This window comes from Phyllobacterium sp. K27 (assembly GCF_054796155.1).
The window spans coordinates 2961745-3019415 of record NZ_CM139240.1 but is presented as its reverse complement, the minus strand read 5'-3'; the positions used below and the strand labels follow the sequence as shown (position 1 = coordinate 3019415).

The 57671-nt window shown below is 53.9% G+C and carries 49 protein-coding genes, 1 tRNA gene, 3 pseudogenes and 1 riboswitch (2 of these 54 only partly in view); of the genes and pseudogenes, 38 read left to right on the top strand and 15 right to left on the bottom strand.

What is annotated here, in order from left to right; genetic code table 11:
• Positions 1-658 carry the 3' portion of a polysaccharide deacetylase family protein gene (locus ACYJL1_RS14975; protein ID WP_460898056.1) on the top strand. The gene continues 92 nt to the left of window position 1, outside the view, so 658 of the gene's 750 nt are visible here — the last part of the coding sequence; the start codon falls outside the window, past its left edge; it ends in the stop codon at positions 656-658.
• A 267-nt stretch (positions 659-925) separates the two neighbouring features.
• The gene (locus tag ACYJL1_RS14970; RefSeq protein ID WP_460898055.1) at positions 926-2245 is read left to right on the top strand and encodes an esterase-like activity of phytase family protein; all 1320 of its coding nucleotides are present in this window, start codon (positions 926-928) and stop codon (positions 2243-2245) included.
• A gap of 118 nt (positions 2246-2363) precedes the next feature.
• On the opposite strand, the gene ACYJL1_RS14965 is transcribed toward ACYJL1_RS14970, so the two are convergent.
• A complete protein-coding gene (locus ACYJL1_RS14965; protein ID WP_460896124.1) occupies positions 2364-2852 on the bottom strand; it encodes a RidA family protein in 489 nt (162 codons plus the stop codon).
• A gap of 193 nt (positions 2853-3045) precedes the next feature.
• Here ACYJL1_RS14965 and ACYJL1_RS14960 point away from each other — a divergent pair, with 193 nt between their 5' ends.
• Positions 3046-3741: a TetR/AcrR family transcriptional regulator gene (locus tag ACYJL1_RS14960; protein WP_460896123.1), complete on the top strand. Its 696-nt coding sequence runs from the start codon at positions 3046-3048 to the stop codon at positions 3739-3741.
• Between the two features lie 240 nt (positions 3742-3981).
• Here the strand turns inward: ACYJL1_RS14960 and ACYJL1_RS14955 are convergent, their stop codons facing one another.
• Together ACYJL1_RS14955 and ACYJL1_RS14950 are read right to left on the bottom strand one after the other, a co-directional pair.
• Entirely contained in the window at positions 3982-4332 is a 351-nt protein-coding gene (locus ACYJL1_RS14955; protein ID WP_460896122.1) for a cupin domain-containing protein, read from the bottom strand.
• A gap of 148 nt (positions 4333-4480) precedes the next feature.
• On the bottom strand, positions 4481-5875 hold the full coding sequence (locus ACYJL1_RS14950; RefSeq protein WP_460896121.1) for an aminotransferase: 1395 nt from the start codon (positions 5873-5875) through the stop codon (positions 4481-4483).
• Between the two features lie 213 nt (positions 5876-6088).
• On the opposite strand from ACYJL1_RS14950, the gene ACYJL1_RS14945 reads away from it, so the two are divergent.
• Complete coding sequence (locus ACYJL1_RS14945) at positions 6089-6310, top strand: hypothetical protein (protein WP_460896120.1); 222 nt, start codon at positions 6089-6091, stop codon at positions 6308-6310.
• Between the two features lie 15 nt (positions 6311-6325).
• On the opposite strand, the gene ACYJL1_RS14940 is transcribed toward ACYJL1_RS14945, so the two are convergent.
• Positions 6326-6652 (bottom strand): hypothetical protein, encoded by a 327-nt coding sequence (locus tag ACYJL1_RS14940; RefSeq protein ID WP_460896119.1) that lies wholly within the window; start codon positions 6650-6652, stop codon positions 6326-6328.
• A 264-nt stretch (positions 6653-6916) separates the two neighbouring features.
• Between ACYJL1_RS14940 and ACYJL1_RS14935 the strand changes: the two genes are divergently transcribed.
• The 3 genes from ACYJL1_RS14935 to ACYJL1_RS14925 all read left to right on the top strand — a co-directional run bounded on the left by ACYJL1_RS14935 (position 6917) and on the right by ACYJL1_RS14925 (position 10527).
• On the top strand, positions 6917-7207 hold the full coding sequence (locus ACYJL1_RS14935; RefSeq protein ID WP_460896118.1) for a hypothetical protein: 291 nt from the start codon (positions 6917-6919) through the stop codon (positions 7205-7207).
• 77 nt (positions 7208-7284) lie between these two features.
• Positions 7285-9579 (top strand): phosphocholine-specific phospholipase C, encoded by a 2295-nt coding sequence (locus ACYJL1_RS14930; protein WP_460896117.1) that lies wholly within the window; start codon positions 7285-7287, stop codon positions 9577-9579.
• A gap of 126 nt (positions 9580-9705) precedes the next feature.
• The gene (locus ACYJL1_RS14925) at positions 9706-10527 is read left to right on the top strand and encodes a DUF1499 domain-containing protein (RefSeq protein ID WP_460896116.1); all 822 of its coding nucleotides are present in this window, start codon (positions 9706-9708) and stop codon (positions 10525-10527) included.
• Positions 10528-10546: 19 nt separating this feature from the next.
• Here the strand turns inward: ACYJL1_RS14925 and ACYJL1_RS14920 are convergent, their stop codons facing one another.
• Positions 10547-11449 (bottom strand): MBL fold metallo-hydrolase, encoded by a 903-nt coding sequence (locus tag ACYJL1_RS14920; protein WP_460896115.1) that lies wholly within the window; start codon positions 11447-11449, stop codon positions 10547-10549.
• Between the two features lie 96 nt (positions 11450-11545).
• On the opposite strand from ACYJL1_RS14920, the gene ACYJL1_RS14915 reads away from it, so the two are divergent.
• The 9 genes and pseudogenes from ACYJL1_RS14915 (at position 11546) to uraH (ending at position 20034) form a co-directional block, all read left to right on the top strand.
• Entirely contained in the window at positions 11546-12133 is a 588-nt protein-coding gene (locus ACYJL1_RS14915; RefSeq protein ID WP_460896114.1) for a biotin transporter BioY, read from the top strand.
• 6 nt (positions 12134-12139) lie between these two features.
• Positions 12140-13042: pseudogene (gene puuE, locus ACYJL1_RS14910) on the top strand (allantoinase PuuE); the annotation flags it as partial.
• On the top strand, positions 13026-13529 hold the full coding sequence (locus tag ACYJL1_RS14905; RefSeq protein WP_460896113.1) for an ureidoglycolate lyase: 504 nt from the start codon (positions 13026-13028) through the stop codon (positions 13527-13529). The pseudogene puuE and the gene ACYJL1_RS14905, both read left to right, overlap by 17 nt.
• A gap of 219 nt (positions 13530-13748) precedes the next feature.
• Positions 13749-14046: pseudogene (locus tag ACYJL1_RS14900) on the top strand (GIY-YIG nuclease family protein).
• 208 nt (positions 14047-14254) lie between these two features.
• A complete protein-coding gene (locus ACYJL1_RS14895) occupies positions 14255-15208 on the top strand; it encodes an IS110 family RNA-guided transposase (RefSeq protein WP_460896112.1) in 954 nt (317 codons plus the stop codon).
• 258 nt (positions 15209-15466) lie between these two features.
• Positions 15467-16831: a xanthine dehydrogenase small subunit gene (gene xdhA / locus ACYJL1_RS14890; RefSeq protein WP_460896111.1), complete on the top strand. Its 1365-nt coding sequence runs from the start codon at positions 15467-15469 to the stop codon at positions 16829-16831.
• Positions 16828-19152, top strand: coding sequence for a xanthine dehydrogenase molybdopterin binding subunit (gene xdhB, locus ACYJL1_RS14885; protein WP_460896110.1), 2325 nt, complete (start codon positions 16828-16830; stop codon positions 19150-19152). Before xdhA ends, xdhB begins: the two co-directional genes overlap by 4 nt.
• Positions 19153-19163: 11 nt before the next feature.
• Positions 19164-19667 carry a 2-oxo-4-hydroxy-4-carboxy-5-ureidoimidazoline decarboxylase gene (gene uraD, locus ACYJL1_RS14880; protein ID WP_460896109.1) on the top strand — a complete coding sequence of 168 codons (504 nt, stop codon included), beginning with the start codon at positions 19164-19166 and terminating at the stop codon, positions 19665-19667.
• A gap of 10 nt (positions 19668-19677) precedes the next feature.
• Positions 19678-20034: a hydroxyisourate hydrolase gene (gene uraH, locus ACYJL1_RS14875; protein ID WP_460896108.1), complete on the top strand. Its 357-nt coding sequence runs from the start codon at positions 19678-19680 to the stop codon at positions 20032-20034.
• 326 nt (positions 20035-20360) lie between these two features.
• On the opposite strand, the gene ACYJL1_RS14870 is transcribed toward uraH, so the two are convergent.
• Complete coding sequence (locus ACYJL1_RS14870; RefSeq protein WP_460896107.1) at positions 20361-21545, bottom strand: DUF2793 domain-containing protein; 1185 nt, start codon at positions 21543-21545, stop codon at positions 20361-20363.
• Between the two features lie 176 nt (positions 21546-21721).
• Here ACYJL1_RS14870 and ACYJL1_RS14865 point away from each other — a divergent pair, with 176 nt between their 5' ends.
• Complete coding sequence (locus ACYJL1_RS14865; RefSeq protein ID WP_460896106.1) at positions 21722-23557, top strand: polysaccharide biosynthesis protein; 1836 nt, start codon at positions 21722-21724, stop codon at positions 23555-23557.
• A gap of 3 nt (positions 23558-23560) precedes the next feature.
• Here ACYJL1_RS14865 and ACYJL1_RS14860 read toward each other — a convergent pair whose 3' ends face one another.
• A complete protein-coding gene (locus ACYJL1_RS14860) occupies positions 23561-24565 on the bottom strand; it encodes an MraY family glycosyltransferase (RefSeq protein WP_460896105.1) in 1005 nt (334 codons plus the stop codon).
• Positions 24566-24731: 166 nt separating this feature from the next.
• On the opposite strand from ACYJL1_RS14860, the gene ACYJL1_RS14855 reads away from it, so the two are divergent.
• A tRNA-Gln gene (locus tag ACYJL1_RS14855) sits at positions 24732-24806 on the top strand.
• Between the two features lie 32 nt (positions 24807-24838).
• Positions 24839-25074, top strand: a pseudogene (locus ACYJL1_RS14850) (helix-turn-helix domain-containing protein); the annotation flags it as partial.
• Between the two features lie 50 nt (positions 25075-25124).
• Here the strand turns inward: ACYJL1_RS14850 and ACYJL1_RS14845 are convergent.
• Positions 25125-25922 carry a glycosyltransferase family 32 protein gene (locus ACYJL1_RS14845; RefSeq protein ID WP_460898054.1) on the bottom strand — a complete coding sequence of 266 codons (798 nt, stop codon included), beginning with the start codon at positions 25920-25922 and terminating at the stop codon, positions 25125-25127.
• Between the two features lie 356 nt (positions 25923-26278).
• Between ACYJL1_RS14845 and cysD the strand changes: the two genes are divergently transcribed.
• Genes cysD through cysQ form a run of 3 tightly spaced genes read left to right on the top strand, consistent with a single transcriptional unit; the run spans position 26279 to position 29964 of the window.
• Positions 26279-27184, top strand: a complete 906-nt coding sequence (gene cysD, locus ACYJL1_RS14840; protein ID WP_460896104.1) for a sulfate adenylyltransferase subunit CysD — start codon at positions 26279-26281, stop codon at positions 27182-27184.
• Positions 27184-29133, top strand: coding sequence for a sulfate adenylyltransferase subunit CysN (gene cysN / locus ACYJL1_RS14835; RefSeq protein WP_460896103.1), 1950 nt, complete (start codon positions 27184-27186; stop codon positions 29131-29133). Before cysD ends, cysN begins: the two co-directional genes overlap by 1 nt.
• 12 nt (positions 29134-29145) lie before the next feature.
• A complete protein-coding gene (gene cysQ / locus ACYJL1_RS14830; RefSeq protein ID WP_460896102.1) occupies positions 29146-29964 on the top strand; it encodes a 3'(2'),5'-bisphosphate nucleotidase CysQ in 819 nt (272 codons plus the stop codon).
• Here the strand turns inward: cysQ and ACYJL1_RS14825 are convergent, their stop codons facing one another.
• The 5 genes from ACYJL1_RS14825 to ACYJL1_RS14805 all read right to left on the bottom strand — a co-directional run bounded on the left by ACYJL1_RS14825 (position 29965) and on the right by ACYJL1_RS14805 (position 33365).
• A complete protein-coding gene (locus ACYJL1_RS14825) occupies positions 29965-30255 on the bottom strand; it encodes a type II toxin-antitoxin system RelE/ParE family toxin (RefSeq protein ID WP_460896101.1) in 291 nt (96 codons plus the stop codon).
• The gene (locus ACYJL1_RS14820) at positions 30243-30527 is read right to left on the bottom strand and encodes a CopG family ribbon-helix-helix protein (RefSeq protein ID WP_460896100.1); all 285 of its coding nucleotides are present in this window, start codon (positions 30525-30527) and stop codon (positions 30243-30245) included. Before ACYJL1_RS14820 ends, ACYJL1_RS14825 begins: the two co-directional genes overlap by 13 nt.
• 70 nt (positions 30528-30597) lie before the next feature.
• Positions 30598-31611 carry a FecCD family ABC transporter permease gene (locus tag ACYJL1_RS14815; protein WP_460896099.1) on the bottom strand — a complete coding sequence of 338 codons (1014 nt, stop codon included), beginning with the start codon at positions 31609-31611 and terminating at the stop codon, positions 30598-30600.
• Positions 31612-32559, bottom strand: coding sequence for an ABC transporter substrate-binding protein (locus ACYJL1_RS14810; protein WP_460896098.1), 948 nt, complete (start codon positions 32557-32559; stop codon positions 31612-31614).
• Positions 32559-33365 carry an ABC transporter ATP-binding protein gene (locus ACYJL1_RS14805; RefSeq protein ID WP_460896097.1) on the bottom strand — a complete coding sequence of 269 codons (807 nt, stop codon included), beginning with the start codon at positions 33363-33365 and terminating at the stop codon, positions 32559-32561. Before ACYJL1_RS14805 ends, ACYJL1_RS14810 begins: the two co-directional genes overlap by 1 nt.
• Before the next feature lie 267 nt (positions 33366-33632).
• Positions 33633-33845, bottom strand: a riboswitch (cobalamin riboswitch).
• Positions 33846-34530: 685 nt separating this feature from the next.
• On the opposite strand from ACYJL1_RS14805, the gene ACYJL1_RS14800 reads away from it, so the two are divergent.
• The 10 genes from ACYJL1_RS14800 (at position 34531) to ACYJL1_RS14755 (ending at position 48911) form a co-directional block, all read left to right on the top strand.
• A complete protein-coding gene (locus ACYJL1_RS14800) occupies positions 34531-37860 on the top strand; it encodes a transglutaminase family protein (RefSeq protein WP_460896096.1) in 3330 nt (1109 codons plus the stop codon).
• Positions 37861-37924: 64 nt separating this feature from the next.
• Positions 37925-40339, top strand: coding sequence for a circularly permuted type 2 ATP-grasp protein (locus ACYJL1_RS14795; RefSeq protein ID WP_460896095.1), 2415 nt, complete (start codon positions 37925-37927; stop codon positions 40337-40339).
• Positions 40340-40354: 15 nt separating this feature from the next.
• The gene (locus ACYJL1_RS14790; protein WP_460896094.1) at positions 40355-41233 is read left to right on the top strand and encodes a transglutaminase family protein; all 879 of its coding nucleotides are present in this window, start codon (positions 40355-40357) and stop codon (positions 41231-41233) included.
• A 118-nt stretch (positions 41234-41351) separates the two neighbouring features.
• Positions 41352-42440 (top strand): nucleotidyltransferase family protein, encoded by a 1089-nt coding sequence (locus ACYJL1_RS14785; protein WP_460896093.1) that lies wholly within the window; start codon positions 41352-41354, stop codon positions 42438-42440.
• Between the two features lie 143 nt (positions 42441-42583).
• Positions 42584-43702, top strand: a complete 1119-nt coding sequence (gene ppaT / locus ACYJL1_RS14780; RefSeq protein ID WP_460896092.1) for a pyridoxamine--pyruvate transaminase — start codon at positions 42584-42586, stop codon at positions 43700-43702.
• 12 nt (positions 43703-43714) lie between these two features.
• On the top strand, positions 43715-45328 hold the full coding sequence (locus tag ACYJL1_RS14775) for an ABC transporter substrate-binding protein (RefSeq protein WP_460896091.1): 1614 nt from the start codon (positions 43715-43717) through the stop codon (positions 45326-45328).
• Positions 45329-45560: 232 nt separating this feature from the next.
• A complete protein-coding gene (locus tag ACYJL1_RS14770) occupies positions 45561-46541 on the top strand; it encodes an ABC transporter permease (RefSeq protein WP_460896090.1) in 981 nt (326 codons plus the stop codon).
• The gene (locus ACYJL1_RS14765) at positions 46538-47344 is read left to right on the top strand and encodes an ABC transporter permease (protein ID WP_460896089.1); all 807 of its coding nucleotides are present in this window, start codon (positions 46538-46540) and stop codon (positions 47342-47344) included. Before ACYJL1_RS14770 ends, ACYJL1_RS14765 begins: the two co-directional genes overlap by 4 nt.
• Entirely contained in the window at positions 47341-48135 is a 795-nt protein-coding gene (locus ACYJL1_RS14760) for an ABC transporter ATP-binding protein (RefSeq protein WP_460896088.1), read from the top strand. Before ACYJL1_RS14765 ends, ACYJL1_RS14760 begins: the two co-directional genes overlap by 4 nt.
• A complete protein-coding gene (locus ACYJL1_RS14755) occupies positions 48135-48911 on the top strand; it encodes an ABC transporter ATP-binding protein (protein ID WP_460896087.1) in 777 nt (258 codons plus the stop codon). The genes ACYJL1_RS14760 and ACYJL1_RS14755 overlap by 1 nt, the downstream gene beginning before the upstream one ends.
• A 4-nt stretch (positions 48912-48915) precedes the next feature.
• Here the strand turns inward: ACYJL1_RS14755 and ACYJL1_RS14750 are convergent, their stop codons facing one another.
• A complete protein-coding gene (locus ACYJL1_RS14750) occupies positions 48916-49278 on the bottom strand; it encodes a DUF427 domain-containing protein (RefSeq protein WP_460896086.1) in 363 nt (120 codons plus the stop codon).
• A gap of 73 nt (positions 49279-49351) precedes the next feature.
• Complete coding sequence (locus tag ACYJL1_RS14745; RefSeq protein WP_460896085.1) at positions 49352-50545, bottom strand: ROK family protein; 1194 nt, start codon at positions 50543-50545, stop codon at positions 49352-49354.
• A 96-nt stretch (positions 50546-50641) separates the two neighbouring features.
• Here ACYJL1_RS14745 and ACYJL1_RS14740 point away from each other — a divergent pair, with 96 nt between their 5' ends.
• From ACYJL1_RS14740 to kdpB, 6 genes are all read left to right on the top strand, one after another.
• Positions 50642-51400 carry a glucosamine-6-phosphate deaminase gene (locus ACYJL1_RS14740; protein ID WP_460896084.1) on the top strand — a complete coding sequence of 253 codons (759 nt, stop codon included), beginning with the start codon at positions 50642-50644 and terminating at the stop codon, positions 51398-51400.
• Entirely contained in the window at positions 51397-52413 is a 1017-nt protein-coding gene (locus tag ACYJL1_RS14735) for an N-acetylglucosamine-6-phosphate deacetylase (RefSeq protein ID WP_460896083.1), read from the top strand. The genes ACYJL1_RS14740 and ACYJL1_RS14735 overlap by 4 nt, the downstream gene beginning before the upstream one ends.
• A gap of 31 nt (positions 52414-52444) precedes the next feature.
• Complete coding sequence (locus ACYJL1_RS14730) at positions 52445-53641, top strand: extracellular solute-binding protein (RefSeq protein WP_460896082.1); 1197 nt, start codon at positions 52445-52447, stop codon at positions 53639-53641.
• 257 nt (positions 53642-53898) lie between these two features.
• Complete coding sequence (locus ACYJL1_RS14725; protein WP_040856540.1) at positions 53899-53985, top strand: potassium-transporting ATPase subunit F; 87 nt, start codon at positions 53899-53901, stop codon at positions 53983-53985.
• A 170-nt stretch (positions 53986-54155) separates the two neighbouring features.
• Positions 54156-55865 carry a potassium-transporting ATPase subunit KdpA gene (gene kdpA / locus ACYJL1_RS14720; protein ID WP_460896081.1) on the top strand — a complete coding sequence of 570 codons (1710 nt, stop codon included), beginning with the start codon at positions 54156-54158 and terminating at the stop codon, positions 55863-55865.
• A 75-nt stretch (positions 55866-55940) separates the two neighbouring features.
• A protein-coding gene (kdpB, locus tag ACYJL1_RS14715; protein WP_460896080.1) for a potassium-transporting ATPase subunit KdpB crosses the window boundary here: on the top strand, positions 55941-57671 show its 5' portion. It continues 318 nt past the right edge of the window; 1731 of the gene's 2049 nt are visible here — the first part of the coding sequence; the start codon lies at positions 55941-55943; the stop codon falls past the right edge of the window.

Sequence of the window (57671 nt, the reverse complement as noted above, 5' to 3'; positions counted from 1 at the left end):
ACAACTTTTCATTGCAAGGGGTGGGGTCAACGCGCCACAGGTCGCACTGACACTTGATGCCTGTTCCGGTCAAACCGATCAGAGAATTTTGAACGCTCTGGTAGAAAACAAAATACCGGCCACGATCTTTGTAACGGGCAGATGGTTGAAGCGTAACGCTGCTTCCCTCGCCATCATGAGAGCGCATCCTGATCTTTTTGAGATTGAAAATCATGGGCTTAACCATGTTCCGGCCATCGATAACCAGCCCTTGATGTTTGGATTGAAGACGGCCGGATCACTGTCTGCAATACAGTCAGAAATTGAGGGCGGTGCAAAAGCAATGCAGTCCGCCACCGCTGGAAAGCCTGTCTGGTATCGCGATGCAACTGCCCGCTATAGTGACAATGCAATCAAACTCATTCACGAAATGGGGTATCGGGTTGCAGGATATTCGCTCAATGCCGACATGGGAGCATCGTTGCTTGCCGGCCAAGTGGAGAAACGGATTTCCGCTGCGAAAGACGGAGACGTGATCATTGCTCACATCAATCAGCCGACGCGAATGGCGGGGGCTGGGGTGGTAAAAGGCATACTGGCGCTGAAGAAAAAGGGGTTCCGTTTCGTTCGGCTTAACGATGTGATCAAAAGTGAGACACCAAGCAGTCCAAATACCTGATTCAACTGGGCACAATCAAATTGCAATCTGAGATGGAGATTTTAGCGGAAGAATCGACGATTTTTCGGTGACTTTGACACGATGTATCGCAATTTCGGAGCTGACCACCTGCAATTTTAAACGATGCGCTCGCTCATTCATCAGGATGTCACGAAACCATAAAATCGCGGACACAAAGACCACCTAAGCGTTGTTGACATTTTTACTTCAACTCAATGGTGATGCTTCATGCGTTCAATTTCCGCTGCTCTGTTTCTTACCACTGCTATGATGGCGTTACCGGTCCAGGCCGCCGAACAGGAGTTTCCTGCCAAACTGGTTTCCCATGCGATCCTGCCTGCCAACACAATGGTGCAGGCGCCGGAAAACGCCCCGGAGCATCTGAAGACTTCAGGCAAGTTTACAACCGCTGATCGCAAGCGGGCTGTAGAACTCGGAACAGTGCCGGGCAAGGACGGGGTAAGGCTGACCGGTTTGTCGTTGCCTTTTGACGGACAGCCGTTGCAGGGCTTCTCTGGCATCAAGGCGGTCGGCGACGGCTCATATTGGTCGTTGTCGGACAATGGATTTGGAACGAAGCTGAACTCCGTCGATGCAATGTTGATGCTGCATCATCTGGCCTTCGATTGGGATAAGGGAACGGTTGATCGCAAGCAGACGATCTTCTTGAGCGATCCGGACAAGAAGATGCCTTTTCCGATTGTCATGGAAGGCAGTGATACGCGCTATCTGACCGGCAGCGATCTTGATCTCGAATCAATCCAACCTGTGGCCGATGGTTTTTGGCTGGGTGAAGAGTTCGGCCCCTATCTGGTCAAGGTAACAATGGATGGCAAGGTGACCGATGTCATCCCTACCAAGGTTGGCGACAGGGATGTTCGCTCGCCCGACAATCCAGCGATCAGCCTGCCTGCCAATCCGACGCTCAAGAACCCGGCCTTCAATCTGAAACGCTCCGGCGGCTATGAAGGATTGGCGCAATCCAAAGATGGCAGCAAATTATACGCGCTGCTCGAGGGCCCGCTTTTCGGTGATGACGGCGTGGTCGAGAAGGTTGGCGATCAGCCCGCATTGCGGATTATCGAATTCGATGTCGCGTCCAAAAACTGGACTGGTCGCAGCTGGCTCTATCCGCTTTCCGCAGGCGGCGAAGCCATTGGTGATTTCAATATGATCGATGACACGACGGCGCTGGTGATTGAGCGTGACAACGGCGCTGGAACAGAGGCGAAAGCCTGCGCTGACCCCAAGGCACCGGCATCCGATTGCTTTGACAAACCGTCGAAGCACAAGCGCATCTACAAAATCGAAATGACTGACGCCAATGTGGACAAGGCAGTCCGAAAGATCGGTTATATTGATCTGCTCAAAATTGCCGATCCTGACAATAAAAAGCGTCAGGGCGGCGGGGAAGGCTTCTACGACATGCCTTTTGTCACCATCGAGAATGTCGATATCATAGACGATAGTCACATCATCGTTGGCAATGACAACAACCTGCCATTTTCAGCAGGCCGCGCGATCGATAAGGCCGACGACAATGAATTTGTCATTCTGGAAGTTGGTGAGCTGCTCAAGGCAAAATAACGGAACCTTCGCGGTCGTTAATAAGATTTGGCAATAGTGTGTGGTTCGCCCTCTTTAAGCCTGACGAAGGGCGAACCACGCGTAACATTAATGCAACTATACAATCTCGCTGTGGCTACTATTTAAGAATGACGATGGCTTCGACTTCGAAAAGCATGGGGTCAATTGCCAGCTTTGGTACTGGGACAAGAGTTTGCGCGGGTAGCGCTTCGCCGAACATTTCCTTGACGGTTTTGGTCAACACCTCAAGCTTCGACATATCGTGATCCACCACGAAGATGGTGAGCTTCGCGACCTGATTCGGCTTGGCACCGAGGCCATCAAGAGCAGCGCCCAGATTTGCATAGGCTTGTTTAACCTGGGCAGCAAAATCAGGGGACAATGCTCCTGTACTGTCCTGACCGCCCTGACCGGAAACATAGGCGACCCGGCTGCCGCTGGGAGCAATGACCGCCGTGCTGTAGCCATTGGGCGTCGGGTCGTAGAGATTTTTTGGGTTGACGATTGTCAGTTTGAGATCATTCTCGTTTGCTGTTGTCGCCGTGGGAACTGCTATGGTCATGATGATGAACCCTCCGATAAGCAGATGATTGATTGCGCGTAACATGATTTTCTCGGTGCATTGTTGGCCGCAAGCGACATGCCGCTCGCAGCGGTGAGGATTGAATTTTTACCCACCATATGATTGACTCGTACAGTGTACGACTAAATTGCATCGTACGCCGTACGAGTCAATCGGCAAGCATCGACATTTGTCATGTTGTTCGGTTAGATCAATCGCTGATCAGCAAGGAAGACGAATGGCAATCAAACGTACAGGCGAGGAAAACAGAAGGCGTGGAGGGCAGGAGAAGTCGCCCCAGACCGAGCCGGATGCACGCCGCGAAAAATCTCTCTCTCTGGAACGGATTGTAGCAAAAGCAGTGGAACTTCTGGATGCGCAAGGCGTCGAAGGATTGTCCATGCGCCGGCTGGCCAATCACCTCGGCTCGGGTGTGATGAGCCTGTATTGGCATGTCGAAAACAAGGAACTGGTCTTTGATCTGGCGCTTGATTTGGTACTCGCATATCGCGTGCCGCCGCAAACAGATGGGCCAAAGGACTGGCGCGGAGAAGTCTTCCATATGCTCGAAGACTGGCGTGCCAGCATGCTGCGGCATCCCTGGTCGGCATCGCTCCTGCCGCGCCGGGCGCTGGGCCCGAACATGCTGGCCCGTCTCGAACTGCTAAGCGCTACCTTGTCCAAAGCCGGAGTGGCAGACAAAGATTTGAACGTCGCAATATGGTCGCTCTGGAACTATGTGATGGGCGCAACCATTACCAGGGCAAGCTTCGACCTCTCGGATGATGAGCAGGCCGCAGCACAGCAGAAACTGACAGGTCTCAGCGAACGCTACCCGAAAATTGAACGCTCCCGCCTGCTATTGGATGATGATTGGGACGGCACCTTCCGCAAAGGCTTGGACTTCCTGCTTGATGGCCTGGTGACGAGATGAGGATGGAAGGAAAACGCTAAGTAATCTTGCATTCAAGTTGATGAACGCGCGGTCGTTTGGTTGTCGGCAAAACTATAGTGCGTGGTTCGACGGGGCTCACCATGAGGGGTGATGGGAGGCTGCACGATGGTTTGCCTTTGCAGATTTGGCGCCCCTTGCGATCAATTCCGTTCCTCATGGTGAGCTTGTCGAACCACGCATTAAAACCGGTGCAACCAAGTCTCCTTCAACTGGATCATCTTACTCCAAATTTTCTTGGATAAATGATTTTGAAACGTGAAGATCAGTCGTTTCCAACCGACCCGGTCCGAGGTTTGCAAACTTGTGGGCCACATTTGCCGGCCCAAATACGATCTGACCGACGGTAGCTTCTAATTGTTGATCGCCAATGAACAGTGCGCGACCTTGGCGAACAATGAAAATCTCGTCATAAGGATGCCGATGGAGCTTTGGCCCATGGCCTATTTTATCGGTTGTATAGAACATCACCGATACATCTGTGCCAAGAAGCGCTCCTTCGAACTCGCCCTGCCAAACATCTGATTCTTCTGCCCATTGGGCGCGATCCAGAAGCGCCGCTTTCTTCTGCATTTTCCATCTACCTTATGTTTTTTGCTTAAACAGTTAACGTTGCTTCAATAGTTGACATTGCTATTACTAATTAAAATAAGCGTTCTGCGACAGTTGCTTTCGCAGAACACTTCAGAGTCTGGAACAAGAGATTTTATCGTCTCTTCATTCAAGCCGCACGCAATCCCCCCGTTGAAACATAGGCTTCCGTATCGGCAAGAGCGAGTTCGAAGCGGTTGAACAATTCGTTCAATTCAGCTTCCGTGATGATCATTGGCGGGCAGAATGCAATACTGTCCCCAACAGCGCGAAGCACGGCACCGTGGCCCTCCAGAAAGCGTGCTAGCGCCGGGCCAACCGCATGGGCGGGATCGAATGAGCGTTTGGTGGCCTTGTCGGCGACAAGCTCGACAGCGCCCATCAAACCGCTATTGCGCACTTCGCCAACAAGAGGATGATCCTTGACCTTGGCAAGCCGCGCTTCAAAAAGCGGGGTGAGGCCGCGCACATAGTCGACAATATTGCGACGCTGATAAATCTCGATTGCCTTGACACCAAGCGCACAGCCGACCGGGTGGCCGCCATAGGTGAAGCCATGGCCAAATGTGCCGATCTGGGCACTATGATCCACATAGGCCTGATAAATGTCTTCCGGCACAAGCACGGCACCAAGCGGTGAATAGGCGGCGGTCAGCTGCTTGGCAGCGGAAATCGTGGTTGGCGTCATCCCGACGCTCTGGCTGCCCCACCAGTTTCCGGTACGACCGAAGCCGTTAATGACCTCATCGGCAATGATCATGATATCGTGCTCGCGCAGGATCGGCTCAATGGCGGCGAAGTAATTGGCAGGCGGCACAAGCACACCGCCAGCGCCCATGACAGGCTCGGCGATGAAGGCTGCGATGGTTTCCGGCCCCTCACGCTCAATCATATCACGCAGCGATGTGGCCAGACGCGCTACGAACTCCGCCTCGCTTTCGCCCTCCTGACCAAAGCGGTAATAATGTGGGCAATCCGTATGAAGAATGCCTTCGACCGGCAAATCCCAGCCCTTGTGGTTGTAGGGCAGGCCAGTCAGTGATGCGGCCATGATGGTCACGCCATGATAGGCTTTGACGCGGGAAATGATCTTCTTCTTTTTCGGACGGCCAAGCGCATTGTTATAATACCATGCAAGCTTGACCTGCGTGTCATTCGCTTCGGAACCGGAAGAGGTGTAGAAAACCTTGGAGATCGGCACTGGCGCTATTTCCTTGAGCTTTTCAGCAAGCTCAATCGCGGGTTCCATGCCCTTGCCGCCAAAAAGATGGTAATAGGGCAGGGTACGCATCTGTTCGTTGGCAGCCTCGATCATCTCCTCGTCGCCAAAACCAAGTCCCGCACACCACAGGCCGGACATGCCCTCAATATATTCCTTGCCCTGCGTGTCGTAGAGATAGACGCCCTTGCCATGCCCCATGACCAAAGGGCCGTTTTCCTGCAACTTATGCAAGGGGGTGTAGGGGTGAAGGATCGCATTGACATCGCGCTGCTGGACATTGGTAAGGGGGCGGCTGTTCGCCATTTTGTGACTCCGGTTATTGGATACAGAAGCTTAGCTTGACTTGAATGAAGAGCAAGGCCCGTAGTGAAGATTACAGCTTGAAACTTGGATCTGAACGAGTCCCCACCCTAGACTAAAGCTCAATTGCCAGAACGGGAAAAGCAACTACTTTAGCCAAGCCTGCTTGCCGCAGTGTCTGGCTTGGAGATTGACTATAGATGAGTGAATATTAAAATGGCGAGTATGAACGCAGCAGAAGCAACCCAGATTAGCCAAGCGGTCGACAAACTCGCATCGCGGATTGATTTAATGGACGAGCGAATAAAAGCTTTGCCTGATAAGGGTGGCGTATATTCTGCCGCGTTTGCTGTTCATGCGCTGGTATGGGCCGCGATATTCAGCACACTTACCGTAACAATCAATCTTCTCAACGTTTTCGGTGCCTTCAAGTTCTAAGTTCAACTGCGCGCTCTAGAGCAGCGGCAGATCGCCACCGACATTGATGTCGGATTTGTCCGCAGTCACGGCAAAGGTAGTGCCATCATTGCCAAGAGTAACGAAAACCGTCTGATCGGCTGAGCCATCGGAAACGGCGATCGCTGCGACCCGCTGATAGTCGCTGTTTTCAGGTGCTCTGATATTGAAGATCAGCTTGCCATCGACAAGCTCTACGGCCTTTTGCAAGGCTCCTTCGAAGCCATCAGCAACGATATCCTGCGCGCCAAGCGCCAATTCAACTTCTACAACTTCAAGCGAAACCGCTTTGCCAGCTTCAGGCATCATATCCGGCCTCGTCATGTTATCTTCTGTCAGGGTTAAGTCTCCGCGCTTTGTTTGCGCCAAATCACTTGATTCGATGATGGCAGGAGTGTGCCATCGGATACACTCATAAAATGTAAACGGCTTAAATCTGATGAAAGTGGCGGCTTACCAACTGAAGCGGGAAACCGCAGTATCGTTTGCCTGTAATTGTTCTAATCTGTCATCACGCCTTTACATAACATCGCTACCTGACACGCATTATCGGCCCTTTTTATGCTTATTTGTTTCGGGAGCGAGATTTTGAAATATCGTTTTTACGCCCTACTACCATTTATTGCGATTGCAGGTTGCAATGACAGTTCGAACCCGCAACCCGATAGCGTTGCGTCGACCTTTGAAAGTCAGATCAATGAATTGAAGGCCGAAAATGCCGGTCTTGTCGCTGAAAATACCGACCTTGTTAAGAAGAATGAGGGGCTGAACCTCGCCCTAAAGGACGCACGGAAAGAACTTCCCAACACGCCGGAAGCGCCAGACAAGCAGACCGCCGATATCAGCTCGGCTGCACCATCAGACGAGCTTTGCAAATAGCCAAAAAACTGTCGGCATACCTACCAGCTGTGTGACTTAACACAGCTTTCAATTATTTTTTAGTTTTGAGGATCATTATGGATAGACGCGATTTCATCAGGATGTTGGGCCTGGCAGGGACGAGCACGGCAGCTTATTCGGCTTGCTCCGCCTATATGAGCGAGGCCTTGGCCGGTTCCAATCTGGTTGCAGAGTTGTTGACCGCTGACACCCACTGCAAGGGTTCGCTGAAAGATATTGAACATGTGGTGATCCTGATGCAGGAAAACCGTTCCTTTGATCATTATTTTGGCACGCTGCGCGGTGTGCGCGGGTTTGGCGATCCGCGTCCGCACAAGCTCAAGAGCGGTGAGCCGGTCTGGTATCAGTCGCAACAGGACAAGTCCTTGCCCAAGGTGCCACCCTATCGCCTGCCAAAGGGAGCCAGTGCCGATACGGATGCGGGCGATGTTTACCTGCAAGACCCGGACCATGGATATAGTGATGGTATTGCAGCGTGGAATAATGGCCTTAATGATAAGTGGATTCCACAAAAAGACTTTGTGGCAATGGCACATTATGTCGAATCCGACATTCCACTCTATTTTCAGCTCGCAAAGGCATTTACAGTCTGTGACGCCTATCATTGTTCCGTCAATGGCCCGACAGACCCAAATCGGTCCTATTACTTCACGGGCACATCGTTCAGTCGGGTGGAAAACGGAAATTTCAGCAGTCAGAATGATAGTGTTCCCGACGATTCGTCCAATCGGCCATACTGGAAATCCTATCCGGAAAAGCTTGAAGAACTGAAAGTTGACTGGAAATTCTATCAGGACGGACTGACCTGGACGCAGGACCCTTTCGCAGGCAATTACGGTGACAATACGCTTGAATATTTCAAACAGTATCGCGGTACAAACAAGCCTTTGGCGGAACGTTCATCGATCAATATCAAGAACCAGACGGTCAACTCGGTGCTTAGAACCGATGCCAACAAGCCATCGCAGTTTGAGCAGGATATCGTAGACGACAAATTGCCGGCAGTATCCTGGATTGTGCCACCGGAAGCCTTTACCGAACATCCAAAATATTCGCCACATTTTGGTGAGTTCTATTTGAGCGAAGTATTGCGTGCACTTCTGGCGAACAAAAAGGTTTGGCACAAGACCGCTTTGATTATCACCTATGATGAAAATGGCGGCTTTTTCGATCATGTTCTACCTCCAGTTCCGCCATTGAGTACAAATAATGGTCTGGTTTCGCCCGGCATAAATCTGAGCGCTTCGGGTAAGGATGGCGATGTGAATTCAGAAGCCTGTCTCAATTCGGCAGCCAGCGTTATCGGGCTTGGCATACGCGTTCCAGCACTTGTGATCTCGCCATGGAGTTCGGGCGGGCGCGTCTGCTCGGAAACATTTGATCACACATCGATCAACCGGTTTCTCGATGTCTGGCTGAAAGCCAAAGGAAAATTGGACGAGAATGATTCCCCGCTCAATGTTTCGTCATGGCGCCAATCAATTACCGGGGATTTGACCAGCGCATTTGATTTTGACCGCACGCACGTCCAGCCGATGGACGAGCTTGTGGATGCGTTGCAACCAACAAAAATCCATACCGCAGCTGAAAGGAAGATCACGAGTGGCGCCAACGCTTTCAGGCCGACAATGAAAGACGTCCAGGCTGATCCGGATGCAAATCGCCCCATTTCGATCAAGCAGGATCAGACACAGTGCGATCTCTTGCCAGTGGGTTATGACTTCCAGGTATTTGCCAGCTTTACCGCCGCAGCGCAGCCAAGATTGAAGTTCACCTTCAAAAACCGCGGTAGGCTGGGCGCAGCTTTCACGGTTCTCAGCTACGACCGCACCGATGGAGGTTGGTTCTATAGTGTCGAGGGCATCAAGCCCGGAGATAAACCAATGGAGGTTTCCGATAGCTGGAACCTGCTTTCCGATAAGGGGCCAAATTGGAAAGAAGGCGCGTATTCTTATGTAATCCACGGTCCTAATGGCTACCGCGCTGAATTTTGTGGCGACGTTAAAAGCCCGGCCGATGGACTATTGCCGGATCTGGTCGATGCCATACCTTCGGCTGACGGCAAGACGATTACATTCCAGTTCGATAAATGGCCGACCGCCAATGGCAAGTTGAAGGTGATCAATGCCTATACGGGCGAGGAAACCACGCTTGCTCCGGGTGCTGTATCAGCCACGCTTTCTACCAAGGATGGCTGGTACGACATATCGTTTGCCGATGCTGCAAGCGCCTCGACCTATCTGCGCCGCTACGCCGGGCATGTCGAAAATGGCAAGCTCAGCAAAACGGACCCCGCAACCGGAATGAAATATGATGAAGCAAAGCGGGTATATGTAGCGGTATCCGCTTAAGTCCGACCAACGGCCAAAAACGGGTTTCCCCTTCGCAAAGAAGGGGAAGCCGCTCCCCCGGTGCTTGTGTCCATGAACAAATGCGATTAGCTGTTTGGCCTGTTATTGACCGGATTTCAGGAAGCCATGCGCGCGCAACACTCTAGCCAATGGTATCGCCGCCATTCGATTTCAGCAAAATGGTCTGTTCGCTTTGCGTTTCTCAGCCTGATACTCTTTGTCGTCTCGGGACTGGGGCATCGCTTTGAGCAAATTGAGACGCCGGAATTTCTCTGGCTGCTTGCCATTGTTGCGGGTTTGGCATTGCTTGCATTGCTGCTGGCGCTCAAGGGTTTTACCAGCCTGTGGCGGCGTGGCGATATCGGCTTTACGCGGTCGTTCTGGGGGACTTTGATCGCCTTGCTGGTGCTGACACCCTTCGTAACGACGATTTATCAAGTCATGGTTTTGCCAGCAATTTACGATGTTTCGACTGATCTGACAGATCCACCCGCCCTGTTGGAAACGGACAGGCGTTCAATCCATATGAATCCGGTCATCAATGATCCCGATAGCCGCGGCCTGCAAGCCAAGGCCTATCGTGAGGTCACAGGTCGCCGTTATGAGGGATCACCTGACCGGATTCTCGCGGCAGTGAAAACGGTCATCGCCAATAATGGTTGGACGATTATTCATCAAAAAGGCGAGCCCGGTGAAACAGAGGAAATTCTGGTCGAAATCGTGGCGCGGACCTGGCTTTTGGGATTCACCAGCGATGTGGTGATCCGACTGAGCGATGAGAGCGAGACGACCTATGTCGATATGCGCTCCGTTTCGCGTTACGGAACCCATGATCTTGGGGAAAATGCCGACCGGATTACAGCCTTCATGGCGGCTCTCGATACGGAAGTCCAGGGCGTGCAGCCTGAGGAAGAAACGACGGAAATTCCACCTGCTGACGCTTTGTGATGTTCTATCAAAACGTGCTCTAAACCCAGTAAATTCCGTCGATAGCGGGATTGCCTTCGGTTTGCACAAGGTCGCGCGTTACCATGTCTTCGAGATGAGCCAGGACCGATAGAGCCGCAGCGCCGTGCAGACGCGGGTCCGTATCGCGGTAGATCGCCTTTACCATCGCGGCAATGGTACGGTCGCCAGCGCGAACCCTCTCCAGAATGGCGCGTTCGCGCATTTTGCGATGACCTCGCAGACCACGCACAAAGGCTTTGGGTTTTGTAACCGCACCGCCATGACCGGGCAGATAAACCCGCGAATCCAGTTCTAGCATCACGTCGAGCGAGGCCATATAGTCTGACATGGAACCGTCCGGCGGCGCGACAATTGAGGTGGACCACGCCATGATATGGTCGGCCGAAAACAATATTCCGGTACCCTCCAGCGCGAAAACCGCATGATTTGCCGTATGACCTGGTGTGTGGATGGCGCGCAAAGCCCAACCATCCCCAAGGGTGACCGCATTATTTTCCGCAATAATGTCGGGAATGAAATCCGTATCGGCGCTGGCATCAAGCAGATTGACTTCACCAATATGCAGCGGACGGGCTGCCCGATGCGGGCCTTGCGCCACCAGCAGCGCGCCAAGCTCATCTTTCAGAACTGTTGCTAGGGGGGAATGATCGCGGTGCGTATGACTTACAAAAATATGGCTGACCTGGCGTCCGGCAATGGCACGCAGCAAGGTTGCCTTGTGAGCATCATCGAGCGGGCCGGGATCAATCAGCGCCAGCGTATCCTTGCCGACCAGATAGGAATTGGTGCCGTGAAAGGTGAAGGGGCTCGGATTGTTGACCGTGATTCGCTGGACCTGCGGGGCAACATCCACGGCCTCGCCATAATGGGGCGCGAATTTACTATCGAAACTGAGGGACATTGATGTGGGCTAACCTTTATGCGCCTATTGCAGTGCGGGATGAAGCTTAATATACCTCTTCTCCAAGATGGCGAAAGCCAATACGGAGGATAGACCATGATCATTGCAAAAACCCGCTCCCTTGCCGAAACGTTCCAGCCGGAAGGCCAATTGGCCAAAGCCGTATGGTTTGTCACGCTCGCTCTCGTCGGCTCGGCCCTGATGGCGCTTTCGGCCAAGACGAAAGTGGACATGGTCTTCGTCAATGTGACGATGCAGACATTTGCTGTGTTTGCGATCTCTGCCGCCTATGGTTCGCGTCTGGCAGTCGCCACCATGGCGCTCTATCTGCTTGAAGGCGCTCTTGGGATGCCCGTATTCACCGGTACACCGGAAAAGGGCATTGGACTTGCCTATATGGTTGGACCGACAGGCGGTTATCTCCTGTCCTATCTGGTAGCCGCCTGGGTCGTCGGACGTGCAGCCGATCAAGGCTTTGCCCGCAATGCGATCTCCATCGGCCTGTCGATGCTCCTTGCCGAAGGAATTATTCTCGCCATGGGCTTCCTTTGGATGGCTTATCTGTTCGGCGTTGAAAAGGCTTTCGCTTATGGCGTTGGTGTCTTTATCATTGGCGATGTCCTGAAGCTGGCACTGGCCGCCGCCGCAGTTCCCGCTCTTGGATCGCTGCTCAAGCGTCGTTGATTTCACTTGGCTGATTATCCGCGCAATCTGACCGGCTATGGCCGTAACACGCCCGACCCGAAATGGCCGGGCGGGGCCAAGCTGGCCGTGCAATTCGTGGTCAATTATGAGGAAGGCGGCGAAAGCTGTATCCTCGATCAAGACCCCGCATCCGAAAATCTTCTGTCTGAGATCGTTGGCGCGCAATCATGGCCGGGCCAGCGCAATCTCAACATGGAATCCATCTACGAATATGGATCGCGCGCTGGTTTCTGGCGCCTCTGGCGGTTGTTCACGCGCCGCAATATGCCTGTCACGGTCTATGGTGTGACTCTTGCCATGGTGCGCAATCCAGATGCCGTTGCGGCAATGAAGGAAGCAGACTGGGAGATCGCCAGCCATGGCCTACGCTGGCTGGAATATAAGGATTTTCCGGAAGAACGCGAGCGCGAGCACATTCTTGAAGCCGTGCGTCTACATACGGAAATTACCGGGTCGCGGCCGCTGGGCATTTATCAGGGCAAGCCATCGGACAATACGCTGAAAATCGTCATGGAAGAGGGCGGTTTTGTCTATTCCGCCGATAGCTATGCGGACGAGCTGCCCTATTGGGTTGAGGGTCCGAAAGGTCCCCATCTCATCGTGCCCTATACGCTTGATGCCAATGATATGCGTTTTGCCACGCCGCAAGGTTTCAATTCCGGCGACCAGTTCTATTCCTATCTCAAGGACACATTCGATGTTCTTTACAAGGAAGGGCAGGAAGGCGCAGCCAAGATGATGTCTGTGGGCTTGCATTGCCGTTTGGTCGGACGCCCCGGAAGGGCTGCGGCGCTGGAGCGTTTCCTCGACTATGTGCAGCAGCATAGCGATGTCTGGGTGGCGCGCCGCATTGATATTGCGAGGCACTGGCATGAACATCATCACCCTTGAGGTGCTGCCACTAACCAAGGCGGCATTTGCACCATTTGGCGATGTGATTGAAACGGCGGAAGCTGAACTGCGCCTGATCAATGGCGGCACGACAGAACGCTATCACGACCTTGCAAAGGTTGATGTGACCGGCGAACAGGCCCGCGTGCTGATCAATATTTTTCGCGGACAGGCTTTCGCGCCCCCAATCGATATTCTTATGCTGGAGCGGCACCCACTAGGCAGTCAGGCCTTTTATCCATTGCAGAACCTGCCGTTTCTTGTGGTGGTTGCCGAAGATGAGGCTGGATGCCCGGGAAAGCCGGTCGCTTTTTTGGCACAAGGCAGCCAGGGCGTGAACTACCACCGTAATGTCTGGCATCATCCGCTCATATCGCTGCAGCAGACTTCGGATTTCATGGTGGTGGACCGGGGCGGCGAGGGAAATAATCTCGAAGAGTATTTTTGGCGAGATAGTGTTTTCAGGATTGAAAAGGTTTCGTAGCTGCCCATCGTGTGGTTCGTGGTTCGACAAGCTCACCATGAGGAAGGTGATTGGATTGCAAATCATATCTGCGGCGTCTCAAAACTAGGCTCCCTGCCCAATTTCAACCTTCCTCATGGTGAGCTTGTCGAACCACGCAAAGCGCAGGTGCAACTTTGGTATAATTGCTCGACCAGTGATCATCTGTCTAAACTTCCAGTCGCAACCATGGGAGTTTGGATGGAGGCAACAGTTTATATTCTACGGTGTTCTGACGGTTCATATTATACCGGACTAACGAAGCAGGAAGTTGAAGCCCGGGTTTGGGAACATAATGCCGGAATTTGCGATGGATATACCAAGCACCGGCGACCAGTAGAACTTGTTTTCACTGAAACCTATGATCGCATTCTTGATGCAATAGCACGTGAACGGCAAATCAAAGGCTGGTCACGGGTGAAGAAACAGGCTCTTATTGCACTGAATTAAAGGTTTGCCTGAGTTGTCCAAAAACCGCCAGAAAACTCATAGCGCCTGAGTTGTGCGTGGTTCGACAAGCTTGTCTGTTGTGATGGTGTTATAGTGAAGCGGTCCACGTGTCTTACATACCACGTGGACCGCTGGACAGGATGCCGTTTCGACGGGAGGACTGTGAAGTCCGATGGTGAGCAAGGCCCTGTCCTTCGATGACACCCGAACAGTTGCAAGGGGCATCGACCCCGTATGACAAGCCAGGGAATTTCATCATGACACATTTTGATCGTTTTGTCGGCATCGATGTGAGCAAGGATCACCTCGACATTCATTGTTTGCCCGATGGGTTGGAGCTGCGGGTGGTCAATAGCCCTGAAGGGATTGACCAATTGCTGCACCGGATCGGTTCGGCTGAGGGCATTGCCTTTGGCTGCGAAGCGACGGGCGGTTATGAGGACTGTCTTCTGATCTGTTTGAGTGAGGCAGGCCTGCCTGTCTGGTGCCTGCATCCATCCGACATTCGCGCTTTTGCCCGCCTCAAAGGCAAGCGTGCCAAGACAGACCGGCTTGACGCCCGGGCCATTGGCGAGGCGCTGGCACTTGCCGTTGCCCACCGCATGCCGGTGGCACGCACCAGACAGCAAAGCACAATCAAGGAGTTAACTGCACTGCGCCGCCGGCTTATCGTCATGCAAAGTGAGTTGAAGAGCTTCATGAGCCGTATGGCCAGCCCGGACGCAAAGGCGGCCATTGCCATGCTTGTCGAAACACAGGCCAGGATCAAGAAACAGCTGGAGGCTTCCATTGCCAGCGCCATCAAGGCAGATGAACAGGTCGGGCACAAGGCCTGCCGCATCCGCTCCGTCCCCGGAGCAGGCCCGGTTCTTGCCGCCGAACTGATCGGCTCCATGCCTGAACTGGGAGCACTTTCCAGCCGGGAGGCGGCAAGTCTGGCAGGTGTAGCACCCCATCCGCGCCAATCCGGCCTCACGCGCAAAAGCGGCAGGTGTCAGGGCGGGCGTTCGCACATCAGGAAAACCCTCTACATGGCTTCGCTTTCCATCATCCGGGCCAAAAGCCAGCCGCTGGCATGCTTCTATCAAAAGCTCAGGGCCGCGGGAAAACCATTCAAGGTGGCAATGGTCGCCATCATGCGAAAGCTCATCGTCACCCTGAACGCAATCATCAAAACCGACACGCCATGGACCAACAAGGCCAAAACATGACAACGATAAACACAGTTGCTCACCATGAGGAAGGTTGAGATTGGCAGGAGCCTAGTATTGAGACGTTGCAGATGTGCTTTGCAAACTAATCCCCTCCCTCATGGTGAGCCCCGTCGAACCACGCACTCTGTTATTGCAGCTCAATCATCCAACCGGTTCTGCTTGATCCCTCTTGACGCGGCCACCTTGGCGGATGAAGTTGATATTATGTCAAATTGCGTTCGTTTTTTTCTAAATGGTCAAATTCATGAAGCCAATGTGCGGCCCGATACAACGGTGCTTGATTGGCTGCGCACTATACCGCGCTTGACTGGCACAAAGGAGGGCTGTGCCGAGGGCGATTGCGGAGCCTGTTCAGTGCTGATCGGTCACGTTGACGGCGATCAGGTAAAATATCACGCAGCCAATAGCTGCATCCTTGCCATGGGCCAGATTGATGGACGCGCATTGGTGACTGTCGAGGGACTCAAAGCCGGCGAATTGCACCCGATACAGGCGGCCATGGCGGAGAATGGTTCATCGCAATGCGGTTTTTGTACTCCGGGCATTGTTATGTCATTGGCGGGACTTGCGGCGGCCAATCCACAGGCGGACGATGAGGCTATTCACGATGCGCTGGCGGGCAATCTTTGCCGCTGTACCGGTTATCGACCAATTGTTGAGGCAGCGCGCAAGGTGGTTGCTGCCGGAGGAGCCACGATTGCCGGACCGCATGTCGCCACCTTTGCGGAGATCGAACCGCAATCAATACTGTCAGAAGGTGGGGCGATCTTTCATCAGCCAGCTTCCCTGAGTGAACTTTTGACGCTGCGCAGCGAGAAGCCAGAAGCAATTCTGCTTGGCGGTGGCACTGATCTCGGCGTCGCGCTTGCGGATTATCATACGGACTGGAACGAGGTCATATCCTTGGCCCGTGTACGCGAACTGCGGCAGATTCGGGAAACCGACGACCATTTGAGTTTTGGCGCGGCGGTGACCTGGGAAGAGGTGCTGGCGCGGATAAGCGATCATTATCCCTCTCTGGCCACACTTATTCGGCGGTTTGGTTCAACGCAGATACGCTCCCTGGGAACAATCGGCGGGAATATCGGCACGGCCAGCCCGATCGGCGATGGACCGCCTGCCTTGATCGCGCTTGGCGCGGAGATTGAACTTGCATCGCTGAGTGGACATCGATTCCTGTCGCTGGAGGACTTCTTCCTCGATTATCGCAAGACAGAGCTACGGCCTAATGAGGTAATTGCTTCGATCTCCATACCCAAGCCAAGAGAGGGCCAAGCATTTCGCGTTTATAAAATATCCAAGCGCTATGATCAGGATATTTCGACAGTCTGCGGTGCCTTTTCGATCATGCGCGAAGAGGGGCAGGTCCGCAGTGCCCGTATTGCCTATGGCGGCATGGCGGCAACGCCAATTCGGGCGATGGAGGCAGAGCAAGCGCTGGTTGGAACTGATTTCGGTAAGAAAGCGGCAGATGCCTGCGCTGCTGCAATTGCCGCTCGTTTCCAGCCATTGAGCGACTGGCGGGGCAGTGCGGAGTATCGATTGCAGGTCGCAGCAAATCTTGTGGAGCGCTTCCGGTGCGATGTGGCGGGTGAAACCGTGGAGGTCATGGCGCTATGAACATTGACCCCAAAATCGTCCAGCGCAGCATCGTCGGCAAGGGTATTGCCCATGACAGCGCGGCGCGCCACGTGGCAGGCGAGGCCAATTACATCGACGATATGCCTGAACTGCCGGGAATGCTGCATGCGGCCTTTGTGCTGTCACCGGTAGCGCATGGCAGGCTCAATGGCTTTGATGCGAGCGAGGCGCTGGCAATGCCCGGTGTTGCGGGTGTCTGGTCGGCGAAAGATGTGCCGGGACACAATGAGGTTGGGCCGATCCTCACCGGCGAAACCCTGTTTGCCGAAGAGATTGTCGATCACGAAGGCCGCGTGATTGCGGTCGTCGCGGCAAACGACTTTGAGACGGCCTATCGCGCCGCCAAAAAGGTCAAGCTGGATATTGAACCGTTGGAAGCGGTGCTTGACGTCGAGGAAGCGCATCGCCGCAAGAGCTATGTGGTGCCGGTGCAGGAGGTCGTGGACGGCGATGTCGATGCTGCGCTGGCAGGCGCGCCGCATGTCTTTTCCGGCAAGCTCAAAATGGGTGGTCAGGATCATTTCTATCTGGAAACCCATATTGCCTATGCCATTCCGGGCGAAAACGGCGAAATGCTGGTGCATTCCTCAACGCAACATCCGACGGAGGTGCAGCATCACGTGGCCGGTATCCTTGGCATTCACGCCAATGCGGTTGAATGCCAAGTGCGGCGCATGGGCGGCGGCTTTGGCGGCAAGGAAAGCCAACCGACAATCATTGCCGGTGCTGCGGCGCTGATCGCCGCCAAGACGGGCAAGCCATGCAAGATGCGACTGAAGCGCCGTGACGATATGGCCGGAACCGGCAAGCGCCATGATTTTGTTGTCAACTGGAAGGTTGGAGTGGACGGGCGCGGGCGTATTCTTGGGCTCGATGCGGAGTATCTGGCGAGGGCGGGAAATTTGCCGGATTTGACGGGGCCAGTGATTACGCGGGCGCTGACCCATACGGACAATTCCTATCACATTCCCAATGCGCGCTTTGTCGGGCATGCCTGCAAGACGAACACAGTGTCGAACACGGCGTTTCGTGGCTTTGGCGGGCCGCAGGGAATTATCACCATCGAAGCGGTAATCGATACGATTGCGCGCGAATTGAAGCTCGATCCCAATGCGGTGCGGGCGATCAATTATTACGGCGAGGAGACGGGCGATACGACACCTTACGGCCAGAAGGTGGAGGATAATCGTCTTGTCGAGGTGACGGAAGCAGTGCTTGCTTCTGCAGACTGGCAGCAACGCCGGGCTGAAATTGATACCCACAATGCCGCCAATCCAATTATTCGGCGCGGGCTTGCAATGATGCCGGTCAAGTTCGGGATTTCATTCAATCTGACATCGCTCAATCAGGCTGGTGCACTGGTGCATGTCTATCTGGACGGCTCTATTTTCCTCAACCATGGCGGGACGGAAATGGGGCAGGGCCTCTTCGTCAAAGTGGCGCAAGTCGTGGCGGAAGTGTTTCAGGTCGATCTCGACATGGTGCGCATTTCCTCCACCGCGACTGGCAAGGTGCCCAACACAAGCGCGACCGCGGCGTCTACCGGCTCTGATCTTAATGGCATGGCGGCGTTCAAGGCGGCGACCGCGATCAAGGCGCGTCTGACGACTGTTGCTGCCGAACATTTTGATGTTGAGGAAGAGGTGATCATCTACCGCGAAGGCCGGGTCCACGCGGATAACCGCTCTGTTTCCTTCGGTGAACTGGCAAAAATGGCCTGGGCAAAACGCGTGCAGCTATCGGAAGCAGGGCACTATGCGACACCGAAAATCCACTGGGACGGCAAGAGCATGAAGGGCAGGCCGTTCTTTTATTTCAGCTATGGCGCGGCGGTGGCAGAAGTAGCCATTGACACGCTGACCGGCGAAACGCGCTGTCTGCGCGCCGATATTTTGCAGGATGTCGGCTCGCCGCTCAACCCGGCAATTGATCTTGGGCAGATCGAAGGCGCCTTCGTGCAGGGTATGGGCTGGGTGACATGCGAGGAACTTTGGTGGGACAAGACGGGGCGCTTGAGAACTGTTGGGCCATCGACCTACAAAATACCCGGCTCGCGCGATGTGCCGCCGGTTTTCAATGTTCGGATTCTCGACAATATGCCCAACCGCGAGGAAACGGTGTTCCGCTCCAAAGCCATTGGCGAGCCGCCTTTGATGCTTGGCATTTCCATTTGGCTGGCCATCCGCGATGCGATTGCTTCCATAGCAGGATCAGTGCCGCAATTGGATAGTCCCGCAACACCCGAAGCTGTGTTGAGGGCGGTGAAGCATATGAGCAGCGGCGCTGCCAATAGGAAATGAATTGGATCATAATGACGCTTGATGAACTGAACAAAGCAAACACGGAAGAGTTTATCGCGGCGCTTGGCGGTATATTCGAACATTCGCCCTGGGTGCCGGAAGGGGTTGCCCATATGCGGCCTTTTGCGAGTGTAGAGCAATTGCATGGCGCCATGGTGACCGTTGTCGACAAGGCCGGGCAAATAGCGCAGCTCGGACTGATCCGCGCCCACCCGGACCTTGCCGGAAAAGCGGCACGCCAGGGCAAGCTGACGACAAGCTCGACATCCGAGCAAAAGGGCGCTGGCCTCGACAGGCTGACTGATGAAGAATTCGACGAATTTCACACCTTGAACAATGCCTATCAGAGCAGGTTCGGCTTTCCCTTTATTCTTGCGGTGCGTGATCATGACAAGCATTCCATCATGGTGGCGTTCCGCAAGCGGCTGGAAAACAATTCAGGCAAGGAAGTGCTGGAAGCGTTGCATCAGATCGGGCAGATTGCGCGCTTTCGGCTCGATGACCTGATTTCATGAGGAAAGCCTGATGGGGAAACTATCGACACATGTGCTCAATACAGCTGAGGGACGCCCCGCAGAGGGGGTGCGCCTGACATTGCATCGCATTGACGTTGCTGGCGGGCGACATCTGCTTGCCACGGCCATGACCAATGCTGATGGCAGGACAGACGCGCCTTTATTGTCTGCTTCGGACATGGTGGCCGGGCAGTATGAGCTGACATTTTATGTAGGGGAGTATTTCAAAGGAAAGGGTGTAGAATTGTCAGAGCCCGCTTTTCTTGATGATATTCCAATCCGCTTTGCAATTTCAGACGTGCAGGGCAATTATCATGTCCCGTTGCTGGTGACGCCGTGGTCGTACTCGACCTATCGGGGGAGTTGAGAGCGCCCCTTTCCCAATCCACCCTGATGGCTATCTGATGCAATTTTATCCGCTTCCGGTGCTCACGGACAATACCCGGCCTATCGGGGAAGTCGAGTCTTGCAAGCAGTAGTGCGTGGTTCGACGGGGCTCACCATGAGGAAGGAGGGCTGATTGCAGGGCGCCAACTCTTGCAATGCTAGCGAACTAAGCTGCAGCCCACCCACCATCCTCATGGTGAGCCCCGTCGAACCACGCACAGCGGTATTGCTGCCATGTAAGGCTCAACCACCTACAACAGGCGCCCTGCAATCGAAGGGCGAACCACGCACGAGAACTATGCCAGCCTATCCATAGACCCCCGTTACAGTGAAACGGCGTTTCTCATCACCATTAAAATAAACCAGATTGCTTGATGAAACCGGCGACAGTTCATTGCATAGGACAGTCATATCTCCCGTCGAGCCAGCACCCAGTAAAACGCCATCCTGCATGAACACTGTTCCGTTGACCTTCTGCATGAAGGGGGAAATGTCGATGGCAATGTTTTTCCGGACCGGATCAATGATCTGAATGACATCATTCTTAAGCCATTGTTTGATGTGTTGCGGGTTGGAAACCTGCAATTGATCGGCAGTTGTATCCCATTTGACCCAGGCCGATTGCGCGGGGGATCGGGTCACATTCCAGATGCGAATCATCGCAGCGTTTCGCATGCTGGCTGCAAAGATTGCCGCTGCAGCACCTTTGTTCAGATTCAAAAGATTGGCTGACACAGATATGATTTTTGCAGTGGATGGAATCTTTGGAGCTTCGAAGATGGTCGGTGTACCGGCCCATGCGGGTAGGAGGATCAGGCCCGATTGCTTCTTGCCGGTCACTGCGTGAGCGATCCCTGCAGGAAAGCGCGCAAGGCCGGTGAGGCTGTCAGCAACCATGACATCAAACCATTTGGAGCCGTCAGCGCTGGTCTTGATGCGAAAATCGCGACCCCACATCGTTCCCATCTCAGCGCGGCCCTGATAATTCGACTGGAACAGCAGGGACGCGGCCTGACTGTCATCAGCCTTGTTGATCTTCAGTTGATGGCCTGCACCCGCATGATTGAACAGCGACGCAGGGCTTTTGATGGAAAGCCGGTTTGTGTCATCTGCTGTCGTCTCAACCCCGAGGCGGGACACCGGATTGGTATTGGTTTCGTTTTTGGTCCATTTTTGCTGATGGAAAACGACGAAAGTTTTCTCCTCTTCAATCCAGACGCTCCAGCCCTCCAGGGCAGTAAAAAACGCCCAGGCGCCGTCTTGCCAGGCGGCAATCTGTCCCTCACGGCCTTGCCATAGGCCCTTTGCCGGAGCGTTGATGATGTAGCGATCGCCCTCCATATTTTTCTCAGGCGGAACTGTGGAATTCCTGTCGATGGCTGACAGCTGCACAAGCGCGTCGAGCGCTCTTATCGCTTCGTTGTGGGTCACATGCTTCTGCGCTTGTGACGGCGCGATATAGGGGAGTTTGAGATTGGTAGTCCGTTCCATTCGATGTTCCTTTTGTTATGCACCAAAGTGCAGAACTCTAAGGCTGAATGGGAGGTGTTGGATAAGTTGCCGGCAGCCAACACAAAGATTGCAATTATAACGCCCTATGCTACTGCTCTGGCTAATTGAGAATACCGAGGAATAAAGATTTGGAAACATTCCGGCAAAGCATCTCAATGATGCCGCGTCGTTACAAGCAGGCCCTGCTTGTCATTTTCGACATGGTTGCACTGACATTTGCGGTTTGGCTCAGCTATTTGCTGAGGTTCAGTGTCGTTTTTATGCCGAATGGCGAGCAGATCATGCTCATGATCTCGGCTCCTCTCATCGCATTGCCCATATTCATCCGTTTCGGCCTGTACCGCGCTGTTATCCGCTACTTGCCGGACAAGGCAATCTGGACGATGATTCAGGCGGTAACCATCTCCGTCATCATCTGGGTCTGTCTGGCATTTTTCACACAGATGACAGGCGCTTCTGGCGTTCCGCGTGCGATTCCCTTCCTTTATTGGGTCTTGGGTATTGCAATCATTTGCGGCAGCCGTTTTGCGGCAAAATGGCTTCTATGGAGTCCTTTGGGCGGCAAGCTACTGGAGCGCCAATGCGTCATCTTTGGCGCTGGCGATGCAGGGCGGCAACTGGCCAATGCATTACGCTCGCAGAAGGACGTTTTCGTCGCTGGTTTCATTGATGATGACAAGAGCTTGCAGGGTATGGATATCCTCGGAATTCGTGTCTATTCACCCGCAAAAATCGAGTATCTTGTCGAGAATTTTGGCATCAAGGAAATGATCGTTACGACCTCTGCGCTCAGCGGTATTGAGCGGCGCAGGCTTGTTGGTCGTCTCAAAGCGCTCGATGTGAAGGTGCGCATCCTTCCGGCTATTTCAGATCTAACTGCCGGCAAATACATTGTCAGCAATTTGCGCGACATCGATATTGATGATCTGCTCGGCCGCTCGCCAGTCCCCGCAGACCCTGAACTGCTCGACAAGACTGTCGAAGGACGCGTTGTACTTGTCACTGGTGCCGGTGGGTCTATCGGTTCGGAACTATGCCGCACAATTGTGAAGCTTGCGCCTGCCAAACTGGTCCTATTCGATGTCAATGAACACAGTTTATATCAACTGCAGCGCGAGTTGAAAGCAATCAGCGATTGTCTGGTTGTGCCAATCCTCGGGTCAATCAGCGATGCAATCCTGATCCGCAGGGTTCTGGCTGAGCATAAGGTGGAAAATGTCTATCATTGCGCTGCCTATAAGCATGTTCCGCTTGTGGAAGAAAATGCTGTCGAGGGAGCACGCAACAATGTCATCGGCACAGAGGTTCTGGCCAGATGCTCGCGCGAGGCCGGTGTCCGCAACTTCGTGCTCATATCCTCCGACAAAGCGGTGCGGCCATCCAATGTGATGGGGGCTACCAAGCGTTGGGCGGAACTGATTGTGCGCTATTATGGCAATCAGGCCACGGCTCTGAACACTGGTCAGGTGTTTGCATCAGTCCGTTTTGGTAATGTTATCGGGTCGAGTGGATCGGTTGTGCCTTTGTTTCGTGAGCAGATTGCAAGTGGCGGGCCTATCACGCTGACACATAATGATATGACCCGTTATTTCATGTCGGTGCGTGAAGCCGCGGAACTTATCATACAGGCCGGGGCTCTTTCCGGTGGTGGTGATATATTGATGCTTGAAATGGGTGAAGCCGTTCGCATTCGCGATCTGGCGGAAAATATGGTGCTTCTCGCGGGGCTATCTATCAAGGACAATGATAATCCGGAGGGGGATATCGAGATTGTCACCGTAGGCATTCGCGACGGCGAGAAGCTGCACGAGGAACTGTTCTATGATCCGAAGGGCGTTTCTGCGACACGTCACTCGAAAATCCTGCAGGCACAGCGCCGGGTCAACGCGCTGGACCATTTGCCATGTTCGATTGAGGAGTTGCGCAGCCTGATAGAGAAGCAGGATGCCGAGGGTGTCAGGAAGCTGCTGTATACGATCGCAGCTTCCTGATGATCATCCCAAGTGCAGCTTGCCGGACCTGAGCCACCTGAGCAGCAGGGTGACTGCGGCGAGTGCTATGATGATGCCTACCGCGCGACTCCAACCGGATTGCATCGTAAACAGTGCACAGATCCCCATTATGATGTTAAGTGCCGCCACGCTTGCGATGATCGACCAGACAGACCAGCCCGAACGTTTAGCCAGCTGATAGGCGTGTTTGGAGTGAGCGTTGAGGATATTTTCGCCGGCGGCCAATCGCATCAACAGGGTTGACGTAGCGTCGGCAATGAAGAAGAGCGGCAATATCAACCCGGCCCATATGGTCATTTCCCGTGCCACCATGAAGAAGGCGAGGCCGCTGAGCAGGCCAATGGGAAGGCTGCCCGAATCGCCCAGGAATATCTTTGCTTTGGGGCGATTATAAAAGAAGAATCCAGCCAGTCCTCCTGCTATAGACATGGCGAGATTTCCAGTCCCAAAGCTTACAAGGCCGAACAAAGAAAAGCCTGCAATCAAGGCAAGGGGGAGGCCGAGCCCTGCGACGACCATCAAATCTATACCATCCATAAAATTGGTAAGATTGATGAAATAGACCAAAGCTGCCACCAGCAGAGCCCGCTCGACCAGAGGCGGCAGTAAATCTGGTAGCAACCGGAAGTCGTCTCCCAGCCCATAAACAGCAATCGCTGATGCAATCAATTGCGCAGCAAGACGGATGGATTCGGGCAGATGATGGCGGTCATCAAGAAAGCCGATGATCCACAAAACCATGGCTGCCAGACTGACTGGCACAAGGAAATGCAAAGGCAGACCCGCATCAGCACCGAAAATCCAAAGCGAAACCAGGATGGCGGGAACAAGAGCAAGGCCACCGAGCTGGCGCGCTGGTTGAGTGTGATTCGACCGATCGGTAATCACTGCGCCCAAAAAGTTTGAGGGCAATATCTGCATGGCAACACAAAGCAGAATTGCACTGGCAATCGCGACAGATACAAATGGAATGATGATGATGGTCAATGCTGATCCCCGGTCAGATGTGCAACACAGCACCCTTGTCATGAAAATAATGCGGAAACAATTGTGGGATGAGACAAACTGGCCGATCATTGACGTTGCACAAGCTGAAACCAACGGTTATAAGCCGCGCTGTCGCATAAGGATTTAAGGTCCGATGCAGACGTGTTGGGGCGTCGCCAAGTGGTAAGGCAACGGTTTTTGATACCGTCATTCGGAGGTTCGAACCCTCCCGCCCCAGCCAACATCATGGCTGATATTGACTTTTTATCTGGCGACAAAGCCACCATGCGTAAATTTGATCAAAACGGTCTTGTCGTACCAGATCTGGAACCTGAGGCAATCAAGGCATTGCGCGAAGACAATCATGTGAGCCAGCCGGTATTGCCAGTTATCTCAACACCAGCGAATCAACCGTTCAAAAGTGGGAAAGCGGCGCGAAGCGACCGAGCGGCATGGCATTGAAATTGCTGGCGGTAGTCCAAAAGCATGGTTTGCAAGTTTTAAGCTGAGTAAGTTGCCCGAAGCAATTTACGCAATTGGAGCCTAGAATTGCTTCTGCTCACAAAAGATGCTGCACGCGCTCAACCGCCCAATGATAAAAACTGCCTTCGCGCGGCGGTTCGTTTGACGGACCCTTCTTGTGGATGTGGAAACCAATGAAATCCGGATGCTTCAAAGGCTCCAGATCAAAGGCTGGATCGTAAATGCGTAACGCATCCCGCCCTGTCCAATAATAGAAATTTTCCTTTGGTGCGCCGTCCCTGAAAAATCCATAGCGTTTGGCCAGCCGGGAAATGCCGTCATTGGCGAAGACGGTAATGCCCACCATTGCCGGCGACACCTTTTTGCCGGTGAGACGAAACCATGCCGGGCGCAGGATACGGCGGCGGAAACCCAGCCACGGCGGGACAATCTGCGTGCTTTCCAGATAGGCATCGAATTCCTTGATAACGGGATTATCCGGCGGCAGGTACATGGCAGATACGCCAAGGCGGGAAAAATTTTCCCGTGCCAGATAGGGGCGATCAGGCGAGGGGTGAAACTGCTTGGTCAGATAGATATCGGTGTCGAGCCATAAGCCCTGCTGTTTTTTCATCAGGGTAACGCGAAACAGATCGCTGAACTGGCCTATGACACGCGTATGTTTTGGAATATTGGGAAAGTCGGGATCAAGCCGGAAAAAATAGTCCTTGCTCAGTATCTCGGAAGCATCGTGCAACTCGATGGATTTCGGCAGGTTCTCGATCTCTTCGAAAGCATAGAGTTTAACCCGTTGACCAGTCATGGCCATCGACGCGAGACAGACACGATCGACCTCCCGCAATCGCGGCCCATACCAGAATGTGCAAATATCCATACGAACAGCATCCCATTGTCGGTCTGCTCTACGGCGGGACGCTTCAATCGTCAATTGCAACATGTTGACCTTTGCAATCACCGGGCGATTTCCAAAGGAATTATTCTCCAGTGACGCGCCGTTTTAAAACATGCCGACGCCACGCTATTGGATGAATGGAAAGAAGTTCTGATAATCGGCAGATCAGGGCAACAAATTGGCGTCGATTTGTGTTGCCCTGAGAAACTATCCTTTTCCTAAAGCAGGGCGCTACACTATGTTTGCGGTTGCAGCCCAAACGTGGTGAACTGCGTTTGGGACCGGTCGATATTCGTTACAGGTATCAAGCCTGAAGACATGAGTGGGTAGTGATTTTCATGACCAAGAATTTGACGCACTTGCAGCGTCTTGAAGCCGAAGCGATCCATATTTTTCGTGAGGTTGCCGCTACATTTGCCAATCCGGTGATGATGTACTCTATCGGCAAAGATTCATCCGTTATGCTGCACCTGGCGATGAAAGCCTTTTATCCGGCCAAGCCGCCGTTTCCATTCCTGCATATTGATAGTACGTGGAAATTCAAGGAGATGATCGCGTTTCGTGATTCAGAAGCTGATCGTCTGGGTTTTGATTTGCGCGTTCATAGCAATCAAGAGGGTATCGAGCAGGGCATCAGCCCTTTTGTGCATGGATCGAACACCCACACCCACATCATGAAGACGGTGGCGCTGCGTCAGGCTCTCGACAAATATGGATTTGATGCAGCCTTTGGCGGCGCGCGGCGTGATGAAGAAAAGGCCCGCGCCAAGGAGCGTATTTTCTCCTTCCGTAATGCGCAGCATTCGTGGGACCCGAAAAATCAGCGCCCAGAAATGTGGAAGATCTACAATACGCGCGTGGCCAAGGGTGAGTCGATCCGGGTATTTCCTATCTCCAACTGGACCGAACTGGATGTCTGGCAGTACATTATGCAGGAGAATATTCCGATCGTTCCATTGTACTTTGCCGCCAGGCGTCCGGTCGTGGAACGGGACGGCATGCTGATCATGCGCGACGACGAGCGCATGCAACTTTTGCCGGGCGAAGTATTGCAAGAAAAAATGGTGCGTTTCCGGACGCTTGGCTGCTATCCTTTGACAGGCGCAGCCGAGTCCGACGCCGCAACGCTTCCCGAGATTGTCAGTGAAATGCTGATCTCACGGACGTCAGAGCGTCAAGGGCGCATGATTGATCGGGATGAGGCCGGTTCGATGGAAAAGAAGAAGCGTGAGGGCTATTTCTGATGAGCAAGCTAGCCCACATTGAAACGCCGGTTGCACAATCCGCAGCAGAGGAAATCAGCGCTTATATGGCCGAGCAGGAAAAAAAATCGCTGCTGCGATTTCTGACGTGTGGCTCGGTTGATGACGGCAAGTCGACACTGATCGGCCGCTTGCTCTACGACACCAAGCTGATCTTTGAGGACCAGCTTGCAGCGTTGCAAAAGGACAGCCGCAAACATGGCACCAACGGCGAAGATATTGACTTTGCCCTTTTGGTCGATGGGCTTGAGGCTGAGCGCGAGCAGGGCATTACAATCGACGTCGCCTATCGTTTTTTCTCGACACCGAAGCGTAAGTTCATCGTTGCAGATACGCCCGGCCATGAGCAATATACGCGCAATATGGCAACAGGTGCCTCCACGGCTGACCTTGCCATCGTCCTTGTTGATGCACGGCAGGGCATTTTGCGCCAGACAAGGCGGCATAGTTTTATCGCTTCGCTGCTTGGTATCCGCAATATCGTGCTTGCGGTCAACAAGATCGATCTGGTGGACTATTCGCGGGACGTATTTGAAACCATTGTCAAGCAATATCAGGAGTTTGCAAGCGAACTCGGATTCAAAACCATACAGGCGATTCCGCTCTCTGCTCGCTTTGGCGACAATGTGATCGGCCCATCGGAAAATTTGCGCTGGTATGAAGGTCCATCGCTTCTGCAACATCTGGAAAATGTGGCGCTGGATGATGCCGATGCCACGCGTCCTTTCCGTTTTCCGGTTCAGTTCGTCAATCGTCCCAATCTTGATTTTCGCGGTTTTTCCGGCACGATCGCTTCAGGAACCGTTGCGCCGGGCGACGAGGTTGTGGTCGCAAAATCGGGTAAGGCCTCGCGCGTCAAACGGATCGCGACATGGGATGGCGATCTGGAGATTGCCGGAGAAGGGCAGGCTGTTACCATTGTCCTGGAGGACGAGGTCGAAGTCTCGCGCGGCAATATGCTGGTCTCGCCGGATAATCGCCCCGATGTTGCCGACCAGTTTGCCGCGCATCTTGTCTGGTTTTCCGAAGCGCCACTGATCCCCGGCCGCTCCTACATTTTGCGCACTGAGACCGATCAGGTCACGGCAACGATCACGGATCTCAAATATCGAGTCGATATCAATAGTTTCGCGCAGGAAGCGGCTAAATCACTTGATCTGAATGAAGTTGGTGTCGTCAATATTTCGACGCAGGAAGCGATTGCTTTCGATGCCTATAAATCCAACCGCTCGACGGGCTCCTTCATTCTCATCGACCGGCTGACAAATGCGACAGTGGGTGCTGGCATGATCGACTTTGCATTGCGCCGTGCCTCCAATGTCCATTGGCAGGCACTCGATGTCGACAAGGCATCGCGCGCGGGCCAGAAGGATCAGAAACCGGCGGTCGTCTGGTTCACCGGCCTGTCAGGTTCGGGTAAATCGACAGTTGCCAATCTTGTCGAAAAGCGTCTGGCTGCCCTCGGCAAGCACACCTATATTCTCGATGGCGATAATGTCCGCCATGGACTCAATCGTGATCTCGGTTTTACCGAAGAAGACCGCGTGGAGAATATCCGCCGTGTTGGCGAAGTTGCCAAGCTGATGGTTGATGCAGGACTGATTGTGCTTGTCTCGTTCATTTCGCCTTTCATTGCCGAACGGCGTATGGTTCGCGAATTGCTGGGCGATGGCGAATTCATGGAGGTCTATGTCGATACGCCGTTTGAAGAATGCGCACGGCGTGACCCGAAGGGGCTTTATGCAAAAGCCCTGCGCGGTGAGATCAAAAATTTCACCGGTGTCGATTCGCCCTATGAAGCGCCTGAGCATCCTGAGCTTCATTTGAAAACCGTGGGACGGACAACCGAAGAGCTTGCCTCCGAAGTGGAAAAGCTGCTCACTAATCGCGGAATCATCTTCAATTTTGACCAAAGTTCCTGGTCGATTTAGGCAGGGCCGAGCGTGACAGTAAATCTGGTACTTCAAACGATCGACTACGCATCGTTACTATCTACATTCGAGAAAACTGCGATTGCTGCCGGACTAGAAATTCTGCGCATCTACGAAGAAGGATGCGACGTGGCGCTCAAGGACGACAAGTCGCCGGTCACGGCTGCTGACCATGCGGCAGAAGCGATAATTCTGGAAGCTTTGCGGCGGGCAACGCCGCATATACCGATTGTTGCCGAGGAGGAAATTTCCGGCGGGCATGTACCCGGCAATCTTGGCGACAGGTTCTATCTCGTCGATCCGCTGGATGGAACACGCGAATTCGTCAACCGGAATGGCGATTTCACTGTCAATATTGCCCTTATCGAACACGGTGTCCCGGTATTGGGTGTCGTCTATGCCCCCGTTCGCGGCTGGCTGTTTACCGGCGGTCCGGACGGCGCGACGGAAACCACGCTGGATCGTCAGGGTATCGCAGTTTCGACCAGAGAGATTTCCTGTCGCAAGGCACCGCAGCAGATGATTGCTGTCGCCAGCCGCTCGCATCGCACGCCGGAAACTGATGCCCATTTGGAAGATTTTGATATTGAAGAATGTGTTTCCGTCGGGTCGTCGATCAAATTCGGTCTCTTGGCGCGCGGTGAAGCTGATATCTATCCGCGCCTGAGTCGCACGATGGAGTGGGACACAGCTGCTGGCGATGCCGTGCTTCGGGCCGCGGGCGGTGTGACGCTTACGCTGGATGGAAAATTGCTGACCTATGGTCGCCGCAATCAGGCAAATGATGCTGATTTTGCCAATCCCGGTTTCGTTGCGTGGGGAAGGCTATAATCAGTAGCCAGCTTCGCGGCCATGGCGGATTGCGAGAATAACGACTTTGTCCGGTTCATACCGATACAATGCCACATACCCGCTATTGCCAAAGTCGATCAGCACTTCACGATAGTGATGTTCCATATCGGCAACTGGACGCCCTGCTTGCGGATACTGCTTCAACAGTTCAATAGTCTGTATAATTGTATCTGCGGCTTTTTTAGCGGCAGTTGGATTTTTGACTTTGAGGAATTGCCGTAACCGCTCAAGATCACGCAGCGCGGCTGCCGTGAATATTACTTGTGGCATACTGGAGCGGGTGTCTCTTCGTCATTGCCCCATGTTTCAAGCCATTTGACAACACCATCGCTTGTCATATGCTTCCCGCTGGCTTGATACTCCTCCCACGATGCAATTGCATCCTGTCGAAAAGCCTGACGCTTCTCTTCTCGCTCCAAATACTGTTCAATAGCCTCCTTCATCAACCAGTGAGGCTTTCTATCCCGACTTTTCGCCAATTTCTGCAAGCGATCTTTTGTGGAATTCTCTAACTTCACACTGGTTATTGAAACCGGGGCCATCAAAAATCTCCAAAGGTAATACCAAGTAATAAGATAGGCTAGTTGATCAGCAATTTCTATATAATTTATCTCAGCCCTTGCGCAGCAGCAAGGTGACGACGAAGAATGCACCGATGGAACTGGTGACAACGCCAATCGGCAGTTCTTGTGGCGCAAGCAGAAGCCTCGCGACCAGATCGCTTGAAAGGAGGAGAATGCTTCCGAAAAGCGCACAGGTTACAATCAGCCCGGCATGGAGCTGGCCGGAAAAGCGCCGCGCAATATGTGGGATCATCAGCCCGACAAAGCCGATAACGCCCGACACTGAAACGAAGATCGCGGTGGAAAAGGCGCAGACGATAAAGACGATGTTCCGGGTTCGATTGACACGGACGCCAAGGCTTTCCGCTGTATTTTCGCCGGCCAGAAAAGCATCAAGATTGCGGTGGCTATAAAGCGCGAAGATCAGGATTGAGGTGAGGCCAATCAATGCCAGCGGCAGATTATCCCAACGCGCCAATCCCAAACCGCCAAGCGTCCAGAACAATACCGAATGGGCTGCGCGCTGGTCACCGGAAAATACCATGTAATTGGCAAGCGCTGTGAAGATGAAGGATACGGCAAGGCCAGCAAGGATCATGCGTTCCGGCCCTTGTCCCTGCACGCGGCGCACCAGCAACAAGACGATTATGGCAGCGAGCATGCCGCCGCTGAATGCCGCAAGGGGTAATGTCCACACGCCGAAACGATCGCCGAAAAGGCTGATAACTGATACCGCACCAGCAGCGGCCCCAGAGGAAAGGCCGAACAGGAAGGGGTCGGCGAGATCGTTACGGGTGACGGTTTGCAGCATTGCACCGATGATACCAAGCCCGGCACCCACGCACAGGCCAAGGATGGCCCGGGGCAGACGCAGATCGACGATAATCCGCTCAATGGGTACGGTCGTGGTCAGATCGCTGAGTCCCGCAAAATGCGCCAAGGCATTCAATACATCGCCAAGTGCAATAAATGTTGAGCCATAGGCAATGGAAAGCAGTGCAAGCACGATGACCAGCACCGTGCTTAGCGCAAGTGTCAGCTTTGTTCCCGCCTGGAAATGCACTCAGAAAGCTTCCGGATGCATTGCCTTGGCGATTTTCTCAATAGCTTCGATATTGGCAGGGCCGGGAGTGAGTTCCGCATAACGAAGGGCGACAAACCGCTCCTTCTTCACGGCATCGGTTTCCTTCATGGCCGGATGGCTCTTCAGGAAATCGAGAAGCTTTTTGTATCCAATATCGTCCTGATAATCGAGGAGAACGAGGAATTGCGGGTTGCGCGCTGCGACAGTTTCCCAGGATGTGGTGGCCCAGCTGGATTCGAGGTCATCCATGATGTTGATGCCGCCCGCTTCCCTGATCAGAGCTGACGGTATGGCGAACTTACCAGCGGTGAACGGCTTGTCTTCACCGGAATCATAGAGGAATACACGGGTTCCGCTGTTGACGCCGACTTTCTGCTTAATCGCGGATAATTGAGTCTTCCAGCCGGAAACAAGCTTTTCGGCCTCTGCTTCCTTACCGAAAATCTTGCCCAGCTTTTCGATGTCGCCATAGAGAAGATCCATGGAAGCGGCCGGACGATTCTTGTCGAGGTGTACACAGCTCTCGGTCAGCTCGAGTGTCTTGATCCCATAGGGCGCTAGCGTATCAGGCGTGACTTCGCCGCCTATGCGCATGCCGTAATTCCAACCGGCGAAGAAGAAATCCGGCTGTGCGGCAATGAGATTCTCAAGGGTCGGATTTTTAGGGGCCAGTTCCGGAATGGAACTCTGCTGCTTGATGAATGCATCGTCAAGCTTGTACCAGCCGGTTATGCCGGTGACGCCGACCATTAAGGGCTGGAGGTCAAGCGCAAAGGCCATTTCGCTCATATTGATATCGTTGACGACAACGCGCTTGGGAGCAGCATCAAAGGTCAATGCTTTCCCGCAGCTATCCACGGTGACCGGAAATGCGAAGGCTGGCACCGACAGAAGAGTAAATGCGAAGGCGAAAAAGGATTTTTTCATCAAATGCTCCGTGGATGAGAATGGGCGTCGTGGATCGGTTCGGGTGCTTCAAACACCATAAGATCGCGCTGGCGGGAGGGATGCCGCAGGCGCAGTACATCAAGATCAAATACATCGCTGACTATGCGTGGTGTCAGTGTCTCGTCGGGCGTGCCTGACGCGACGAGCTGTGCGCTGTGCATGACCGCAACATGGGTGGCAAATGGCGCAACAAGCGGCAGATCATGCAGAACGGCGATGGTTGTCACATCAAGTCCGGCCACCAGAAGGAGCAGTTCGCTACGCGCCTTGGGATCAAGATGATTGGTCGGTTCGTCGAGAAACAGGATTGCCGGTTGCTGGGCAAGGGCGCGGGCCAATTGCATACGCTGCCGCTCGCCGCCGGACAATGAACCCAAAGCGCGGCGGCGAAAATGGGTGATCCGCGCGCGTTGCATGGAATCTTCGACGATTTCCCTGTCGACCGCCTTTGTGAAGACGCCCAGATGCGGAATGCGGCCAAGGGATACATAATCCTCGACCAGAAGCTGCTGGTCCGGTGTGTCGGTCTGACCAACAAAGGCAAATTGCCGGGCACGTTCAAGTGGCGACATCTTGCTGATGATTTTGCCGTTGAAACTTATTTCGCCGGATGTTGGTAGCAGCAGTCCGGCCAACATGCGCAACAAGGTGGACTTTCCCGCGCCATTTGGACCAATAATAGCCAGCCGTGCACCACACCTCACACCAATCGATGCGGCTTCGACCAGGGTATGCGCTCCGGTCTTATAACCCACGGCCTTCGCATCGAGCTGTATATGGCTCATGATCGCGCTTCCGTGCCGTAGAAACTTGCTGAGTGCTTTAACATGGGTAGGCGATAGCGTAATGTTATAACAAGCGTCAATGCTGATCGTGCAACCAGGTAGAAAATTTGATGCTGGGCCGAAATGATGGTGTGCGGAACGTTCATGCCTGTCCAACTTTCAAGGGGAGGGCATAGAACGCAGACGATGAACCGGAAGCCATTTAAAGCATTCTGGTGCCGCTATCCGGCAGGTCATCGCATCGCTCCCGGCACACCCCGTCCGGTTCGAATTTCAATTGTGATGGCAGGTCTCCTGGCTCACGGGTCTTGGCGAAGCCTTGCCTTCCCGATCTTGCGATCAGTGGCATCCTCAGGCGTCGCTCACCGCTTACAGTTGCGGGGGCAGCCACGGTTTCGGTCCCTTTGGGTACGCCTCACCGTGTTCCCTTTTCATCTCCAGCGTTTTCAAGCCAGAGAAACCATCACGAGCAGTAGTAGTTGAACCGAAGCGAAAATGAAATGGTCTAAAAGAGATAGTACTTGGAAAAAACAGAAGAAATGCTATGTTTGCTTCAGGAGTGAGAGGCAGGCTTTCGCCCACCTCCCGTTTTCCTGGTTTAATGAAATGAGACCCGGAACGTAACTTGCCAGCTCGTCCGGGTCTTTTTCAATTCCAGGGTGATAATCAGCAACTACCCTTTGTTGGCATTAGGCTTGCTGCGTGGTTCGACGGGGCTCACCATGAGGGACGTGGTTGATTGCACATTGGTCGATAACCTTGCAGGAAGTAATTTCCTGCAAATAATAACCTCCCTCATGGTGAGCCCCGTCGAACCACGCAGCAAGCCTAATGCAAATTATATTACCCCCTCTTTTGGATTTCTAAGAATTTAGCGAAGTGGCCAAATTCAAGAAAATCTGTTCTCCCCCACATGGGGGGAGATAAGCTGTGCCAATATTGGGTTGTTTGCCTTGCCCATAACAAATGCAGGGTTGCAATCACGGCGGTTGCGCTGGTTGCGGGTTGTGCCTTCCATTTTACAAGCCCGTTTAAGATGCAAACCGCGCACGTGCTAAAATAAATGGCAGGATAATTTTTTTAAGCGTGAACAAGCAGATGGAGTAGGCTAGGCTTCACGTGTACTCTTTAGCGAAGATCGATTTTTATTGAATTTTGAGGCGACATGGCAATTCACGCAGCAGTCTATCACCTGACTCACTATAAATATGATCGCCCAATCATGCTCGGGCCGCAGATCATCCGCCTTCAACCCGCTCCACACTCGCGAACCAAGGTTTTAAGCCACTCGCTGAAGGTCAGTCCGGCCAATCATTTCGTCAATTTGCAGCAAGACCCATACGGCAATTTCCTTGCCCGCTACGTCTTTCCTGAGCCTGTCACGGAGCTTAAGATCGAAGTTGATCTTGTGGCTGACATGACGGTCTATAATCCGTTTGACTTCTTCGTCGAACCCGCCGGGGAAATCTGGCCCTTCGCCTATCCTGAAGATATACGCGACGATCTTTCCATTTATATGAAGCCAGACCCTATTGGTCCGCTCTTGTCGGATTTTCTGGCAACGATTGAGCGCTCGAGCACCAATACAGTCAATTTCGTTGTTGATTTGAACGCTCGTATTCAGCGCGAGATCGGCTACGTTATCCGCATGGAAACGGGCGTGCAGGAGCCGGAGACCACGCTGAATGTTCGCACGGGCTCATGCCGTGACACGAGCTGGCTACTGGTGCAGACCCTGCGCCACCTTGGCTTGGCGGCGCGCTTTGTTTCAGGCTATCTTATCCAGTTGAAGCCCGATCTGGTTGCGCTTGATGGTCCTGCCGGAACAACAACGGATTTTACCGACCTGCACGCCTGGTGCGAGGTCTATCTGCCGGGTGCGGGATGGATCGGGCTTGATCCGACATCGGGGCTCCTGACTGGCGAAAGCCATGTCCCGCTGGCCGCAACGCCTCACTACCGCAATGCTGCGCCAATTTCAGGTATGGCAGAACCTGCCAATGTCGAATTCGGTTTTGACATGCGCGTAACACGCGTATCGGAGCATCCGCGCATTACCAAGCCATTCTCCGATGAATCTTGGGACGCGCTTGATGCGCTCGGCAATAAGGTCGATGCGCTGCTCAAGGAGCGTGATGTTCGCCTGACCATGGGCGGCGAACCGACATTCGTTTCAATCGACGATTTCGAATCCGGCGAATGGAATACCGATGCTGTCGGGCCGACAAAGCGGGAAAAAGCCGACAAGCTCATCCGCCGCTTGCGCGATCGTTTCGCGCCGGGCGGATTTCTGCATTACGGCCAGGGCAAATGGTATCCAGGGGAGAGCCTGCCGCGCTGGACCTTCTCCCTTTATTGGCGCAAGGATGGTAAGCCGATTTGGGTTAATCCTGACCTCATCGCTGCGGAAAACAGCACAGCAGATGTGAAGCCGGAAGATGCAGGCAAACTGCTGGTCGAGATGGCTGGTGAACTTGGCGTCGAAGACGACATGGTCGCCGCAGCCTATGAGGATCCAGCAGAGTGGATTGTCAAGGAAGGCAATCTTCCGGAGAATGTCGATCCCTCCAATTCCATGCTGAAAGACCCGGAGGAGCGCAGCCGCATGGCGCGCGTCTTCGAACGAGGGCTGACAGAACCCACAGGATTTGTGCTGCCGGTGCAGCGCTGGAACAGTCAGGCTGCTCAAGGTCCACGCTGGCGCAGCGAAAAATGGACCACACGGCGGGGCAAGCTCTTTCTGGTGCCAGGCGACTCGCCGGTCGGTTATCGCCTGCCGCTGGGCGCGCTGCCCCATGTGCCGCCATCCGAGTTTCCGTTTATTGTACCAGTTGATCCATCGCTAGAGCGTGGCCCTTTGCCGGATTCGCCGGCTTTGATCGATGTGAGGGAAGCGCCACAGGCGGTGGCTTCATTTACTGCCGCTGAAGGCAGCACGCAGGAGCGGGTGGAACAGGAACTTGGCGAGATCGGCGGTGCGGTGCGTACTGCCATTTCGGTTGAGCCGCGCGATGGACGGTTGAGCGTCTTCATGCCGCCGGTAGAGGCGCTCGAGGACTATCTTGAACTTGTCGGTGCTGCTGAGGCGGCCGCTGCCAAACTCGGCCTGCCGGTCCATATTGAGGGCTACGGCCCGCCTCAGGACCCGCGTATCAACGTGATACGCGTTGCACCCGACCCCGGCGTGATAGAAGTGAATATCCATCCAGCCTCGAACTGGCGCGAATGCGTGGCAACCACCGAGACGATCTACGAAGAAGCCCGCCAGACAAGACTTGGCGCTGACAAATTCATGATCGACGGGCGCCATACCGGCACAGGCGGCGGCAATCATGTGGTGGTCGGCGGTGAAACGCCCAATGACAGCCCGTTTCTGCGTCGCCCCGATCTTCTGAAAAGTCTGGTGCTGCATTGGCAGCGTCATCCGTCCTTATCCTATCTGTTTTCAGGCATGTTTGTCGGTCCGACAAGTCAGGCGCCGCGTTTCGATGAAGCGCGGCACGACAGTTTATATGAGCTGGAAATCGCCATGGCACAGGTGCCACTGCCCGGTCGTGGTGCGCCACCGCTGCCCTGGCTGGTAGATCGGCTATTCCGCAACCTTTTGGTGGATGTGACCGGCAATACGCATCGCTCCGAGATTTGTATCGACAAGCTGTTTTCGCCCGATGGTCCGACCGGGCGGCTTGGCCTTGTCGAGTTTCGCGGTTTCGAGATGCCGCCAAATGCCCGCATGAGCCTGGCACAACAATTACTGGTTCGGGCATTGATCGCCCGCTTTTGGAATAGCCCCATCGAAGGCAGCTTCGTACGTTGGGGCACGACATTGCACGACCGCTTTATGCTGCCGGATTTCGTCTGGGCGGATTTCCTTGATGTGCTGGCCGACCTGCGCCAGAACGGCTTTGATTTCCGACCGGAATGGTTCGAGGCACAATTGGAGTTCCGGTTTCCATTTTGCGGTGAAATCGTCAATGAAGGTGTCAAGCTGGAGTTGCGGCAGGCGCTTGAGCCTTGGCATGTCATGGGCGAACAGGGCGCGATTGGCGGTACGGTCCGTTTCGTCGACAGCTCTGTCGAGCGCTTGCAGGTGAAGGTCGAAGGCTATAACGCCGCGCGCTACAGCGTGGCGTGTAATGGCCGCGAAGTGCCGCTCAAAATGACGGAAACCAACGGAGTTGCTGTTGCAGGTGTTCGTTACAAGGCTTGGCAGCCGCGCTCTGGCCTGCATCCGATGATCCCGGTCAATACGCCGCTGGTGTTTGATATTTACGATCAATGGTCGGGACGGGCCATTGCTGGGTGTACCTATCATGTCGCCCATCCGGGCGGGCGCAGCTATGATACGTTCCCGATCAATTCCAATGAAGCAGAGGCGCGCAGACTGGCGCGGTTCGAGCCGCGCGGCCATACGGCTGGAGCCTATGAACTGCGAAAAGAACAGGCATCACCGGAATTCCCGATGACGCTGGATTTGAGAAGGCCGCGTAGTTGAGTTGTGCGTGTCGAACCACGCACAATAAGTATGCAGTCTGTATAAAACTCAATATAGATCGATAATGTCAAAAGTGAATAAATCCACGACCAGTACGATTCCCGGCCTACTTGCAGGCTACAGGCCTTTGCCGGGAATTGCCGACGAAATGATTGACACTTCGGGTGCCGTTCGGCCCGGCTGGGAAACCTTGCTGGGGGCGCTGGATGAACTCGGTCCGGAGAAATTGGCAACACGGTTTGCGCGTGCAAACCAGTATTTGCTGGATGCTGGCGTATTCTATCGCATCTATGACGAGACAGGCACCCAGGAACGGCAATGGCCGCTTGCCCACGTCCCCCTGCTCATTAATCAGGAGGATTGGGATACGATCACCGCTGGACTGACCCAGCGCGCCGATCTGCTTGAGGATGTCGTTGCTGATATTTATGGCGAAGGGAAGCTTGTGCGCGATGGCGTGCTGCCGCCCGATCTGATCGCATCGAACCCTGAGTTCCTGCATCCAGTTGCCGGAATAAAGCCCGCGAGCGGGCGCTTCCTGCATTTTTGTGCTTTCGAACTGGGCCGTGGCCCGAATGGACAATGGTGGGTGCTGGGCGATCGGACGCAGGCCCCATCCGGCGCGGGATTTGCACTGGAAAATCGCGTGGCGACCACCCGTGCTCTTTCCGATATTTCCGCCTCGATGAATGTTCATCGGCTAGCCGGTTTCTTCAAGGATTTTCGTGACTCCATGCAGTCTCTGGTCGCCGATCCACAGGCGCGAGCTGCAATCCTGACGCCCGGCCCGAACAATGAAACCTATTTTGAACATGCCTATATCGCCCGCTATCTCGGCTTCATGCTGCTTGAAGGCGATGACCTCACGGTCGTCAATGGCAGAGTCATGGTTCGTACCGTTTCAGGTCTGAAGCCAGTTGATGTGCTATGGCGGCGAATGGACGGTGCCTATATGGACCCGCTCGAACTCAAAACAGATTCGTGGATCGGGACGCCCGGCATGGTCGCTGCCTTGCGTAGGCGCTCGGTCTCGCTTGTCAATGCAATTGGTTCCGGCATTCTTGAAACCCGCGCCTTGCTGGCTTTCCTGCCAGCCATTTCAAAAGCGCTGCATGAGCGTGATCTGGCGCTGCCGAGCATAGCGACCTGGTGGTGCGGGCAGGAAAAAGAGCGCAAACACGTCATGGACCGACTTGATCAGATGATGGTGGGACCGGCCCTTTCAACGCGTTTGCCATTTGAAGACGTACAGGCAACGGTGCTTGGATCGAAGCTCGATCATGAAGCGCGCAGTGACCTGCTTTCCCGATTACAGAATGACGGGCGTTGGTTGGTCGGTCAGGAGGCGGTGAAGCTCTCGACCACCCCTGTCTATGTCGATGGCAAGCTTGAGCCGCGCCCCTTTGTGCTGCGTGTTTTTGCGGCGCGCCATAAGGATGGCTGGCGCTTTATGCCGGGTGGTTTTGCCCGCATCGGCTTTACGCTCGATACGGCAGCAATCGCCATGCAGCGCGGTGGGCAGGCGGCGGACGTCTGGATCACCAGCAAGGGACCGGTGGCGAAAGACACGCTGCTCCCACGCGAGGATGATGTTTTCCAGCGCACCGTGCCGGGAACGCTTCCTGCGCGCGCGGCGGAAAATCTGCTTTGGATGGGCCGTTATATCGAGCGAGCCGAAGGAACCGCGCGCATATTGCGTGCCTGCCATGCACGTCTTGCCGAAGCGCCCCATCAGGAACTGCCACTTCTGACGGAAATGCGCGCCTATCTTAAACCGCTTGGCGTTGATCTGGATGAGGCAATTCCCAAAGGGCTGCAACGGTCTATTGATGGGGCGATGCTTTCGGCCGGACGCATTCGCGACCGGTTCTCGCCGGATGGCTGGCTGGCGCTGCACGATCTTTCAAAAACTGTGCACCGCTTCTCCGATGTGGTGACACCCGGGGATGATGCCACTCGAGCCATGACGATTATCCTGCGCAAGCTTGCCGGATTTTCCGGCCTCGTTCACGAGAATATGTATCGCTTTACCGGTTGGCGTTTTCTTGAAATAGGCCGCCGGGTTGAGCGCGGCATCCAGATGGCTGGCATGCTTGCCCGCCTTGCCCGTCAAGACGCGGCGGAAGGTTCTCTGGAAATGCTGTTGGAGATCGGCGATAGTGTAATGACGCACCGTCGGCAGTATAGCGTGTATTCGGGACGGACCAGTATTGTGGATCTTCTGGCACTGGACCCGCTCAATCCACGCTCGATCATCTTCCAGCTTGACGCGCTGAAAACGGAGTTCAGCCTGCTACCAACACGCGAAACGGGGCAAAGCACACCGGCAGGCATACAGGTGTTTTCCAAAGATGTGCTGCGACTGCATACCCAACTGGCGATCTCGGAAGCGGGTGAAATGACGCCAGACATACTTCACAAGGTCGCCTATGATATTGGTGCTCTGGCCGACGCAATTTCCGAGACGTATTTTGCCTGAGCGAGTCCAGTTATAATGCTGTATAATATACGCCTTCACCTCCACTATGACTATGCGCGGTCGGCGGCTGCCGGGCGCCATCACGTACGGGTTATGCCGCAAACATTGCCGGGCGTTCAGCGCGTCATTGCATCCAGCCTGTCATTCGAACCTGCATCGGCGGAACGCTCGGAATTCATTGATTTTTTCTCCAATTCAGTTACCTCAATCGTTTATCGCAACCCGCATGAGACGCTTGATGTAACAATGACCGCGCGGGTCAATGTCATGCGCCCTCCAGTCATGCTTGACGTTTCGCCAAGTATCGCAGGGCTTGGCAAAGAAATTCGCAGCATGTGGTCGATTGCGGCAGATGCACCGCACCATTTTCTCACCTCAAGCAAGCACGCTGCCATTGATCCGGATATCACTGCCTATGCCGCATTGAGCCTGACCAGTGCCCAAACTGTCACGGAAGCGGTGAGCGATTTGAACCGCCGAATCCACGCGGATTTCAAATATGATGGTGACGCTACAGACGTGCGCACAAATGCACGGCAGGCATTCGATCTCAAGGCAGGTGTATGCCAGGATTTCAGCCATGTGATGATTGCGGGCTTGCGGGGGCTGGGTATTCCGGCTGGTTATGTCAGCGGGTTTCTGCGCACCATACCGGCGCCAGGCAAGGAGCGTCTTGAAGGTGCTGACGCCATGCATGCATGGGTGCGCGCCTGGTGCGGGCGGGAAGCAGGCTGGCTGGAATTCGATCCGACGAACAATATGGCTGCGAGCAATGATCACATTACGATTGGGTGCGGTCGTGACTATGCCGATGTCTCGCCCATCGTCGGCGTTTTAAAGACAAGCGGATCGCAGGAGGGCAAGCAATCCGTGGATGTTATTCCGCTGGAATAGCCAAGCGAGTTATAATGTTTTTGCGAAAACATTATAACGCATGCATTCGTGATATTAGTTGAGTAATATTATACACCGGTTATAATGTTTTCGCAAAAACATTATAACCGGAACTGCCATGAAAGAAATTGACCTGGTTTACCGCACCATGTTTGCCGAACTGGTTCAGCGCACCTTGGACGGAAACTTCAAGGCTGACTTTCCAGTAGACGGTCGGTTTGTCTCTGTGCCTGTCAAAGGTAATGAATACTGGTACTTCGATTATCCTACAGAAACAGGCGACAAACGCATTTATGTCGGGCCAAAGCTAGACGAAGAAATTGCAAAACGGGTCAATGCTTTTCAGGAAATCAAGAATGATATTCGTGGGCGCAGGAAGCTTGTCTCTACGCTGATACGGGAAGCAAGGATGAGTGCGCCGGAGCAGTTTACCGGGGATATAGTAGAAGCGCTCTCGAATGCGGGGATTTTCCGGCTTAGGGCAGTCTTGATTGGAACCGTAGCTTTTCAAACCTATTCCGGGATACTCGGCATACGTTTACCATCTGCCGTCATGCAGACGGGCGATGCCGATTTTGCCCAGTTCCATTCGATTTCGGTCAATGTGCAGGATACGATCCCTCCAATTCTTGAGGTCTTGCGCACTGTTGATGCGTCGTTTCGACAAATTCCGCACCAAGGCGACCCTCTAAGAACGACGCAGTTTCAAAATTCAGATCGCTATAAGGTCGAATTCTTGACGCCGAATACCGGAAGCGATGATTTTGTAGGTATACCTGCTGATATGCCTGCGCTTGGTGGCGCGGCGGCGGAGCCCATGCGATTTCTGGACTATCTGATCTATGAGCCTGTCCGAACAGTTTTGCTTCATAAGAGCGGCGTTGTTGTCAATGTACCAACGCCAGAACGATATGCGATACATAAGCTGATCGTTAGTGCCCGTAGGCGCAATGATAGCGATGGAATTCAAAAGCGGGATAAAGACGTCCAACAAGCAGGCTTATTGATCGAGGCGTTAGTTGCAACCAGAAGACAATCTGATCTTGCAATGGCATTTGCTGAAGCATGGAACAGGGGCGCTTCATGGCAGGAAGCCATCAGGCGAGGGGCGTCATTCGTGGGAGAAAAAGGACGAGATGCACTCCTCACAGGTCTCACCGAAGGAATGCCGCAGATAGGTGACGACATAGAGGCTTATAAAATCTGACGCAGTAGCATCGGCTGCGCACTCACAACAGATTTGCAACGGTGACAAGATTATTGGAACAGTTTTTCTTGGGTTTCGGCAATCTGGGGAATATGGTTCAAATTCCGAGTTCTCAGCGTTCAAATGCGGGATGAAATTCCAAAGTGTCATTGCCTCTGCCTGTTCCACCCTTGATGCTGACCACAGGGCCCGTTCCTGTTTACCCGGAAGTGCTTGAGGCGCTGGGATCGCCTGTTCTTTATGATTACCACCCAGCCTTTCAAGAATTCTATGCAGGCGTGATCGAGAAACTGCGAATTGCATTCCAGACGGATATCGCGCCGGTCATCATGCAGGGAGAGGCTATTCTTGGCATTGAAGCTGCTGCCGCAGCCTTAATCTCCCAAAATGATGTGGTCCTGAACCTCGTATCCGGCGTTTACGGCAAGGGGTTTGAAGGGTGGGCGGAAAGATACGGCAAGGAAGTGGTTGAACTGGCGGTTCCCTTCGATGAGGTCATCGATCCACAGGCTGTCAGGGAGGCTTTTCGCCGAAGGCCCGATATTACCGTGGTTTCACTGTGCCACCACGATACACCATCCGGCACACTCAACCCGTTGAATGAGGTAGGCGCGATAGTTGCTGAACATGGCGCCTATCTGATTATTGATGCTGTGTCGTCATTTGGCGGCATGGATGCACATCCGCAGGCGGCTCATGCAGATATTTTCATCACCTCACCATCGAAATGTCTGGGCAGCACACCCGGCCTTAGTCTGATTGCTGTGAGCGAACGCGCATGGGGAAAGATCGAAGGCAATAGTGATGCACCGCGTGGATCATTTCTCAGTCTTGCCGCATGGAAGGATGCGTCAATTCCGGGGAGAGCTTTTCCGGTGACGCCTTCAATTGCCGAAATTTATGCATTGGATGCCGCGCTCGACCGATATGCGAAAGAGGGGCCGGAACGTGTCTGGGCGCGTCACGCCGAAACAGCCGCCATTGCGCGTAAAGGGCTGGGTGAGCTGGGTATTTCGCTTTGGCCGAAACGCGAGGCGTGGTGCTCGCCCACTGCTACAGCTTTTAAAGTGCCCGATGGCTCCAGCGACATAGAACTTCGTGACCAGCTTTTGAACGAGCACGGCATTCTGCTCTCGCTCGGCCGCGCCGATACCGCAGGAAAGGTGCTGCGCATCGCCCATATGGGAGCATCTGCGCAGCCTGAATTTGCCCGCAAGACCATTGCTGCTTTAAGCGCTGTTCTGTCCCGATCCATTGATTGAAGGATTCCAACAATGTCCCGTATCCTGTTGAATCGCCGTACCTTTCTCCATCTGAGCGCCAGCGCCGGCGCTATAATACTGACGCCGCAACTGGCCTTCGCGCAGGATGCTCCTGTTAAAGGTGGACGCCTTGTGGTTGCAGGCGATAGCGAGCCCGCCAATCTCAATCCGGCCATCGTCGCATCAAACGGCGTTTTCTTCGTCGCCAGTAAGGTTATCGAACCCTTGGCTGAACAATCCTACGAGGGAAAGGACGGGCTTGATCCACGGCTCGCTACCTCATGGGAAGGATCTGCGGATGGATTGTCGGTGACATTCAAACTGCGGGAAGGGGTGACCTGGCACGATGGCAAGTCTTTCACCTCGGCGGATGTCGCTTTTTCCGCTCTCGAGATCTGGAAGAAACTGCAAAATCTCGGGCGCGTCGTGTTCAAGAATTTGGCGGCCGTTGATACGCCGGACGACCATACTGCGATCTTCAGATTCTCGGAGCCCACGCCTTTCCAGCTTATCCGCAACGCTCTGCCGGTAGTCACTTCTGTCATACCGAAGCATCTTTACGAAGGCACGGACATTGCCAAGAACCCGGCCAATCAGAAGCTGGTCGGAACTGGCCCGTTCAAGTTTGGCGAATACAAGCCGGGCGAGTATTTCCTGCTGAAGCGCAATGATGCCTATTGGCAAAAAGACGAGCCGCTGCTCGATGAGATCGTCTATCAGTTCCTGCCGGATCGCGCTGCCGCTGGCAATGCTCTGGAGGCGGAGGAAATTCAACTGGCGGCATTCTCCGCCGTTCCCCTTGCTGACCTTGATCGCATCTCAAAATCTCCGGAACTGAAAGTCTATGCCAATGGCTATGAGGGGCTGACATATCAGTTGATTGTTGAAATCAATCATCGGCGCAAGGAACTGGCAGACGTGAACGTGCGCCGCGCCATTGCTCACGCCATTGATCACGATTTTGTCGTCAAGACCATTTTCCTCGGGTTTGCCAAATCATCAACAGGGTCTGTTCCGGCCTATGACCAGACCTTTTATGAGCCGGGCACGGCCACCTATGCTTTTGATCCGGCCAAAGCTGAAGCTTTGCTGGATGAGGCCGGTTACAAGCGCGGTGGGGATGGCAAACGCTTCAAGTTGAAACTGCTTCCAGCGCCATTTTTCAACGAAACCAAACAGTTCGGCGATTATCTTCGGCAGGCTCTGGGTAAGATTGGTATTGATGCAGTGGTTGTCAGCAATGATACACCTGCGCATCTGAAAGCGGTCTACACGGACCATGATTTCGATATCACGGTTGCAACGCCGGTCTATCGTTCTGATCCTGCAATCTCGACGACCATCCTTTTTGAAAGCGGCCTACCTGCCGGTGTGCCCTTCTCCAATCAATATGGCTATGCCAATGCGGAAGTTGACAAGCTTATCAAAAGTGCGGCCTCCGAGCTGGATAGCGCAAAACGTGCTGGCTTGTACAAGGAGCTTCAAAAGAAGGTGGCGCAGGACCTGCCCTTGATCAATGTGGCCGAGTTTTCATTCATTACAGTTGCAAAGGATACGGTGCGGAATGTCTCGGACAATCCGCGTTGGGCAGTTTCCAATTGGTCGAATGTCTGGTTGAAAGAATAGTTTTCAATATCGTGGTTACATAGCTGCATTATTGTTATGCGTGGTTCGCCCTTCGACAGGCTCAGGAAGCTCACCATGAGGGGAGTCGTTGTGTTGCAAATCAGAGTGTGCCCTGACCGTAATCAGGATGCAGGCAAACCACTTCCCTCATGGTGAGCTTCCTGAGCCTGTCGAAGGGCGAACCACGCATAAGTTTGGAGCAACCATATTAGATTTTTGCCGAAGGATTCCTTTGCCACCGCTTGCCGCATTTTTCCTGAAACGCCTGCTTACTGCTCTGCCGGTCTTGTTTATCGTGCTGGTGGGCAGTTTTCTGCTGCTTGAGACAGCTTCAGGTGATGCGGTGGATGCCTATATAGCACGCTCCGGTGCCATGGATGCCGAGCAAATCACACAGCTACGCGCGGACTGGGGGCTGGACCAAGGCCCGCTCTATCGTTTTCAAGCCTATGTGTCAGCGCTCGCCCATGGTGATCTCGGCTGGTCAACGGCGTTCGAACGGCCGGTCACCTCTGTGATAGCGGAAAGATTACCCGTTACATTGCTATTGATGAGCATCGCGACGGGGTTGGCTTTCTTTGCCGGTTCTTTGCTTGGCATTGCAGCAGGTGCCCGGCCCGGATCGGTTGGGGACCGGATATTGTCGACGGGTTCTTTGGCGCTTTATGCCGTGCCGGGATTCTGGTTGGGTTTGGTTTTGATTGTGGTTTTTGCGGTTGATCTGCGCTGGCTGCCAATCGGCGGAATCGAAAGCATTGCTTCCGGCAAGACCGGCTTTGCACGGATGGCCGATATTGCTGTGCATCTGGTCTTGCCGGTATGCGCGCTGGCGATGGTGTATCTCGCGCTCTACCTGCGTTTAATGCGAGACCGAATGGCGGAAATCTGGCGCGATCCTTTTGTAAAAGGCCTCGAGGCGAGGGGATTGAGCCGCCGCCGCATTGTCTGGCGTCACGTGGCGCGAAATGCTGTTTTGCCAGCAATAACAATGCTTGGTTGGCAATCGGCCGCCATGCTGGGTGGCAGCGTCGTGGTCGAAAGCGTTTTCAATGTTCCCGGTTTTGGCAGGCTCGCTGCTGAAGCTGTGGCGCGGCGCGATACGCCTTTGCTGCTCGGCGTTTTGCTGTGTAGCGCCATCACGGTGATTATTGCCAATCTGCTTGTCGATCTGGCCTATGGAAAACTTGACCCACGCGTGAGGGCGGGGCGATGAGGGCAGTTAACCTTGAGGCCAGAATCGGCGCTATCTTGCTTGTGTTGCTGGTTCTGATGGCATTATTCGCACCATTGATTGCGCCGGGTGACCCGCTGGCGATCAGTGGCGAGGCCATGCTGCGTCCTTTCGCATCCGAGGCGCATCTGCTTGGAACTGACAGGCTTGGCCGTGATGTGTTCGCAGGTCTGGTGCATGGAACGCGCACGACGCTCCTTGTCGCATTCTTTTCGGCTGCGGCTGCCCTGATTATCGGCAGCGTTGTCGGAACCATTTCCGGTTTCCTTGGCGGAATTGCCGATATAGTGCTCATGCGGATCACCGAGGCATTTCAAACTGTGCCCGGGTTTCTTCTGGCGCTTGCCATGATCAGCGTCACCGGGCCAAGTGTACCTGCTCTTATCCTTGCTATCAGCCTGGGCAACTGGACGCAGGCTGCCCGCGTCACACGCGCCGAAGTGCTGTCGCTACGCGAACGCGATTTTGTAGCCGCTGCACGCACGCTTGGCATGCGCCCGCTTGAGATCGCCTTCCGGGAGATACTTCCAAATGCTTTTGGCCCCACTGCATCGCTGGCGGCAATTTCTGTTGCAACTGCAATTCTCATTGAAGCAGCATTATCATTTCTCGGCTTTGGTGATCCGAACCGGGTGACATGGGGCAGCATGATCGCAGAAGGCCGTACGGTTTTGCGGGCAGCCCCCTATCTCTCGATCGTGCCGGGCATCGCTTTGGTTGTGACTGTTCTCAGTATTCACCTGATCGGGCGCGGACTTTCTCGTACGGAAAGGTTGCAGCCATGACAGATAGTTACCTGAATGTGCGGAATCTGAATGTGAGCTATGGCGGGACAATGGCTCTCAAAGACGTCTCGTTGCAACTGGCAAAGGGCAGCAGGCTGGCATTGATCGGCATGAGCGGGTCTGGCAAGTCGACTTTGGCCATGGCTGTGGCGGGACTTTTGCCGAAACAGGCACGCATTGATGGCACCATAGACTTTGCCGGTCATCGCCCGAAACCTGGCAGTGAGATCGGCGTCTTATTTCAGGATGCGAGCGGAAGTCTCGATCCGGTCATGAAAGTGGGCGATCAGATCGCCGAGGTAGTCATGACGCATCTCGGCATGAGCTGGATATCAGCGCGGGTACGCGCCGCCGAACTGCTCGACAGAGTGAAAATTCCAAAGGCATTATCGCGTCTCAACAGCTATCCGCATGAGTTTTCGGGCGGGCAGAAACAACGCATTGCCTTGGCTGCGGCGCTTGCCGGCAATCCTTCTATATTGATCGCGGATGAACCAACAAGTGCATTGGACACTGTGATCCAGAGGCATATTGTCAATCTGCTGGATGAGCTGGTGAGAGATGGTGGATTAACGCTGTTGTTCGTGACCCATGATATTGCGCTTGCATCAGAGCGGGCTGATCGGATTGCCGTACTTTACCAAGGGGAGCTGGTGGAAGCAGGAGCAACGAACCAGTTGTTAAAAGAGCCTAAGCACCCCTATACCAAGGCATTGATCGATACGCATATTTCGCTGGATAGGCCACGCAGCGACCGCCTTCCGCAGATCGATATGGCGGGATTGCAGTGATGGACACGTCATCATCTCCCATTCTGGAATTGCAAAACATTGCCAAACGGTTTGGCGAACACAGTCATGATGGATTGAAGAATATCAATCTTTCGGTTCAGCACGGCGAAACCTTGGCTATCGTTGGCAGTTCAGGTTCGGGCAAGTCGACATTGGCGCGGCTGGTGATGCGATTAATTCAGCCTGACGAGGGAAGTATTCATATTCTTGGACAGGACATATCGCGAATGGGTGGTGACGCCTTGCGCCGTATCAGGCCACGATTCCAGATGGTTTTTCAGGACCCTTTGGCAGCATTTAACCCGCGGGCGAATGTGAAGCGTATTTTAGAAGATCCATTGCGAGTTCATGGTTTTGCCAGCAAGAATGAATATGGCGATATTGTCGCCGAAGCGCTGGAAAGGGTTGGACTTGGGATGGAGCATCTTCAACGTCTGCCATTGGAACTTTCCGGCGGCCAGCGCCAACGTATTGCAATTGCGCGCGCAATTCTCACCAAGCCTCAACTTATCGTGCTGGACGAGCCCGTATCAGCTCTCGACGTTTCGGTACGTGCTCAAATACTCAATCTATTATTGGACCTGCAAGAGGAAACCGGCGTTTCCTATCTGTTCATCTCTCATGATCTGGCTGTGGTCCGCGCTTTTGCAGATCGAATGATCATTCTGGAAGAGGGCTGTATTGCCGAAGAAGGCAATACGGAAGCCGTGCTCGCAAATCCGCAAGCCGATGCGACACGCATATTGATAGATGCTGTGCCACGCTTGATGGTTTGAGCCGTCAGGGCAGAACCTGCCGAGCCTTCACCCCTTCAAATGTTACCTTGCGCGGGTCGAATGCGCCGTGTCCTGCAATCTGCGCCACCTCGGCCTTGGGTTCTTCATATGCCCACATTGCATCATTGGCAGCTTCACCTTGGCCGGTTATCCGCCAATAGGTGGCATCACCTTTAAAGGGGCATTGCGTCCGCGTCTGTGTTTTTTCGAGGTGGACGAAATAGATGTCGTCGAAGGGGATATAGAGCACCGGATCATGCCCGGCTTCGCGCAGCTCCAGCGCCTTGTCTGTTGATGCGATTACGACATCGAGAAATCGCACTGTCACCGGGTCGGGAAACGCATGTATGGTGATGGGCAGGCCCATTGGAAAACTCCTTTGTAGAGAATTTCAAAGAACAATCGCTGGTAAGAGATTTTGTTCCGCCATATGCGTAACTCTACGCAGCGCGCTTATTAAGCCTGATGAAGGTTTCCAGTCCCGCATTCAACAGTGGCAAGCATGCGCCGTGAATGACGTAATCCTGGCTGAACTTGTCTGCGATCAGAGTTGGCAATTCCAGTGAGCCAATAAGTCCCTCGCTCTTGAATGCGCTTGTGAATGCTTGCCACACATCCTCATTGGCTACAAACGGGCCCGTTACAATGACACGGGATGGAAATAGGAGGCGGCATACATTTGTAAGTGAGCGTGCCATGAGCTTGATTGCTTCAGCCACTTCAGGAACATCAAGTAGGGGCAGGCCTGCCAATTGTCTGGCCAGCACTTCCTCTTCCTCTGAGAGGTCAGGCCATAATTCCCGCAGACGGGGTAGAAGAGCCCATAAAGCAGCTCCCGTTTCGAGGCATCCATGATTGCCGCAACCACATTCACGCTGGTTCAAGGCGTTGAAACGCCAATGACCAATCTCGCCGAAAGGTCCGCCATTTTGTAACAGCGGTTGACCGGCAATACTGTAGGAAAGACCAATGCCCCATCCCCAATGCAGGAGCAGCGTGTTGCCGCTGCGATAGGCCGCTTCCTGCGTCGTGCGGGCATCAAGCTCAGCATCAAGGTTCCTGCAAACGGTTGCAACGGGTGTTACGGACGCAAGTGCACTGCCAATGTCGAGATTACGCACTTTGGGCCAGCGGGAGGTTATGAGCCATGTCCGGGCTTTGACATCGACAACGCCCGGCACGGCGACCGAGGTGCCCATATGGATCATTTCGGCAGGACATTTTGCAATCAGCCATTGTACAAGCTGGCGCATTGCATCAGCCATGGCGGCATTATCCCAATCGGCGGGGATTTCTACAGCCCTATGTTCAAGGATCGTACCGCCAAGATCCAGAAGAAATCCAAGCAGCGTGCGGCTGGAAATGTGGATGACAGACGCACCGAGGCGCTGCGAATTCAAAGCGATCTCGATTGGCGGGCGTCCCCGGCCAATCTTCGTTCCCGGACGCTCTATGACCAGACCACGTTCAGTCAGATCGCTTACAACGTGTGAAGTCGCTGTCGATGTCATGTTCAACTGGTCGACGACGCTGGCGCGCGAATGGGGACCCGCGCCGGAAAGCAGCGCCGCGACGCGTGCGCAATCGCGCTGGTGCGCATCCTCATAGGCGGTTTCATCAATCGTCAAGAACATGGAGTTTCTGCCTGTTTTTATTTTTGAATTTTAAAGTTCTAAAATACCTTGCTGTGTCATATAAAGCTGTGCTTACTATGAGAGCAAGCTGGCGACATGTCCAAAAGGGTTAAATTAATGATCGATATAAGGCAATCAGCCGACAAGGCTGCTTTGGGGGCGGCGGCGGCCAAGCTGGGGGCAGAAGCAATCCGCGCGGCAATTGCAGCCAAAGGTCAAGCTTCGATTATCGTGGCCACAGGGGCCAGCCAGTTTGAAGTTTTGCAGTATCTGGTAGCGGCTGAAGATATTGACTGGACCAAAGTGACGGCCTTTCATCTCGACGAATATGTGGGAATGGACATCACCCATCCAGCAAGTTTCCGCAAATATCTGCAAGAACGGTTCGTCGACCCTTTGAACGGAATGGTAGCATTCCATCCAATTAACGCCGAGGGAGACGCTGCAGCCGAGGCGAAACGCATCAGTGCGTTGATCGCCGGTCATGATATTGACGTGTGTTTTGCCGGTATCGGTGAAAATTGCCATCTTGCTTTCAACGATCCGCCCGCCGATTTTGAAACCGAAGAACCCTATATTGTTGTGACGCTCGACGAAGCCTGCCGCAAACAGCAAATGGGCGAGGGCTGGTTTCCAACCCTTGAGGACGTACCTCAAAAAGCCATTTCAATGAGCATCAGGCAGATACTGAAAAGCAAGCTTATCATCTTGTCCGTGCCGGATGAGCGAAAGGCGCAGGCTGTGAAGGATGCAGTGGAAGGCAAGGTTGATCCGATGCACCCGACATCAATCGTGCAGGATCACCCCCATACCGTGCTTTTTCTTGACCCTGCCTCAGCTTCGAGACTTTCATGATTACAAGGGGCCTTGTCGATATTCAGGTGAATGGTTTTGCCGGGGTTGATTTCAACGATCCTGGCATCACACCTGAAACATTGGACCAAGCGCTTGAGGCAATGTTGGCAACGGGGGTCACCACTTGCCTGCCCACGATCATCACTGCACACCGCAATGAACTGGAAGTGCGTTTCGCGGCCTTGGACAGGGCGGTGCGCGAGAGCCGCCTCGGATCGCTTATGTGTCCCGGCTATCACCTTGAGGGCCCATTTCTCAATCCTGCCGAGGGCTTTTCCGGGTGTCATCCGCCCAATGCCATGATGGCGGCTGACCCTGCTCTCGTCACGGAATTGCAGACAATGATCGAGCGTCCAATTCTTCTGGTGACTGTCGCTCCCGAAGTTCATGGCGGGATCGCGTTTATAAAAGCGATGCGTGCGAGTAACAGGCTTGTCTCTATCGGTCATTCATCAGCCGGTAATCATATCATTACTGCTGCGGCGGATGCTGGCGCGGGGCTTTCGACCCATCTTGGCAATGGCTTGCCACAAATATTACCCAAGCTGGACAATCCGCTATTTGCGCAACTGGCCGAAGACCGGTTACTTGCCACCTTCATTGCCGATGGCATTCACATGCCAGCTCATGTGCTGAAAAGCTTGATCCGTGCCAAAGGCTTTGAACGTTCTGCGCTGGTAACGGATGCTGTTGCCGCCGCCGCTGCTCCGGCAGGGACTTATCCTTTTGCGGGGATGAGCGTTGATCGCGCGCAAGACGGCACGGTGAGCCAGAGAGATGCGACAGGATTGGCAGGATCGTCGCTTTGTCTTGATGATGCAGTGCGCAATCTTGTCCGCTGGAACATTGCCACCTTTGAGCAGGCGGTCGAAATGGCATCAACCAGACTGTTGCGCGTGCTTGCTCCGGTTTTGGGCGCGCATGGTGTGAGCTTGGCAGAGAGCGAAGTGGAATGGTCGGGCGCTATGGAGGTGACGCGGGTTCGTATCGGCAAGGAAGAACGGTTTTTCTGATAATCAACTCAAAAAACACAAGGGGAATAGGATGACACAGGACTTTTTTCGATTGAATCGCCGCACAGTGCTTGGTGGCATGGCGGCTTCCATTGTCACAGGTATCGGTGGAGCAAGGGCCGCTGCACCTGCACTGCCTGCATCGCCAGTTACTATTACTGTGATGGACGTTGGCGGGGCTTTGGCCCTGAGCCAACCGGCATTTGAGGAATATGCCAAGACTTATCCCGAACGCGCATCGCGAATCATTTTCGCCAAAGCGCCGGTCACCGAACTTGCCGGAAAACTGAAGGCGCAGCAAAGCGCCAACCGCGTCGATATTGATCTTGTTCTGACGGGAAGCGATGGACTTGCCGCTGGTCTGGTCAATGAAACCTGGATGAAAATTCTTCCGGATTTCTCTTCGACATTTCCAAACCTTGAAGAGAACTATGAGCCTGCCGCATTGAATCTTCTAAAGGCGCAGGGTGATGGCTATGGCGTTGTCATCAATTACTATCCGTCCGGACCTTTGCTCGAATATGATCCGGAACGCGTGAAGAAGGTTCCAACAACGGCCGAGGAGCTTCTGGCCTATGCCAGGGAAAATCCCGGCCGCTTCATGTATGCCCGTCCGACCAATTCCGGACCGGGCCGTACATTCATGATGGGATTGCCCTATTTGCTTGGCGATAAGGACCCCTCCGATCCGGTTGACGGCTGGGAAAAGACATGGGCCTATCTGGCCGATATTGGTCAATATATTGACTATTATCCGGCCGGAACCGGCGTGACAATGAAGGAATTCGGCGAAGGTTCGCGCGATATCATCATCAGCACGACCGGTTGGGACATAAACCCGCGTGCATTGGGTATCGTGCCGGAAACTGCAAAAATCGGAACGCTCAAGGGGTTCCACTGGGTATCGGACGCCTTTTTCATGTGCGTTCCGAAAGGTATAGCTGAAGATAAGGTTGCAGTTGTACTGGACCTGATGGCGTTTTTGCTAACGCCAAAAGCACAGGCTTATTCCTATGACGAGGGGTATCTCTATCCCGGGCCTGCGGTGAAAAATGTGCCTTTGTCCATGGCGCCGCAGCACAGCCAGGATGTTATCAAGCAATTCGGGCGACCGGAATATGCTGATCTGATTGCCAATAACCCAATCGAGCTGCCATTGAAGCCTGACAAGATGGTCATTGCTTTCAGGAAATGGGATGAGCTTGTGGGCTCCCAAAAGTCCAAATAGCTCGTAAGTACCGAGAATTTGACCGTGTTCAGAACAACGGGAATGTCATTACGTTCCCGTTGTTTTGTTGAGTAGACGGGTAATCCTTATATTTTCCTTATGTGTACCGTCTCTATTCGCAATCGATAACTGACATTGACAAGCGCATGCTTGGTCCAGCGAAACCAAATGGATATTTGACATGCTGGACTTCATCTTCGTTGCGCTTGGTTGCGGTATTTTGCTGCTTCTTGGCCTTTACGCACAGGCATTGAGCCGTGTTTGAGCTTGTTCTGGGCCTTGGTGTTGCCGCCGGGCTTTGCGCTTATTTGGTCGTGACGCTTGTCGCGCCCGAGCGCTTCTAGCGGCTTGAAAATCGTTCAGGATGGCCTGCAAATGGCATGATTCTGCGATCCAGTGCTCACGTACAAAGAAGTACGCTCCGCTCCGGTTCTCAAACCCTACCATTTTCGGCTCACCCTGAACGATTTTTCGGCTTCGCTGAATTCCCCATTTTCCATTTCGGAGACTACCAATGACACTTGTCGGATGGCTGCAAATCAGCCTGACGCTGCTCGCCGTTCTTTTGGCGATCAAGCCGCTTGGTCTTTACATGAGCCATGTTTTTGCCGGAGAAAGAACATTTCTTTCGCCGGTTCTCAAGCCCGTTGAAGGGGCATTTTATGCTGTCGCTGGAATAGATCAGAACCGCGAGCAGAGCTGGATGGCCTATGCTTTCGGTGTCTTGCTTTTCAGCATTGCGGGCTTTCTCACTCTCTACGGCATATTGAGACTACAGGACATCCTGCCGCTCAATCCGCAAGGGTTTCCTGGCGTTGCACCTGATCTTGCCTTCAACACGGCGGTCAGCTTCGTCACCAACACCAACTGGCAATCCTATGGCGGTGAAACCACGATGAGTCATTTCAGCCAGATGGCGGGACTCACCGTGCAGAACTTCCTGTCTGCCGCAACTGGCATGGCAATCGCCGTTGCCTTGTCTCGCGCGTTCGTGCGTTCAAACATGACAACGCTGGGCAATTTTTGGGTCGATATGACCAGAGCCACACTCTATGTGCTGCTGCCGCTTGCCGTCATTGTTGCGCTTCTTTTCATCGCGCTTGGCATGCCCCAAACGCTTGATGGATCGTTTACTGCGACGACGCTGGAAGGCGCCAAGCAGGTCATTTCAACCGGGCCGGTCGCCAGCCAGGAAGCTATAAAGCAGCTTGGTACCAATGGCGGCGGTTTCTTCAACGTCAATGCCTCGCACCCATTTGAAAACCCCAACGCATTCTCGAATTACCTCGCTGTTTTCTCGATGCTCGTTGTGTCATCGGCAATGGTATACGCATTCGGCCAGATAACCGGCAATCGCCGTCAGGCCTGGGCGCTGCTATCTGCCATGGCGATCCTTCTCATTATCGGTATTGGAGCAGTTTATTGGGCTGAGACGAATGGCAATCCCATTCTGACCCAGCTGGGCGTGGACCCTTTGCAGGGGAACATGGAAGGCAAGGAGATGCGCTTCGGTCCGGCGGGTACTGCGCTTTACGCTGCTGTGACAACCGGCCTTTCCAATGGCGGCGTGAACTCGATGCACGCATCGCTGACACCGCTTGGCGGCCTTGTTCCGATGTTTCTTATGCAGCTTGGTGAAGTCTTGCCGGGTGGTGTCGGCTCTGGGCTTTATGGCATGGTGATCTTTGCAATCCTTGCAGTGTTTGTTGCAGGATTGATGGTTGGCCGTACCCCCGAATTTCTCGGCAAGAAGATCGAGTCGAGAGAGATGAAGTTCGCGATGCTGGCTGTTCTTGTTCTGCCTTTGGCAATTCTGGGCTTTACGGCACTCTCGGCAATATTGCCGGTAGGCCTTGCCGGACTGCTCAACAAGGGGCCGCACGGTCTATCGGAAATCCTTTATGCCTATTCGTCCGCTGCGGGCAATAACGGCTCGGCTTTTGCCGGTCTGACGGCCAATTCAATCTGGTATAACACGACACTTGGCATAGCCATGCTGCTTGGTCGCTTCGCCTATATCGTACCGGTTCTTGCAATCGCAGGATCGCTCGTCGGCAAGCAGAAGGTTCCCGCTTCAGCCGGAACATTCCCGACCGATGGTCCACTTTTCGTTGGCTTGCTGATTGGCATCATCATCATTCTTGGCGGTCTGCAGTTTTTCCCTGCTCTCGCCCTTGGTCCCATCGTTGAGCATTTCCTGATGCTCTCCGGTCAGACGTTCTAATTCTTTGTTTTAACGCAATTTCCGGACGCAAAACCGTTTCACACTTTTGCTGGAATTGCTCTAAGGATCTGCAAAATGTCTTCAAAGGCAAAATCAATATCCATGTTCGACAGTGCCATTCTGCTTCAGGCACTGAAGGGATCGCTCATCAAGCTCAATCCCATGAAACTGGTGCACAACCCGGTTATCTTCACCACGGAAGTTGTCGCTGCAATGGTGACGCTTCTCTGGCTGCGCGACATGATAAGCGGTACCGGAACACCATTGTTTTCTGGACAGATCGCCGCCTGGCTTTGGTTCACCGTCATTTTTGCGACCTTTTCGGAGGCAATAGCAGAAGGTCGCGGCAAGGCGCAGGCAGACAGTTTGAAGCGCACGAAATCCGACCTCGTGGCGAAGCGGCTGAAATCTGCCAATGGAAAAGATTATGATGTCGTGCCAGCGACGAGCCTGAAAGTCGGCGATCTCGTCTATATCGAGGTCAATGATCTTGTGCCCGGAGATGGTGAAATCGTCGAAGGCGTTGCCTCGGTGAATGAAAGTGCCATCACGGGCGAGTCCGCGCCGGTTATCCGCGAGTCCGGTGGTGATCGTTCGGCGGTAACAGGCGGCACACAGGTGCTATCCGACTGGCTTGTTGTGCGCATTACAACAAAGCCCGGTGAAACCTTCGTTGATCGCATGATCGCCCTGATCGAAGGCGCAGAAAGGCAGAAGACGCCAAATGAAATAGCGCTATCGATTCTGCTTTCCGGTTTGACATTGGTGTTTCTTATCGCCGTTGTGACTGTTTCGGGCCTTGCTGCCTATTCCGGTACGATCATGACTGTTACCGTGCTTGCAGCGCTGTTTGTAACGCTTATTCCGACGACAATCGGCGGTCTGCTGTCTGCAATCGGCATTGCGGGAATGGATCGGCTCATCGGTTTCAACGTGATAGCGACTTCGGGCAGGGCAGTGGAAGCGGCTGGCGATGTGGATACGCTTTTACTCGACAAGACCGGGACGATTACATTCGGCAATCGTATGGCAACCGAGTTTATCCCGGTTGCTGGCATTGCCGAGGAAGCGCTTGCAAATGCGGCGCTTCAAGCCTCGCTCTCCGATGAGACAGCGGAAGGCCGCTCCATCGTGGCATTGGCGCAGGCCGATTACGGGCTGTCAAATGCGGTGCTTGATGGCAAGGATGCGACTTTTATTCCCTTCGCAGCGCAGACCCGTATTTCCGGGGTTGATATCGGCCAGGATCAAATCCGTAAAGGCGCGATAGACGCGATCTTGAACGTTGCAGGTCTGACAAAAGATACTGCACCTCCGAGTTTCCAGAAGGCCGTTGATTCAATAGCGCGTGCAGGCGGAACACCACTTGGCGTGGCCCATAATGGAAATTTGCTTGGGGTGATCCATCTGAAAGACGTCGTTAAACCAGATATCAAGGAGCGCTTTGCCGCCCTGCGGTCCATGGGGATCAAGACGGTTATGGTCACAGGTGACAATCCTGTCACTGCCGCCGCGATTGCTTCTGAAGCGGGTGTCGACGATTTCATGGCTGAAGCAACGCCGGAACAAAAGCTCGCCTATATCCGCAAGGAGCAACAGGGCGGACGGCTTATCGCCATGTGCGGTGATGGCACCAATGATGCGCCGGCGCTGGCGCAGGCAGATGTCGGGGTTGCGATGCAGTCCGGCACGCAGGCTGCGCGTGAAGCGGGCAATATGGTCGATCTTGATTCAAGCCCGACCAAGCTCATTGAGATCGTCGAAATCGGGAAGCAAATCCTCATGACACGCGGCTCGTTGACAACG

Excerpts from the sequence above, each read along its gene's own strand:
- ACYJL1_RS14970 (WP_460898055.1), top strand. The coding sequence starts at position 926 with ATGATGGCGTTACCGGTCCAGGCCGCCGAACAGGAGTTTCCTGCCAAA.
- ACYJL1_RS14965 (WP_460896124.1), bottom strand. The coding sequence starts at position 2,852 with ATGTTACGCGCAATCAATCATCTGCTTATCGGAGGGTTCATCATCATG.
- ACYJL1_RS14960 (WP_460896123.1), top strand. The coding sequence starts at position 3,046 with ATGGCAATCAAACGTACAGGCGAGGAAAACAGAAGGCGTGGAGGGCAG.
- ACYJL1_RS14955 (WP_460896122.1), bottom strand. The coding sequence starts at position 4,332 with ATGCAGAAGAAAGCGGCGCTTCTGGATCGCGCCCAATGGGCAGAAGAA.
- ACYJL1_RS14950 (WP_460896121.1), bottom strand. The coding sequence starts at position 5,875 with ATGGCGAACAGCCGCCCCCTTACCAATGTCCAGCAGCGCGATGTCAAT.
- ACYJL1_RS14945 (WP_460896120.1), top strand. The coding sequence starts at position 6,089 with ATGGCGAGTATGAACGCAGCAGAAGCAACCCAGATTAGCCAAGCGGTC.
- ACYJL1_RS14940 (WP_460896119.1), bottom strand. The coding sequence starts at position 6,652 with ATGACGAGGCCGGATATGATGCCTGAAGCTGGCAAAGCGGTTTCGCTT.
- ACYJL1_RS14930 (WP_460896117.1), top strand. The coding sequence starts at position 7,285 with ATGGATAGACGCGATTTCATCAGGATGTTGGGCCTGGCAGGGACGAGC.
- ACYJL1_RS14925 (WP_460896116.1), top strand. The coding sequence starts at position 9,706 with ATGCGCGCGCAACACTCTAGCCAATGGTATCGCCGCCATTCGATTTCA.
- ACYJL1_RS14920 (WP_460896115.1), bottom strand. The coding sequence starts at position 11,449 with ATGTCCCTCAGTTTCGATAGTAAATTCGCGCCCCATTATGGCGAGGCC.
- ACYJL1_RS14915 (WP_460896114.1), top strand. The coding sequence starts at position 11,546 with ATGATCATTGCAAAAACCCGCTCCCTTGCCGAAACGTTCCAGCCGGAA.
- ACYJL1_RS14905 (WP_460896113.1), top strand. The coding sequence starts at position 13,026 with ATGAACATCATCACCCTTGAGGTGCTGCCACTAACCAAGGCGGCATTT.
- ACYJL1_RS14895 (WP_460896112.1), top strand. The coding sequence starts at position 14,255 with ATGACACATTTTGATCGTTTTGTCGGCATCGATGTGAGCAAGGATCAC.
- xdhB (WP_460896110.1), top strand. The coding sequence starts at position 16,828 with ATGAACATTGACCCCAAAATCGTCCAGCGCAGCATCGTCGGCAAGGGT.
- uraD (WP_460896109.1), top strand. The coding sequence starts at position 19,164 with ATGACGCTTGATGAACTGAACAAAGCAAACACGGAAGAGTTTATCGCG.
- uraH (WP_460896108.1), top strand. The coding sequence starts at position 19,678 with ATGGGGAAACTATCGACACATGTGCTCAATACAGCTGAGGGACGCCCC.
- ACYJL1_RS14870 (WP_460896107.1), bottom strand. The coding sequence starts at position 21,545 with ATGGAACGGACTACCAATCTCAAACTCCCCTATATCGCGCCGTCACAA.
- ACYJL1_RS14865 (WP_460896106.1), top strand. The coding sequence starts at position 21,722 with ATGATGCCGCGTCGTTACAAGCAGGCCCTGCTTGTCATTTTCGACATG.
- ACYJL1_RS14845 (WP_460898054.1), bottom strand. The coding sequence starts at position 25,922 with ATGGATATTTGCACATTCTGGTATGGGCCGCGATTGCGGGAGGTCGAT.
- cysD (WP_460896104.1), top strand. The coding sequence starts at position 26,279 with ATGACCAAGAATTTGACGCACTTGCAGCGTCTTGAAGCCGAAGCGATC.
- cysN (WP_460896103.1), top strand. The coding sequence starts at position 27,184 with ATGAGCAAGCTAGCCCACATTGAAACGCCGGTTGCACAATCCGCAGCA.
- ACYJL1_RS14825 (WP_460896101.1), bottom strand. The coding sequence starts at position 30,255 with ATGCCACAAGTAATATTCACGGCAGCCGCGCTGCGTGATCTTGAGCGG.
- ACYJL1_RS14820 (WP_460896100.1), bottom strand. The coding sequence starts at position 30,527 with ATGGCCCCGGTTTCAATAACCAGTGTGAAGTTAGAGAATTCCACAAAA.
- ACYJL1_RS14810 (WP_460896098.1), bottom strand. The coding sequence starts at position 32,559 with ATGAAAAAATCCTTTTTCGCCTTCGCATTTACTCTTCTGTCGGTGCCA.
- ACYJL1_RS14805 (WP_460896097.1), bottom strand. The coding sequence starts at position 33,365 with ATGAGCCATATACAGCTCGATGCGAAGGCCGTGGGTTATAAGACCGGA.
- ACYJL1_RS14800 (WP_460896096.1), top strand. The coding sequence starts at position 34,531 with ATGGCAATTCACGCAGCAGTCTATCACCTGACTCACTATAAATATGAT.
- ACYJL1_RS14795 (WP_460896095.1), top strand. The coding sequence starts at position 37,925 with ATGTCAAAAGTGAATAAATCCACGACCAGTACGATTCCCGGCCTACTT.
- ACYJL1_RS14790 (WP_460896094.1), top strand. The coding sequence starts at position 40,355 with ATGCTGTATAATATACGCCTTCACCTCCACTATGACTATGCGCGGTCG.
- ACYJL1_RS14785 (WP_460896093.1), top strand. The coding sequence starts at position 41,352 with ATGAAAGAAATTGACCTGGTTTACCGCACCATGTTTGCCGAACTGGTT.
- ACYJL1_RS14775 (WP_460896091.1), top strand. The coding sequence starts at position 43,715 with ATGTCCCGTATCCTGTTGAATCGCCGTACCTTTCTCCATCTGAGCGCC.
- ACYJL1_RS14765 (WP_460896089.1), top strand. The coding sequence starts at position 46,538 with ATGAGGGCAGTTAACCTTGAGGCCAGAATCGGCGCTATCTTGCTTGTG.
- ACYJL1_RS14760 (WP_460896088.1), top strand. The coding sequence starts at position 47,341 with ATGACAGATAGTTACCTGAATGTGCGGAATCTGAATGTGAGCTATGGC.
- ACYJL1_RS14755 (WP_460896087.1), top strand. The coding sequence starts at position 48,135 with ATGGACACGTCATCATCTCCCATTCTGGAATTGCAAAACATTGCCAAA.
- ACYJL1_RS14750 (WP_460896086.1), bottom strand. The coding sequence starts at position 49,278 with ATGGGCCTGCCCATCACCATACATGCGTTTCCCGACCCGGTGACAGTG.
- ACYJL1_RS14745 (WP_460896085.1), bottom strand. The coding sequence starts at position 50,545 with ATGTTCTTGACGATTGATGAAACCGCCTATGAGGATGCGCACCAGCGC.
- ACYJL1_RS14740 (WP_460896084.1), top strand. The coding sequence starts at position 50,642 with ATGTCCAAAAGGGTTAAATTAATGATCGATATAAGGCAATCAGCCGAC.
- ACYJL1_RS14735 (WP_460896083.1), top strand. The coding sequence starts at position 51,397 with ATGATTACAAGGGGCCTTGTCGATATTCAGGTGAATGGTTTTGCCGGG.
- ACYJL1_RS14730 (WP_460896082.1), top strand. The coding sequence starts at position 52,445 with ATGACACAGGACTTTTTTCGATTGAATCGCCGCACAGTGCTTGGTGGC.
- kdpA (WP_460896081.1), top strand. The coding sequence starts at position 54,156 with ATGACACTTGTCGGATGGCTGCAAATCAGCCTGACGCTGCTCGCCGTT.